This is a genomic window from Halobellus rufus (genome assembly GCF_000739575.1).
Lineage (GTDB): Archaea > Halobacteriota > Halobacteria > Halobacteriales > Haloferacaceae > Haloquadratum > Haloquadratum rufum.
The window spans coordinates 106,828-160,896 of the sequence record NZ_BBJO01000003.1; the positions used below are offsets into that span (position 1 = coordinate 106,828).

At 68.2% G+C, this 54,069-nt stretch carries 55 protein-coding genes, 4 tRNA genes and 1 pseudogene (1 of these 60 only partly in view); 34 read left to right on the forward strand and 26 right to left on the reverse strand.

What is annotated here, in order from left to right:
• Nucleotides 1–60: 60 nt before the first annotated feature.
• Nucleotides 61–801: a competence/damage-inducible protein A gene (locus ACP99_RS02350; protein ID WP_049985056.1), complete on the forward strand. Its 741-nt coding sequence runs from the start codon at nt 61–63 to the stop codon at nt 799–801.
• Between the two features lie 3 nt (nt 802–804).
• On the opposite strand, the gene ACP99_RS02355 is transcribed toward ACP99_RS02350, so the two are convergent.
• Nucleotides 805–1,980, reverse strand: a complete 1,176-nt coding sequence (locus ACP99_RS02355; protein WP_049985057.1) for a CBS domain-containing protein — start codon at nt 1,978–1,980, stop codon at nt 805–807.
• A 147-nt stretch (nt 1,981–2,127) separates the two neighbouring features.
• On the opposite strand from ACP99_RS02355, the gene ACP99_RS02360 reads away from it, so the two are divergent.
• From ACP99_RS02360 to ACP99_RS02375, 4 genes are all read left to right on the forward strand, one after another.
• Nucleotides 2,128–4,185 carry a DEAD/DEAH box helicase gene (locus tag ACP99_RS02360; RefSeq protein WP_049985058.1) on the forward strand — a complete coding sequence of 686 codons (2,058 nt, stop codon included), beginning with the start codon at nt 2,128–2,130 and terminating at the stop codon, nt 4,183–4,185.
• 21 nt (nt 4,186–4,206) lie between these two features.
• The gene (locus ACP99_RS02365) at nt 4,207–6,111 is read left to right on the forward strand and encodes an SLC13 family permease (RefSeq protein WP_081927053.1); all 1,905 of its coding nucleotides are present in this window, start codon (nt 4,207–4,209) and stop codon (nt 6,109–6,111) included.
• Nucleotides 6,112–6,162: 51 nt separating this feature from the next.
• Nucleotides 6,163–6,235: transfer RNA gene (locus ACP99_RS02370), tRNA-Pro, on the forward strand.
• A 245-nt stretch (nt 6,236–6,480) separates the two neighbouring features.
• The gene (locus tag ACP99_RS02375) at nt 6,481–7,542 is read left to right on the forward strand and encodes a zinc-dependent alcohol dehydrogenase (protein ID WP_197052335.1); all 1,062 of its coding nucleotides are present in this window, start codon (nt 6,481–6,483) and stop codon (nt 7,540–7,542) included.
• A 34-nt stretch (nt 7,543–7,576) separates the two neighbouring features.
• Here the strand turns inward: ACP99_RS02375 and ACP99_RS02380 are convergent, their stop codons facing one another.
• The 3 genes from ACP99_RS02380 to ACP99_RS02390 all read right to left on the reverse strand — a co-directional run bounded on the left by ACP99_RS02380 (nt 7,577) and on the right by ACP99_RS02390 (nt 11,658).
• Entirely contained in the window at nt 7,577–8,809 is a 1,233-nt protein-coding gene (locus ACP99_RS02380; RefSeq protein WP_049985059.1) for an MFS transporter, read from the reverse strand.
• Nucleotides 8,810–8,909: 100 nt separating this feature from the next.
• Entirely contained in the window at nt 8,910–11,252 is a 2,343-nt protein-coding gene (locus ACP99_RS02385) for a hypothetical protein (RefSeq protein ID WP_049985060.1), read from the reverse strand.
• A gap of 4 nt (nt 11,253–11,256) precedes the next feature.
• Nucleotides 11,257–11,658: a DoxX family protein gene (locus tag ACP99_RS02390; RefSeq protein ID WP_049985061.1), complete on the reverse strand. Its 402-nt coding sequence runs from the start codon at nt 11,656–11,658 to the stop codon at nt 11,257–11,259.
• A 115-nt stretch (nt 11,659–11,773) separates the two neighbouring features.
• Here ACP99_RS02390 and ACP99_RS02395 point away from each other — a divergent pair, with 115 nt between their 5' ends.
• Together ACP99_RS02395 and ACP99_RS02400 are read left to right on the forward strand one after the other, a co-directional pair.
• Nucleotides 11,774–12,259 (forward strand): FKBP-type peptidyl-prolyl cis-trans isomerase, encoded by a 486-nt coding sequence (locus tag ACP99_RS02395; RefSeq protein WP_049985062.1) that lies wholly within the window; start codon nt 11,774–11,776, stop codon nt 12,257–12,259.
• A gap of 141 nt (nt 12,260–12,400) precedes the next feature.
• Nucleotides 12,401–13,162 (forward strand): CRISPR-associated protein Cas4, encoded by a 762-nt coding sequence (locus tag ACP99_RS02400; RefSeq protein WP_049985186.1) that lies wholly within the window; start codon nt 12,401–12,403, stop codon nt 13,160–13,162.
• 56 nt (nt 13,163–13,218) lie between these two features.
• On the opposite strand, the gene ACP99_RS02405 is transcribed toward ACP99_RS02400, so the two are convergent.
• From ACP99_RS02405 to ACP99_RS02415, 3 genes are all read right to left on the reverse strand, one after another.
• Nucleotides 13,219–13,872 carry an L-threonylcarbamoyladenylate synthase gene (locus tag ACP99_RS02405; protein ID WP_049985063.1) on the reverse strand — a complete coding sequence of 218 codons (654 nt, stop codon included), beginning with the start codon at nt 13,870–13,872 and terminating at the stop codon, nt 13,219–13,221.
• Nucleotides 13,873–13,960: 88 nt separating this feature from the next.
• Nucleotides 13,961–14,473 (reverse strand): redoxin domain-containing protein, encoded by a 513-nt coding sequence (locus tag ACP99_RS02410; RefSeq protein ID WP_049985064.1) that lies wholly within the window; start codon nt 14,471–14,473, stop codon nt 13,961–13,963.
• Nucleotides 14,473–14,742 carry a glutathione S-transferase N-terminal domain-containing protein gene (locus tag ACP99_RS02415; RefSeq protein WP_049985065.1) on the reverse strand — a complete coding sequence of 90 codons (270 nt, stop codon included), beginning with the start codon at nt 14,740–14,742 and terminating at the stop codon, nt 14,473–14,475. The genes ACP99_RS02410 and ACP99_RS02415 overlap by 1 nt, the downstream gene beginning before the upstream one ends.
• 135 nt (nt 14,743–14,877) lie before the next feature.
• On the opposite strand from ACP99_RS02415, the gene ACP99_RS02420 reads away from it, so the two are divergent.
• Nucleotides 14,878–16,368, forward strand: a complete 1,491-nt coding sequence (locus ACP99_RS02420) for a hemolysin family protein (RefSeq protein WP_081927057.1) — start codon at nt 14,878–14,880, stop codon at nt 16,366–16,368.
• Nucleotides 16,369–16,420: 52 nt separating this feature from the next.
• Here ACP99_RS02420 and ACP99_RS02425 read toward each other — a convergent pair whose 3' ends face one another.
• Entirely contained in the window at nt 16,421–17,623 is a 1,203-nt protein-coding gene (locus ACP99_RS02425; protein ID WP_049985066.1) for an inorganic phosphate transporter, read from the reverse strand.
• Nucleotides 17,624–17,627: 4 nt separating this feature from the next.
• A complete protein-coding gene (locus tag ACP99_RS02430) occupies nt 17,628–17,849 on the reverse strand; it encodes a DUF7859 family protein (RefSeq protein ID WP_081927059.1) in 222 nt (73 codons plus the stop codon).
• 111 nt (nt 17,850–17,960) lie between these two features.
• Here ACP99_RS02430 and ACP99_RS02435 point away from each other — a divergent pair, with 111 nt between their 5' ends.
• A complete protein-coding gene (locus ACP99_RS02435; RefSeq protein WP_049985067.1) occupies nt 17,961–18,920 on the forward strand; it encodes a helix-turn-helix domain-containing protein in 960 nt (319 codons plus the stop codon).
• A 36-nt stretch (nt 18,921–18,956) separates the two neighbouring features.
• On the opposite strand, the gene ACP99_RS02440 is transcribed toward ACP99_RS02435, so the two are convergent.
• Nucleotides 18,957–19,475, reverse strand: a complete 519-nt coding sequence (locus ACP99_RS02440) for a metallophosphoesterase (protein WP_049985068.1) — start codon at nt 19,473–19,475, stop codon at nt 18,957–18,959.
• A 126-nt stretch (nt 19,476–19,601) separates the two neighbouring features.
• Here ACP99_RS02440 and ACP99_RS02445 point away from each other — a divergent pair, with 126 nt between their 5' ends.
• Nucleotides 19,602–20,555 carry a cation diffusion facilitator family transporter gene (locus ACP99_RS02445; RefSeq protein WP_049985069.1) on the forward strand — a complete coding sequence of 318 codons (954 nt, stop codon included), beginning with the start codon at nt 19,602–19,604 and terminating at the stop codon, nt 20,553–20,555.
• Here ACP99_RS02445 and ACP99_RS02450 read toward each other — a convergent pair whose 3' ends face one another.
• Nucleotides 20,556–21,587 (reverse strand): threonine aldolase family protein, encoded by a 1,032-nt coding sequence (locus ACP99_RS02450; RefSeq protein ID WP_049985070.1) that lies wholly within the window; start codon nt 21,585–21,587, stop codon nt 20,556–20,558.
• A 103-nt stretch (nt 21,588–21,690) separates the two neighbouring features.
• On the reverse strand, nt 21,691–22,236 hold the full coding sequence (locus ACP99_RS02455; RefSeq protein WP_049985071.1) for a DoxX family protein: 546 nt from the start codon (nt 22,234–22,236) through the stop codon (nt 21,691–21,693).
• A 183-nt stretch (nt 22,237–22,419) separates the two neighbouring features.
• On the opposite strand from ACP99_RS02455, the gene ACP99_RS02460 reads away from it, so the two are divergent.
• Both ACP99_RS02460 and ACP99_RS02465 read left to right on the forward strand, forming a co-directional pair.
• A complete protein-coding gene (locus ACP99_RS02460) occupies nt 22,420–22,839 on the forward strand; it encodes an EamA family transporter (protein WP_049985072.1) in 420 nt (139 codons plus the stop codon).
• Complete coding sequence (locus ACP99_RS02465; RefSeq protein ID WP_049985073.1) at nt 22,839–23,258, forward strand: EamA family transporter; 420 nt, start codon at nt 22,839–22,841, stop codon at nt 23,256–23,258. Before ACP99_RS02460 ends, ACP99_RS02465 begins: the two co-directional genes overlap by 1 nt.
• A gap of 190 nt (nt 23,259–23,448) precedes the next feature.
• On the opposite strand, the gene ACP99_RS02470 is transcribed toward ACP99_RS02465, so the two are convergent.
• Nucleotides 23,449–23,521 (reverse strand) — tRNA-His (locus ACP99_RS02470).
• Between the two features lie 118 nt (nt 23,522–23,639).
• On the opposite strand from ACP99_RS02470, the gene ACP99_RS02475 reads away from it, so the two are divergent.
• Nucleotides 23,640–24,095: a DUF5814 domain-containing protein gene (locus ACP99_RS02475; RefSeq protein WP_049985074.1), complete on the forward strand. Its 456-nt coding sequence runs from the start codon at nt 23,640–23,642 to the stop codon at nt 24,093–24,095.
• Between the two features lie 127 nt (nt 24,096–24,222).
• Here ACP99_RS02475 and ACP99_RS21590 read toward each other — a convergent pair.
• The 4 genes and pseudogenes from ACP99_RS21590 to ACP99_RS02490 form a co-directional block, all read right to left on the reverse strand.
• Nucleotides 24,223–24,552: pseudogene (locus ACP99_RS21590) on the reverse strand (DUF7344 domain-containing protein); the annotation flags it as partial.
• 46 nt (nt 24,553–24,598) lie between these two features.
• On the reverse strand, nt 24,599–25,009 hold the full coding sequence (locus ACP99_RS02480) for a ribbon-helix-helix protein, CopG family (protein ID WP_049985075.1): 411 nt from the start codon (nt 25,007–25,009) through the stop codon (nt 24,599–24,601).
• Between the two features lie 107 nt (nt 25,010–25,116).
• The gene (locus ACP99_RS02485) at nt 25,117–25,785 is read right to left on the reverse strand and encodes an RPA family protein (RefSeq protein WP_049985076.1); all 669 of its coding nucleotides are present in this window, start codon (nt 25,783–25,785) and stop codon (nt 25,117–25,119) included.
• Between the two features lies 1 nt (nt 25,786).
• Nucleotides 25,787–26,716, reverse strand: coding sequence for a replication factor A (locus tag ACP99_RS02490; protein WP_049985077.1), 930 nt, complete (start codon nt 26,714–26,716; stop codon nt 25,787–25,789).
• Nucleotides 26,717–26,922: 206 nt separating this feature from the next.
• Here ACP99_RS02490 and ACP99_RS02495 point away from each other — a divergent pair, with 206 nt between their 5' ends.
• Both ACP99_RS02495 and ACP99_RS02500 read left to right on the forward strand, forming a co-directional pair.
• Complete coding sequence (locus ACP99_RS02495) at nt 26,923–27,225, forward strand: DUF7091 family protein (protein ID WP_049985078.1); 303 nt, start codon at nt 26,923–26,925, stop codon at nt 27,223–27,225.
• A complete protein-coding gene (locus ACP99_RS02500) occupies nt 27,225–28,313 on the forward strand; it encodes a mannose-1-phosphate guanylyltransferase (RefSeq protein ID WP_049985079.1) in 1,089 nt (362 codons plus the stop codon). The genes ACP99_RS02495 and ACP99_RS02500 overlap by 1 nt, the downstream gene beginning before the upstream one ends.
• A gap of 24 nt (nt 28,314–28,337) precedes the next feature.
• Here ACP99_RS02500 and ACP99_RS02505 read toward each other — a convergent pair whose 3' ends face one another.
• Entirely contained in the window at nt 28,338–28,850 is a 513-nt protein-coding gene (locus ACP99_RS02505; protein WP_049985080.1) for a Tfx family DNA-binding protein, read from the reverse strand.
• A gap of 180 nt (nt 28,851–29,030) precedes the next feature.
• The gene (locus ACP99_RS02510) at nt 29,031–29,516 is read right to left on the reverse strand and encodes a TRAM domain-containing protein (protein ID WP_049985081.1); all 486 of its coding nucleotides are present in this window, start codon (nt 29,514–29,516) and stop codon (nt 29,031–29,033) included.
• A gap of 162 nt (nt 29,517–29,678) precedes the next feature.
• Here ACP99_RS02510 and ACP99_RS02515 point away from each other — a divergent pair, with 162 nt between their 5' ends.
• A complete protein-coding gene (locus ACP99_RS02515; RefSeq protein ID WP_049985082.1) occupies nt 29,679–30,365 on the forward strand; it encodes a hypothetical protein in 687 nt (228 codons plus the stop codon).
• A gap of 172 nt (nt 30,366–30,537) precedes the next feature.
• Here ACP99_RS02515 and ACP99_RS02520 read toward each other — a convergent pair whose 3' ends face one another.
• Entirely contained in the window at nt 30,538–31,533 is a 996-nt protein-coding gene (locus ACP99_RS02520; protein ID WP_049985083.1) for a radical SAM protein, read from the reverse strand.
• Nucleotides 31,534–31,672: 139 nt separating this feature from the next.
• On the opposite strand from ACP99_RS02520, the gene ACP99_RS02525 reads away from it, so the two are divergent.
• Nucleotides 31,673–32,800 carry a DUF373 family protein gene (locus tag ACP99_RS02525; protein WP_049985084.1) on the forward strand — a complete coding sequence of 376 codons (1,128 nt, stop codon included), beginning with the start codon at nt 31,673–31,675 and terminating at the stop codon, nt 32,798–32,800.
• A gap of 39 nt (nt 32,801–32,839) precedes the next feature.
• Here ACP99_RS02525 and ACP99_RS02530 read toward each other — a convergent pair whose 3' ends face one another.
• Nucleotides 32,840–33,682, reverse strand: a complete 843-nt coding sequence (locus ACP99_RS02530; RefSeq protein WP_049985085.1) for a polyprenyl synthetase family protein — start codon at nt 33,680–33,682, stop codon at nt 32,840–32,842.
• Between the two features lie 177 nt (nt 33,683–33,859).
• A complete protein-coding gene (locus tag ACP99_RS02535; protein WP_049985086.1) occupies nt 33,860–35,164 on the reverse strand; it encodes a helix-turn-helix transcriptional regulator in 1,305 nt (434 codons plus the stop codon).
• A gap of 181 nt (nt 35,165–35,345) precedes the next feature.
• On the opposite strand from ACP99_RS02535, the gene ACP99_RS02540 reads away from it, so the two are divergent.
• Both ACP99_RS02540 and ACP99_RS02545 read left to right on the forward strand, forming a co-directional pair.
• Complete coding sequence (locus tag ACP99_RS02540; RefSeq protein ID WP_049985087.1) at nt 35,346–36,674, forward strand: DUF7096 domain-containing protein; 1,329 nt, start codon at nt 35,346–35,348, stop codon at nt 36,672–36,674.
• Nucleotides 36,675–36,756: 82 nt separating this feature from the next.
• Nucleotides 36,757–37,260, forward strand: a complete 504-nt coding sequence (locus tag ACP99_RS02545) for a hypothetical protein (RefSeq protein WP_081927061.1) — start codon at nt 36,757–36,759, stop codon at nt 37,258–37,260.
• Between the two features lie 39 nt (nt 37,261–37,299).
• Here the strand turns inward: ACP99_RS02545 and ACP99_RS02550 are convergent, their stop codons facing one another.
• Nucleotides 37,300–37,923 (reverse strand): methyltransferase domain-containing protein, encoded by a 624-nt coding sequence (locus tag ACP99_RS02550; protein ID WP_049985089.1) that lies wholly within the window; start codon nt 37,921–37,923, stop codon nt 37,300–37,302.
• Between the two features lie 155 nt (nt 37,924–38,078).
• Here ACP99_RS02550 and ahaH point away from each other — a divergent pair, with 155 nt between their 5' ends.
• From ahaH to ACP99_RS02625, 15 genes are all read left to right on the forward strand, one after another.
• Nucleotides 38,079–38,411 (forward strand): ATP synthase archaeal subunit H, encoded by a 333-nt coding sequence (gene ahaH / locus ACP99_RS02555; RefSeq protein ID WP_049985090.1) that lies wholly within the window; start codon nt 38,079–38,081, stop codon nt 38,409–38,411.
• Nucleotides 38,398–40,662: a V-type ATP synthase subunit I gene (locus tag ACP99_RS02560; protein WP_049985091.1), complete on the forward strand. Its 2,265-nt coding sequence runs from the start codon at nt 38,398–38,400 to the stop codon at nt 40,660–40,662. The genes ahaH and ACP99_RS02560 overlap by 14 nt, the downstream gene beginning before the upstream one ends.
• 216 nt (nt 40,663–40,878) lie before the next feature.
• Nucleotides 40,879–41,115, forward strand: coding sequence for an ATP synthase subunit K (locus ACP99_RS02565; RefSeq protein ID WP_049985092.1), 237 nt, complete (start codon nt 40,879–40,881; stop codon nt 41,113–41,115).
• Nucleotides 41,116–41,137: 22 nt separating this feature from the next.
• Nucleotides 41,138–41,719 carry a V-type ATP synthase subunit E gene (locus ACP99_RS02570; RefSeq protein ID WP_049985093.1) on the forward strand — a complete coding sequence of 194 codons (582 nt, stop codon included), beginning with the start codon at nt 41,138–41,140 and terminating at the stop codon, nt 41,717–41,719.
• Nucleotides 41,716–42,762 carry a V-type ATP synthase subunit C gene (locus ACP99_RS02575; protein WP_049985094.1) on the forward strand — a complete coding sequence of 349 codons (1,047 nt, stop codon included), beginning with the start codon at nt 41,716–41,718 and terminating at the stop codon, nt 42,760–42,762. The genes ACP99_RS02570 and ACP99_RS02575 overlap by 4 nt, the downstream gene beginning before the upstream one ends.
• Nucleotides 42,759–43,085, forward strand: a complete 327-nt coding sequence (locus ACP99_RS02580; protein WP_049985095.1) for a V-type ATP synthase subunit F — start codon at nt 42,759–42,761, stop codon at nt 43,083–43,085. Before ACP99_RS02575 ends, ACP99_RS02580 begins: the two co-directional genes overlap by 4 nt.
• A 3-nt stretch (nt 43,086–43,088) precedes the next feature.
• Nucleotides 43,089–44,858 (forward strand): ATP synthase subunit A, encoded by a 1,770-nt coding sequence (locus ACP99_RS02585; protein WP_049985096.1) that lies wholly within the window; start codon nt 43,089–43,091, stop codon nt 44,856–44,858.
• Between the two features lie 2 nt (nt 44,859–44,860).
• Nucleotides 44,861–46,288 (forward strand): V-type ATP synthase subunit B, encoded by a 1,428-nt coding sequence (locus ACP99_RS02590; protein ID WP_049985097.1) that lies wholly within the window; start codon nt 44,861–44,863, stop codon nt 46,286–46,288.
• Nucleotides 46,289–46,439: 151 nt separating this feature from the next.
• Complete coding sequence (locus ACP99_RS02595; RefSeq protein WP_049985098.1) at nt 46,440–48,131, forward strand: PAS domain S-box protein; 1,692 nt, start codon at nt 46,440–46,442, stop codon at nt 48,129–48,131.
• An 85-nt stretch (nt 48,132–48,216) separates the two neighbouring features.
• On the forward strand, nt 48,217–48,963 hold the full coding sequence (locus ACP99_RS02600) for a bacteriorhodopsin (RefSeq protein WP_081927063.1): 747 nt from the start codon (nt 48,217–48,219) through the stop codon (nt 48,961–48,963).
• A 57-nt stretch (nt 48,964–49,020) separates the two neighbouring features.
• Nucleotides 49,021–49,899: a lycopene cyclase domain-containing protein gene (locus tag ACP99_RS02605; protein WP_081927065.1), complete on the forward strand. Its 879-nt coding sequence runs from the start codon at nt 49,021–49,023 to the stop codon at nt 49,897–49,899.
• Complete coding sequence (locus ACP99_RS02610) at nt 49,892–51,016, forward strand: Brp/Blh family beta-carotene 15,15'-dioxygenase (RefSeq protein ID WP_081927067.1); 1,125 nt, start codon at nt 49,892–49,894, stop codon at nt 51,014–51,016. Before ACP99_RS02605 ends, ACP99_RS02610 begins: the two co-directional genes overlap by 8 nt.
• Nucleotides 51,017–51,052: 36 nt before the next feature.
• Complete coding sequence (locus tag ACP99_RS02615; protein ID WP_049985099.1) at nt 51,053–51,736, forward strand: V-type ATP synthase subunit D; 684 nt, start codon at nt 51,053–51,055, stop codon at nt 51,734–51,736.
• Between the two features lie 175 nt (nt 51,737–51,911).
• A tRNA-Asp gene (locus ACP99_RS02620) sits at nt 51,912–51,984 on the forward strand.
• A 23-nt stretch (nt 51,985–52,007) separates the two neighbouring features.
• A tRNA-Asp gene (locus ACP99_RS02625) sits at nt 52,008–52,080 on the forward strand.
• Nucleotides 52,081–52,385: 305 nt separating this feature from the next.
• On the opposite strand, the gene ACP99_RS02630 is transcribed toward ACP99_RS02625, so the two are convergent.
• The 3 genes in view from ACP99_RS02630 to ACP99_RS02640 are tightly spaced (at most 21 nt apart) and all read right to left on the reverse strand, a layout consistent with a single transcriptional unit that may run on beyond the window.
• Nucleotides 52,386–52,769 (reverse strand): fluoride efflux transporter FluC, encoded by a 384-nt coding sequence (locus ACP99_RS02630; RefSeq protein WP_049985100.1) that lies wholly within the window; start codon nt 52,767–52,769, stop codon nt 52,386–52,388.
• Nucleotides 52,760–53,101, reverse strand: coding sequence for a fluoride efflux transporter FluC (locus tag ACP99_RS02635; protein WP_049985101.1), 342 nt, complete (start codon nt 53,099–53,101; stop codon nt 52,760–52,762). The genes ACP99_RS02630 and ACP99_RS02635 overlap by 10 nt, the downstream gene beginning before the upstream one ends.
• Before the next feature lie 21 nt (nt 53,102–53,122).
• On the reverse strand, nt 53,123–54,069 hold the 3' portion of the coding sequence (locus ACP99_RS02640; protein ID WP_049985102.1) for an ATP-binding protein. The gene runs 193 nt beyond the window's last position; only the last 947 of its 1,140 coding nucleotides appear in the window; its start codon lies beyond the right edge, outside the window; the stop codon is at nt 53,123–53,125.

Here is a 54,069-nt window from a genome sequence, read left to right on the forward strand (position 1 = left end):
TGGGAGGGTCACGAGCGGGACTGGCGAGAGGCTTAATTCGCCGCCGTCCGAGGGATCGATATGGACGCTGCGATCGTCACCGTCGGCAACGAACTGCTGGCGGGCGACATCGAGAACACGAACGCGACGTGGCTCTCCGAGCGGCTCACCGCCCGCGGGGTCGACGTCGCCCGCATCCTCGTCGTCCCCGACGAGACGTCAGTCGTCGCCGACACGGTGCGCGAGTGGCGCGAGCGCTTCGACGCCGTGCTCGTGACGGGCGGTCTCGGCGGGACCCCGGACGACGTGACGATGCCTGCCATCGCCGAGGGGCTGGACCGCGAACTGGTCGTCGACCCCGTCGCCAAGGCCGACGTCCAGGAGACGCTCGATCGGATCTTCGAGGAGAACCCCGATCTCGACTTCGAGTTGCGCGCGGAGTGGTACGCGTCGATGCCCGCCGGCGCGTCGCCGATCCCGAACCCCGAGGGACTCGCACCGGGCTGCGTCGCCGAGAACGTGTACGTCCTGCCCGGCATCCCCGAAGAGATGCGCGCCGTCTTCGACAACGTCGCCGGCGAGTTCGACGGGACCGTGGCCACGCGGACCCTGTACTCTCCGGAGCCGGAGGGCGCGCTCGCCGACCACCTCGGGGAGATCACCGAGCGCTTCGACGTTCGCGTCGGCAGCTATCCGAACCGCGAGGCCGAGGAGACGCGTATCAAGTTCACCGGCGACGACGAGGCTGCGTTGGAGGAGGCCGTCGGGTGGCTGCGCGAGAGCGCCGAACTCTCGCTCACCGAGGCGGACGCGGAGGAGTGAGCGTCACCGCGGGTTCGGCAGGCTCGATCGGTCAGTCGCCGAGAGCGACGACAGCGCCCCGCGTGACTGGATGATATTGAACGCGGTGACCAGATCCGAGCGAGAGATGAGCCCGACGACCTCGCCGGCGTCGTCGACGACCGGGAGCCGCCCCACGTCGTTCTGCTGCATCCGCTCGATCGCGGTCATCGCGTCCGCGTCGGGGGAAATCGTCGTCAGTTCCCGGGACATCACGTCCTCGACGCGGTAGGCGTCGCGCTCGACTTCCTTGACGGAGCGGGCGTCACCGAGCGTGACCATCCCGACGAGCCGCCCGTCGCGCATCACCGGATAACCGGTGTGGCGCTCGGTGAACATCCGTTCGAGCAGCTCCGCGACGCTCGTGTCCTCCGCCACGACGTCCAGGTGCTCACGCGGCGTCATCACGTCGCGGACGGTCACGTCCTGGAACGCGGCTTTCATCACCGTCTGCTGGGCCTCCGAGGACGCGCCGATGTAGATGAAAAAGGCGAGTGCCACCAGAAACAGGTTCGCGAAGAGCCCGAAGATCCCGAGCAGGAAGGCGAACACCTTGCCGACCTCCGCGGCGATCTGGGTCGCCCGCGCGTGCGGTCGGTTGCGCGCGAGAAGTGCACGGAGGACCCGGCCGCCGTCCATCGGGAATCCGGGGAGCATATTGAACACCGCGAGGACGACGTTCGTCAGCGCGAGGTAGCCGACGACGAACTTCACGGGGTCGAGCGCGGTGGGGAGCACGAGGAACACGAGATAGGAGATGACGCCGAGCGCGACGCTGACGATCGGACCGGCGATGGCGATCCACAGCTCCTGTTTCCAGTCTTCCGGCATCTCCGCGAAGCTGGCGACGCCGCCGAAGAGCCACAGGGTGATCGAGTCGATCTCGTAGCCGTAGCGCATCGCGACCAGCGAGTGACCGAACTCGTGGAGCAGGACGCAGACGAACAGGCCGATCGCCGCCGCCGCCCCCAGCACCCACTGCATCGATCCGGTCGTGAGCGGGGCGACGTCGATCGCGGAGCCGAACAGGTCGTTGACGACGCCGACCAGCTGTCCGACGTCGCTGCCGATGAGCCACGCGAAGAGCGGAAGGACGAGCAGGAAGGTGAGATCCAACTTGATCGGGATGCCGAACGCGCTACCGATACGGATTCCGCGCATACCCTCCCGTAGTCGCGGCTGGGACTTAAGTCCCGTCGCAGCCCGTCGGGTAGGTTCGAGGCGCGCGGGCGGGAGCCCCATACCGGGCGGCGACGGGGTTCGACGGCAGACGAACCGCTGAAATACCTCCTCGACGTACCGTCGGGCGTGTCTCAACAGGTCGGCCGCGTCGACACGCTCTTCTTACACGAGACCGGCGAGGACTTCCTCGTGGTCGTCGAGCGCGACGGCGAACGCGTCTTTCAGGCGGTGCTCGAACTGCAGGAGACGGACGCCGGCCCGCGACCCGCGAAGTTCCGCATCAAGCGCGGCTCCTCCGAGGAGCCGCGTGACCCGAGTCAGTTCGTCGAACTCGCCCGCCGAGCGTCGCGGATCCGGATCTCCCAGCAGACCTCGAAGGGGAGACGGCGGGAGCTACAGGAGATGCTCGACGGTTACCAACTGGAGGCGCTCGTCGTCCGGACGTGTCGCTACTGCGCCTCCGACGGCCGATACTCGCCGATCACCGAGGACACGGCGATCAAGACGGATCGAGAGCACATCTGTCCCGACTGCGCCCGACGTGAGCTCGAACGCGAACTCGACTTCTCCGCGTCCGGACGGTTGACCGGGGCCGCCCAGGACCGGCTCGAAGACCTCCTGCTGGAAACGCAGGACCTCGACCGCATCTCCAACCTCTTGGCTGGCGGGCTCGATCCCGACCTCACGAAGTTCGACACCGTCAGCGCGACCACCGACGACGTCGACCTCGTGGAGACGTCGACGCTGGATCTCCACCCCGAACTCCAGCGGCGCGTCGAGGACCGCTTCGACACCCTGCTGCCCGTCCAGTCGCTCTCCGTCGAGAACGGCCTCTTCGAGGGCCGCGACCAACTCGTCGTGAGCGCGACCGCGACCGGGAAGACGCTCGTCGGCGAACTCGCCGGCATCGACCGCGCGCTGAAGGGCGAGGGGAAGCTGCTCTTTCTCGTCCCGCTGGTCGCACTCGCGAACCAGAAACACGAGGACTTCGAGGACCGCTACGGCGACCTCCTCGACGTGACCATCCGCGTGGGAGCCTCCCGAATCAACGACGACGGCAACCGCTTCAACCCGAACGCGGACGTCGTCGTCGGCACCTACGAGGGCATCGATCACGCGCTGCGGACGGGGAAGGACCTCGGCGACGTCGGCACGGTCGTCATCGACGAGGTGCACACGCTGAAAGAGGAGGAGCGCGGCCACCGACTCGACGGCCTCATCAGCCGCCTGAAGTACTACAACGAGGAGCGGTCGAATCGGCGGGACAACTACGACGGCGCGCAGTACGTCTACCTCTCGGCGACCGTCGGCAACCCCGAGACGCTGGCCGAACGGCTCCGCGCGACGCTCATCGAGTTCGAGGAGCGGCCGGTCCCGATCGAGCGGCACGTGACGTTCGCGGACGGCCGGGAGAAGCCGGACATCATCAACAAACTGGTGCGCCGCGAGTTCGACTCGAAGTCATCGAAGGGGTACCGCGGCCAGACGATCGTCTTCACCAACTCGCGGCGGCGGTGTCACGAGATATCGAGGAAGCTGGAGTACGCCGCCGCGCCGTATCACGCGGGGCTAGACTACGGCCGCCGCAAGCGCGTCGAGCGGCAGTTCGGGAACCAGGACCTCGCCGCCGTCGTCACGACCGCCGCGCTCGCCGCTGGGGTCGACTTCCCCGCCTCGCAGGTGGTCTTCGACTCGCTGGCGATGGGCATCGAGTGGCTCTCCGTCCAGGAGTTCGAGCAGATGCTCGGACGGGCGGGACGCCCCGACTACCACGACGAGGGGAAGGTGTACCTCTTGGTCGAACCCGACTGCGTCTACCACAATTCGATGGAGATGACCGAGGACGAGGTCGCCTTCACGCTCCTGAAAGGAGAGATGGAGGACGTGTTGACCCGATACGACGAGACCGCCGCCGCCGAGGAGACGCTCGCGAACATCGTCGTCGCGGGCAAGCGCGCCAAGCGGTTGAACGACCAGATGATCGGCGAGGTGCCGACGAAGCACGCGCTCGGAAAGCTGCTGCAGTGGGCGTTCATCGACGGCTTCGAGCCGACTCCCTTGGGAAGGGCGGTCTGTCGGCACTTCCTCTCGCCGAAGGACGCCTTCCGGATCTTAGACTGCATCCGCTCGGGAACGGACCCCTACGACCTCGTCGCCGAGATGGAACTGCAGGACGAGTTCTGAGCGTCGCGACGACGACCCGTAATGCGGTCCACCGGATCCCACAGTATTTTGCACCGCGGCGCCGACTTCGTCGGTGTGGAACCGATATCGCCGGGGATCGCCGTCGTCTTCCTCGTCGTCCTCGCCGCGCTCGCGCTCTTCGTCACCGAGCCGATCCCGGTCGACGTCACGGCGATCGGGGTGATGGTCGCGCTGCTGCTCGTCCAACCGGCGTCGATGGCAGCCGTGTCTGCGGGGTTGCTCGCGGAACCGATCGTCCTCTTTGCGGACTACCCCGGCGACGCGCTCTCGGGATTCTCCAGTCAGGCGACGCTGACCGTCCTCGCGATGTTCATTCTCAGCGAGGGCGTCCAGCGGACGGGCATCGTCCAGCGGCTCGGCGCGTGGATCGCCGGGGTGACGGGCGAGAGCCAGAACCGACAGCTCGGGGCGACGATCGGCGTCGTCGCGCCCATCTCGGGGTTCATCAACAACACCGCGGCGGTGGCGATCCTGCTCCCGATGGTGACGGACCTCGCCGAGCGCGGCGGCACGTCGCCCTCGAAGCTCCTCCTGCCGCTCTCGTACGCCTCGATGTTCGGCGGGATGCTCACGCTCATCGGGACGTCGACGAACATCCTCGCGTCCGAACTGTCCGGGCGGCTCATCGGCCGCACCTTCACGATGTTCGAGTTCACCCAACTCGGCATCGTCGTGAGCGTCGTCGGCACGGCGTACCTGCTCACTGCGGGTAAGTGGCTGACGCCCGAGCGGATCAAGCCTCGGCAGGACCTGACCGAGGAGTTCGGGATGGCGGACTACCTGACTGAGGTCGTCGTCCGCGAGGACTCCCCGCTGATCGGCCAGCAGGTCCGGCGCGCGCTCGTCGAGACCGACTTCGACGTCGACCTGATTCAGCTCATCCGCGACGGGGAGGTCTTCCTCGAACCGCTCGGACCGAAGGAGATCCAGGCGGGCGACATATTCGCGCTCCGAACCGACCGCGACACGCTGGTGGAACTGCTGGACGTCGAGGGGCTCGATCCGGTGCCGACCGCGGTCGACGAGGCCGAGCTGGAGGCGGGCCAGTCCCGGCAGAACCTCGTCGAGGTCGTCATCAGCCCGGGGTCGTCGCTCGTCGGCGAGTCGCTCACCTCCGCGAGCTTCCGGCAGCGGTACAACGCCACGGTGCTCGCGCTGCGCCGCGGGCAGGACGTCATCCGCCGGCGGATGGACAACGTCTCGCTCCGCGTCGGCGACACGCTGCTCGTGCAGGCGACCGCCGAGAGCATCGAGCGCCTCGACGCGAACCGCGACTTCATCGTCGCCCAGGAGATCGAGCGGCACGACTACCGCGAATCGAAGACGCCGATCGCGGTCGGGATCGTCGTCGCCGTCGTCGGCCTCGCGGCGCTCGACGTGCTGCCGATCGTCGTCTCCGCGCTCGCGGGGTCGCTCGCGATGGTCGCGACGCGCTGTCTGCGCCCCGGGGAACTCTACGACTCCGTCCAGTGGGACGTCGTCTTCCTGCTGGCGGGCGTGATCCCGCTCGGGATCGCCCTGGAGTCGACGGGCGGCGCGGCGCTCTTAGCCGACCTCGTCGTCGCCACGGGCGACGTCCTCCCGCCGGTGGGCGTGCTCGCGGTGTTCTACCTCCTCACCGCCCTCTTGACCAACGTCATCTCGAACAACGCCAGCGTCGTGTTGATGATCCCCGTCGCCGTCGAGGCCGCGCAGGCGCTCGGCTCGAACGCGTTCGCGTTCATCTTGGCGGTCACCTTCGCGGCGTCGACGGCGTTCATGACGCCCGTCGGCTATCAGACGAACCTCTTCGTCTACGGTCCCGGCGGCTACCGCTTCAGCGACTACATCCGCGTCGGCGGGCCGCTGCAGTTGGTCTTCGCCGCGGTGACGACCGTCGGGATCGCCGCGATCTGGGGCGTTTGAGGACGCGTCGAACGAAATCCTTTACTCGGTGACCGTCCGAGGGTTGGGTACGGGACCGTGGGTTAGCCTGGTATACTTCGGGCCTTGGGTGCCCGTGACCCCGGTTCAAATCCGGGCGGTCCCACTCCACCTTTTTACTTCGTCGGGTCGCGCTTCGCGCGACCACTCCTCGTAAAAATTTGGACCAAAAAGCGGCCGTGACGAGCGAAGCGAGTCACGGAACAACGCGTTCGACACCCCCGCGATTCGCACACTGGAAGTCGCAACCGCGAGCGACAGCGACTTCGCCGCGGCGTCGGCCGGTTGCCTTCGAGGAGACGTCGTCTCACCCGAAGAGGTAACCGTCGTACCGCCGAATCGGGGCCAACGATGGCAGCCGACGAACGGATGACGGTCTTGGAGAAGCGGGAGGCGGGGGAAGGGATGCGTCTCGCGGAGCGGCCAGTTCCGACGCCCGGGGCCGGAGAGGTCCGCATCGCGGTGCAGTCCGTCGGGATCGACGGCGGCGTGGAGGCCCCGTTCTACCGCTGGGAAGAGTCGTACCACCGCTACGAACCGCACCTCCCGCAGGTGTTCGGCCACGAGTTCTCGGGCGTCGTCGACGCCGTCGGCGCGGGCGTCGAAGACTGGGCGGGCGGCGAGCGCGTCGCCGTCGAGCCGCGGATCTCCTGCGGGCGCTGTCGCAACTGCCGGGAGGGTCGCCAGAACCTCTGCACCACCGAGACGGGGTTCTCCCCGCACGGTCGGAAGTCCATCGGCATCGACACCGAGGTCCCGGGGGCGCTCGCGGAGTACGTCACCGTCCCGGCGCGGAACCTCTATGCGCTCCCCCCGGGCGTCACGTTCGACGAGGGCGTGTTCTTGGAACTGCTCGCCATCGGCGTCCACGGGATCGACGTCTCGGCGTTCGGGGTCGGCGACCGCGTGGCGATCACGGGGCCGGGGTCGGCGGGGCTGAGTGCGCTCGTCGCGGCCCGGGAGGCCGGAGCGAGCGAGGTCGTGGTGATCGGTGCCGACGCCGACGAGGGAACGCGGCTCCCGATCGCCCGCGAGATGGGGGCGACGGCGACGCGGAACGTCGAGGAGGGCCCGCTCGACGACCCCGTGGACGTGTTCGTCGAGGCGTCGGGCCACGAGTCCGCGCTCGGACTCGCGGCGTCGAGCATCCGACCGGGCGGCGAACTCGTTCAAATCGGCGTCTACCACGGTTCCGATCGGGTCTCGGTCGACCTCAACGGGTTCGTGAACGAGGAGGTCTCGGTCCAGACCGTCAACGCCCGCCGGGAGTCCGACTGGCGGCGGACGCTGGCGATCGCGCCGTCGGTCGATCTCTCCGCCGTCGTCGGCCCCGCCTTCGAGATGACCGAGTACGAGGACGCCTTCGCGGCCGAGGCCGACCGGGCGGGCGTGAAGATCGTGCTGCACCCCTGAATCGCCGTTGCAGCCGAGTGGACGTGTCCCCGCGTCACGCCTCGTCGGGCTCGGGCAACCGCAGCGTGAGCAGGATGACGACGAAGAGCACCGCCGCCAGCAACACGTAGCCCTCGTCGAAGTACCCCCGATCAGCGATCGCACCGAACAGCACCGGCCCCGCCGCGCCGAGCGTCGCCGACGTCGTCCGAACGACGCCGAGGCCCGTCCCCTGGATCTCGTCGGGGATCGCGTCCGAGAGGAACGACTGGGTGATCGCCCCCGAGCCGAGCATCGTGCTCACGAGCGCGGTCAGCCCGGCGAGCGGCCAGAACCCGTCGACGAACGGGAGCGCGGCGAGGCCGGCGACCGGCCCCGAGAGCACGATCAACAGCGACTTCCGAATGCCGATGCGGTCGTAGGCCGCGCCGGCCAGCGGTTTGACGAGGACGCCCACGGCGAAGAACCCGCTGAAGAGCAGCCCCGCGAGCGTCGAGGAGAGCCCCTTGATCTCGACGAGGTACGTCGGATACAGGCCCGTGAACGACTGCCAGATCAGGATGTACAGAAACAGGATGAACGCCACGAATGGGAGGTCCGCCGCGCGGAGGTCGGCGACGATCGAGCGGGCGTTCTCGAACGAGAACGACCCGCTCGCCGAGGCGTCCGAGGCCGACTCCGAGGAGATCGACGCCGGTTCCGGGAGGACGACCCAGAGCGCGCCCGCGGCGAGAAGGAGCAGCGGGACGATGAACCCGAGACCCAGTTGCCACGCGACGGCGGCCGCCAGCGCGCCCCCGATCGGCGGCAGGACGGTCTGTCCGAGGTCGCCGGTGGCCATCGTCACGCCGAGGGCGCTTCCGATCCGCCCGGGGTAGATCTTCGAGAGGATCGTGATCCGCGCGATGGGGTACAGCGACTGCCCGAGGCCGACCAGCGCCGTGGCGGCGAAGAGGACGAGCGGCGTCGGCGCGGTGGCGACGAGGACGAGCGCGCCGGCGACGACGACCGTGCCGGCGATCATCACGTTGCGCTCGCTGTATCGGTCGGCGACGACGCCGCCGGGGAGCTGGCCGAGCGCCGACCCGAGCCAGAGGACCGTCACGAGCAGTCCGCCGACGGTGAGCGAGAGGTCGAACGACGAGCGGAGGTACGGCAGGAGGACCGGGTAGACCATCCGCGTTCCGAGGAGGATCCCCCACGCGCTCGCGATCGTGACGAGCAGCGGCCCCTTCCCGTCGCCCCACAGTTCCGTCGCTTCCCGTCGGATGCCGTCGGAGATTCCCATTCGAGAACTCAGTACCGGGCCTACTCGGAGTCCGAAAATAACCGTTTATATCTGCGCGCCGCGGGGCCGTCGCCCGGTCCGGGACGCGTACCGCGGTCCGCTAGAGCTTCTCGGCCGCGCGCGCCTGTTCGGCCCGCACCGTCGCCTCGTCGACGCGGTTCCGAACGGCGTTCGAGAGCGGGTCGGGGAGGTCCTCGCTCGCCTCGTCGATCAGCCCGACGATGCGTTCGAGGGCGGTCGCGACGCTCTCCAGCCGCCGGTCCGCGTTGGCCCTGTCGCCCGCGCGGGCGTTCTCGGCAGCGCGCTCGGCCCCCGAGACGACGGCGTCGAGCGCGCGAACGAGCCCGCGGACGGCGTTCTCTCGCCCGACGAGGTCCTCGGTCGCGCCGTCACCGCCGTCGAGGAGCGCCCCGAGTTCGTCGCTCGTCTCTCCCGCGATGGCGGCGAGGAACGACGAGAGCGACGCCTTGCCGGTCTCGGGGCGGTCGATCCGGATCGGCGGGCCGGGGTCGGAGCCGTTCTCGCTCCCGCCGTCGGAACTGTCGCTGTCGGCGTCGTCTCCGTCGGAACTCGGATTCGGGTTGACGCGGAACGCGCCGATCGCGCCCTCGGCGTCGCGCACTTCGGCGGTGTAGGCGCCGCCCTCGTGGACGTAGACCGCGGCCGGACCCGAGATCGCCCCGTCGTACAGTCGGCCGGCGAAGTCGTCGTCGACCGCGAGGCTCGTGAGTTCGGCGTCGGTCCCGTCGGCGTCGACTTCCAGCTTTCGGGCGTTCTCGCGGGCGACGAGCGGTATCTCGCCGCCGTTTCCGGCGAGTGAAACGCGTTCGCCGCGCCGAGACGCGCCGGATTCGTCGGCGGCCGTCGTCTCGTCGGACGTCGCGGTCCCGTCGTCCGTCGTCGTTCCCGCAGTAGGTGACGAGTCCGTTTCCGAGGCGCTCGACGACGTTTGTGACGCGTTCGACACCGTTTCCGACGCGCTCGACGGGGAGTCCGACGTCCTCGCGTCTTCACCGACGGACAGCCGCTCGCTGTACGGGGCCTGTCCGGGCGCGTTGACCGTGAGACGGTGCTCGCCGTCGGGCACGTCGCGGACGACCGCGACGCCCTCGAACGTCGGGACGGCGACCGGATCGCTCTCCAACAGCGCGACGGCTTCGACCGTCGGATCGCGGGTCGTCAGCCCCTCCTGATCGGGGGCGTCGTCGCTCGTGACGGCCTCCGTGACGGTGGCGACGACGGTGTTGATCGCGGCCGCATCGCCGATGGCGTCGTAGCGCTCTGCGAGCGACGCCCGGTGGTTCGGATCGGTGATGTCCGCCGCCGGGTTCCCGTAGCGGGGTTGGCCCCACGGCGCGCCCGTCGTCGAGATGTGACCCGCGACGGCGTCTTCGGCGAACTCCGGGACGGAGAACTCGAAGCTGAGCTGCGGGCCAGTGAAATCGACGAGATGTTCGATCTCCGCGGTCGGGACGAGCTCGTAGGGGTACTGCGTCGCCGACGCGTCGAGGCCCGCGTCGTCGGTGCGTTCCTCGTGTCTGAACACGACGCCCGTCGAGCGCTCGGGCAGGTCCGTCGGCGGCGACGCGAGCGACTCGAACGAGCGGACCGTCAGCGACTCGTCGACGAGCGACTCCCGGTCGACGTTGGGCAGGCGCTCGTGGTCGTACACGGGCGCGCCCTCGTACTCCGGAACGACGTACGGCAGCCGCGCGCCCTCGTCGCGCGGGAGACCGTAGGCGAGCGGGAGTTCCGAGAGCGCCTCGACGCTCTCGATGGCGGAGTTGGTGATGTCGGCCAACAGGTCCGCGCCGGGCAGTCGCTGGAACTGGTCCGGCTCGTCGTTGACCGAGAGCGCGCTGGAGTGCGAACCCAGCTCCGAGAGGATCCGCGGGACCATCTCCGGGTCGGGGTCGAGGAACTCGTTGTTCGGGATGCGTCGGGAGTGCGAACTGGCGACGTACAGCTGCGGACGCTCGGTCTCGGTGTCGACGAAGACGTGAAGCACCTCCCAGTCGTGCCAGTGGAAGTTCGTCGTGAACTGATCGAACGCCGAGTACAGCCAGAACTGCACGACTGCGAGCGGGGAGTCCTCGTACTCGACGGCGTGGTAGAACACCGTCGGATCCGGCGGGTCGCCGGCGTCGGTGTAGCGCTCGTGGTACCCGTCGAGGGCGTCGAACCCGTCGACGATCGATTCGCCGTCGCGCTCGCTGGCGTACGGGCGGGGATCAGTCGGCAGCCACGGCTCCGCGGCGTCGAAGAACAGCGTCGGCGCGAACCGGGTCGCGAGCGACTCCGCGAGTTCGGGGTCGGCCTCGGTCGTCTGTCCGTCGGGCTCTCGATCGAGCATCGAACAACCCGCGAGCGACCCGACGCCCGCGCCTGCGAGCGTCGCGAGCAGCGTCCGTCGATCGACGGGGAGACTGTCTGACACAGTCACCAGACTACTTGTACGCCTCGCGGAGGAACGCGAGCGCCGCCCCGAACATCGCCAGGTTTCCGAAGAAGGCGAGGCGATCGCCCTTGCTCGCGTCCTCGTCGTTCCAGAAGTCGTGCATCGTCGGCGTCACGACCGCGAGGAAGGTGACGGCCGCGCCGGTCGCGACGCGGGGGAGCCGCCAGAGCGCGATCCCGAGTCCCGCGGCGACCATCATCCCGGAGGCCAGCGGGGCGGCGACGTCCGGCATCGGGACGCCCGCCGACTCGGCGTACTCGATCGTCCCGTCCATGTCGCGGAAGTCCTCAGAGGCCTGCAGCGCGAGGCCGAGGCCGAACAGGACGCGACCGATCCGCGAGAGGTCGGCCGATCCGCCGTCGGAATCGACGCGTTCGGTGTCCGCAGTCATACTCGGATGCACTCGCGGCCGCTCAATAAGCGTTCGGCTCCGAATCGATCGCGCCGGGAGCGAGACGACACCGAGCAGTCGACAGCCTGTTTTCGACCCCGTCCGAACGTGCCGTATGACCATCGACGCGGGTGACCGGGTGGCGATCGAGTACGTCGGCCGGTTCGAGGACGGGACGGTGTTCGGCACCTCCCGATACGCAGTCGCGTCCGAGCACGGGCTCGACGACGCGGAAGAACGCGAGGAGGGCGACTACGAGCCACTCTCGTTCACCGTCGGCGCGGGCGAGGTGATCGACGGGCTCGACGAGGCGGTTCGCGGGATGACCGTCGGCGAGACGGCCACCGCCACCGTGCCGCCGGCGGCGGCGTACGGCGAGGTCCGCGAGGAGCGAGTCCGCGAGTACGACCCCGAGACGTTCGAGTCGATGGTCGGCGAGCCGCCCGAGGTCGGCCTGCACGTCCACGCGCAGAACGGCCTCCACGGCGACGTCGTCGCCGTCACCGACGACGCCGTCGAGGTCGACTTCAACCACGAACTCGCCGGGCGGACGCTCGTCTTTGACGTGGAAGTCGTCGGCGTCGACGGGAACGGCGAGTGAGGCGGTCGGCTGAGGCGAAGCGACCGGGCGCGCCGGCGACGCGTCGAACGCGGACCTCCGCGAGCGTTCAAGTAGGATGGCGCGACCACGGCCCCCGTGGCTCCGCCAGACCAACTCCACCGAGGAACCGAGTCGGACACGATCGACGCCGCGTCGCCCGCGGACAGTTCGATCCCGATCTCACACCTCGCGCGCGCCGCGTACTGCCCGCGACAGCTCTACTACGCGCGTCGCGACGACGATCACGAACCGCCGCCGGAGGTGGCGGCCGTCCGCGACCTCGCGTTCGCCTACGAGCGACACCGGACGGCGACCGACGAGACGCTCCGGAAGCTTCCGATCGCGGTCGCGCCCGGAGACTACCGGGCGAACCTCGCCTCGCTCGCCGAGCGGGAGGACTACGAACGGCTCGCGGCTCCCTCGGAGCGAGAGGCGTTCCTCCGGGGGCGGGACTGCCACGGGATCGTCCACAAGCTACTGGAGCCGGACACCGCTCCCGACGCCGGAGGCGGACCCGCAGGCGGTGAGCCGGACGACCCGACGGGCGACGGGGAGCGAGGATCGCCGCCGACGCCGACGGTCGTCTCGCCGGGCGATCCGCCGCCGCAGGGCGTCTGGGAGCCCCAGCGCGTCCGCGCCGTTGCGGTCGCGAAGGCGCTCGCGTGGGAGCGAGAGCGGGCGGTCCCCCGCGCGCTCGTCGAGTACCCCGCCCACGGCGTCGTCCGGACCGTTCGACTGACGACGCGGAACAAGAGCGCCTACCGGCGGACCCTGTGGACGGTCCGGTCGATGGCGGGCGTCCCCGCCCGCGTCCGCGACGCCGCCAAGTGCGACGCCTGCGAGTACCGCGAGCGCTGCGGGACGAAGACGCGGTCCCTGAAGACGTTACTCGGACTCGGCTGAGCGCAGCGGTCGACCTCTGGACGGCGTCCGCGCCGACGTCCGCCCCAGACGCGCCGTCAGTCGTCTTCGACGACCGGGTCGCGTCCGGTCTCCTCGGCCAGCCACGCGACGATCGCGTCGGCCATCGCGCCGCGCCGGTGGACGACGTTGCGCTCGGGGTCGACGACCGTGCTCTCGGTCCCGGGAGTCGGACCCGCGTCGACGACGGCCCCGACCGACTCTCGGAGCGCCGGGTCCAGCGAGGCGACGTCGGTGACGCTCGGCGACCCGCTGACGTTCGCGCTCGTCGCCGTCACCGGCGTCGGCGCGACGCGCTCGAACAGCGCGAGCGCCACCTCGTGGTCCGGAATCCGCACGCCGACCCGGTCGCCGCCGGCCGTGAGCGGGTCGGGCAGCGCGGGCTCGCGCTCGACGACGACGGTGACGGGGCCGGGGAGAAAGGCGCGCATAAACCGAATCGCCCGCTCGCTCGGGCGGGTGTAGCGGCGCGCGGCCTCGATGCTCGGGACGCCCAGCGAGAGCGGCTTCGAGCGGTCGCGGCCCTTGAGCTCGAAGACGCGCTCGACGGCCGCCGCGTCCGCCGCGTCGGCGCCCAGCCCGTATACCGTCTCGGTCGGATAGACCACGGCCTCCCCGCGGTCGATCGCGGCGGCCGCCTCGTCGAGCGCAGCCGCGAGTTCGGGAGCCGCCGTCTCGTCGAAATCCGTCATCTAGTGGGACTGACGCGGGCGGCAGAAAAGAGCGTGGCGGATTCGACCGTGTCGGTTCCGACGGTCGCGGGCGGTGGCGACAGCGCGGTCAGACGCGCTCGTCGATCGCGGCTTCGATCTCGTCGTACTCGGGGAAGGCGGGCCACTCGTCGGCGACCCACGCGTACCGGACCGTCCGCGACTCGTCGAGCAGGAACGCGGCCGGTCTGTGCTCGGTGATCCCGGTCATCCCGTCGAGGGGATTCTCGACGCCGTACTCCGCCGCGACGTCGGCCGCTGGGTCCGAAAAGAGCCGTGCCTCGGCGGCGCGCTCTTTCAAGAGGGACTTGTGCTCGTACGGCGAGGAGACGGAGACGCCGACGACTTGGATGTCCTCGGCGAACCCGCGGTCGTCGATCTCGTTCCAGATGTAGGTCGTCGGGAACGCGCCGTCCATCGGGTGGAAGAGCAGGAGCGTCGGGCCCTCGTCGGTGACCGCCGAGAGCGACGCGTCCTCCCAGTATTCGTCGTTCACGAGCGGGCGGGTGAAGTCCGGCGCGGTCTCACCTTCGGTCGGGTGGTCGCTCGCGGGCAGGGAGATGACCTCGAAGTCCAGTTCCATCAGGCGGCACCCCCGTCGCCGTAGGTCTTCGTCAGGTACTCGACGATGTTGGCCGACTCCGACATCGTGACGCCGGTGGCCTCGTCGACGATCGCGGGGACGCTCCGCTTGCCGGAGATACGCTTGACGACGTCGCGGTCGGCGTGCATCGGTTCGACGAACCGCGACCGGTACGATAGGTCGAGTTCGTCGAGCACGCGGACGACGCGTTCGCAGAAGGGACACGCCTGCAACCGATACAGCGTGATCTGTGGGTCGGACTCGCTCATATCCGGTGTAGGGCCGAATCGCCCCTAAGGCTGTCGGCAGCGGCAGCGTCGCCCCTGACGGACGTCGTTCGCCCGAAACGGAACGCCCGCGAGGGTAACTCTTAATTCCGGGGCACAACAAGGTGACGTAGTTATATGGGTTTGTCTCCGCCATTCGCATCTCTCGCCGCCCGAGACCCCAGTGGAATCGAAGTCCCGCCTGTCGTCGAGGTGGCGCGCAGCGCCGGCGACGCGGCCGCGTTCGATCCGGCGGTCGACCCGCTTTCCACGGCCGGAGCGCCGCTGCAACTCGTTCCGATCACCGATTCGACGGTGACGGTCGCGGGGGCGGTCGCGATCTTGATCCTGACCGCCTTTTCGGCCTTCTTCTCGTCTTCCGAAATCGCGATGTTCTCGCTGGCGAAACACCGCGTCGACTCGCTCGTCGAGGACAACGTCCCCAGGGCGAAGACCGTCAGCGACCTCAAGTCGAACCCCCACCGACTCCTGGTCACGATCCTCGTCGGGAACAACATCGTCAACATCGCGATGTCCTCGATCGCGACGGCGCTCGTCGGGATCTACTTCGACCCCGGAACGGCCGTGCTGGCCTCGACGTTCGGGATCACGACGCTCGTCCTGCTGTTCGGCGAGAGCGCGCCGAAGTCCTACGCCGTCGAGAACACCGAATCGTGGGCGCTGCGGATCGCGCGACCGCTGAAGTACTCCGAGTACGCCCTCCTCCCGCTGGTCGTCGTCTTCGATTACCTGACGCGCGTCATCAACAAGGTGACCGGCGGTCGCTCGGCGATCGAGACCTCCTACATCACCCGCGACGAGATTCAGGACCTCATCCAGACGGGCGAGCGCGAGGGCGTCATCGAGGAGGAGGAACGGGAGATGCTCGACCGCATCTTCCGGTTCAACCAGACCATCGCCAAGGAGGTGATGACGCCGCGGCTCGACATGACGGCCGTCCCGAAGGACGCGACCCTCGACGAGGCCATCGAGACGTGCGTCCAGTCGGACCACGAGCGCGTCCCCGTCTACGACGGCAACCTCGACAACATCATCGGGATCGTCACGATCCGCGACCTCGTGCGAGAGAAGCACTACGGCTCGGGCACCGCGTCGCTGACTGACCTCGTCCAGCCGACGCTGCACGTCCCCGAGTCGAAGAACGTCGACGAACTGCTGACGGAGATTCAGGACAACCGCCTGCGGATGGTCATCGTCATCGACGAGTTCGGGACGACCGAGGGGCTCGTGACTCTCGAAGATATGGTCGAGGAGATCGTCGGCGACATCCTCGAAGACGACGAGGAGGAGTCCTTCGAGTACGTCGACGACCGCGTGACGCTCGTCCGCGGCGAGGTCAACATCGACGAGGTCAACGAGGAACTCGGCCTCGAACTGCCGGAGGGCGAGGAGTTCGAGACGCTTGCGGGGTTCATCTTCAACCGCGCCGGTCGGCTCGTCGAGGAGGGCGAGGAGATCACCTACGACGGCATCACCATCCGCATCGAGCAGGTCGACAACACCCGGATTATGAAGGCGCGGATCACGATCCCCGAGGAACCGACGACCGAGGAGGCGGAGGCAGAGGCCGAAGCAGACGAGCAGTCCGAGTCGGCGACGCAGGAGTAGCGTCGGCCTCGCGATCGGAAAAGAACGAAGGTCGACTCGAAGTACGGTCCCTTCAGACCGACAAGAGCGCGTCGACACCGAGGAATCCGAGGTAGGCGACGCCGAACGCCAGAGCGAGCGAACCGATCCACGCCAGCACCGTCTTGAGCATCTTCTCCTTGCTGACGCCCGCGCCGCCGGCGGCGTAGCCGCTGCCGATGATCGCGCTGACGATGATCTCGTTGAACGACACCGGGATCCCGAGGGCCACGGCGGCCTGTGCGATGGCGAAGGAGGGAATCATCGCCGCGATCGACCGCCGCGGACCCAGCGAGGAGTAGTCCTGCGCGATCGCTTTGATCATCCGCGGGGCACCCGTCCACGAACCGACGAGGAGCCCGAGTCCGCCGCCGACGAGGAGCGCCGGGAGCGGGACCGCCACATCGTCGAGGAGCGGCACGAGCGGGCCGATCGCGAGACCGACCTGACTGCCGCCGGCCGAGAAGGCGACCAGTCCGCCCAACACGAGGAGGAACCGGCGCTGTCCGCGCGTCGCGTCGGCGCTTATCTCCCGGCGGACCAGCCCGGCCGCAACGAGGGCGAACGCCACCGAGACGGCGACGACGCCGAGATCGACGCCCACGAGCGGGAGCACGGTCGGCGGCGTCGCGGCCGCGCCGACCTCCGCCAGCGACCGCCCGGACTCCCCGCCCAGCGCGGCGAATCGGATGTTCGCGACCAACAGCCCGATGACTCCTCCGAGGGCGGGGATCGCGACCCGCTCGGGGATCGACTCGTTGCGGAGCAGTTTCGCGGTGCCGTAGGCGATGCCGCCGCCGACGAACGGTGTGAGCACCCACAGCGAGATGATCTGCTGGTACTTCGCGACCGCCGGCCCGCCGCCGTTCGCGAGGCCGACGCCGACGACCGCGCCGGTGACGGTGAAGGCCGTCGCGATCGGATAGCCCGCGAAGACGCCGATCGCGACGAGCGCGGCCGCGACGAGCAGCGCCACCGTCGACGCCGTCGGCGTGAGGACGGAGCCCACGACGAGCTCGTTGCCGACGGCCTCGGTGACGTTCGCGCCCTGGAGGACGGCCCCGGAGAGACCGAGCACGCCGACGACGAACCCCGCGCGCATCACGGAGATAGCGTTCGCACCGACGGCGGGGGCGAACGGCGTCGACCCCGAGGAGCCCGCGCCGATCGACCACGCCATAAACATACTCGCGAGCGCGGCGACGACGAGGGTGAGAAGCGTCCCGGTTGCGACCATTTCGCTACTTCCCTCGGTATCCCTCGTCGAATCCGTCGCGGAGCCCGGTCAGCGTGCGCCGGACGAACAGATACGCGAAGAAGACGAAGCCCAAGAGAAACACGAGGAGGACGACGAGCGCCGGATTACTCGCGACGAAGTCGACGACGGCGTCGATCTGCGCGGGGGTGCCACCCGGATCCACGGCTCCCGATCGGCCGATCGCACCCGGTGGTGAGACGAACATAGCCGCCGCTTCCCCCGGCGTCAGTAAAGGCGTTTCGCCGTCGGCTCCGGCGCGTGGGTCTCGGGAGCGAGAGCAAGACTCATCACAGGTGCGTCGAAAGGTATCTGAGAGATGGCCGACATTCTGCCCTCCCGGCCAGACGTCTCCGACGGCGAGGACAAGGACCCGCGCGTCGTCGGACTCGACAGCGACGAGGTCGACGAGCTGCTCGCGGCGATCGGATCGGGGACGGCCCGAACGGTCCTCGCCGAACTCCACGAGGAGCCGGGGACGCCCTCGGAGGTCGCCGACCGCGTCGACACCTCGATCCAGAACGCCCAGTACCACCTCGACCGACTCGAGACCGCCGGACTCATCGAGTCCGCCGGGACGGCGTACTCGGAGAAGGGTCGGGAGATGACCGTCTACGCGCCCGCGGACCGAGCGCTCGTCGTCGTCGCCGGCACGGAAGACGACACGAGCGGCCTCCAGTCGGTGTTGGGGCAGTTGCTCGGCGGACTGGGGGTCGTCGCGCTCGGCAGCGTGCTCGTCGACAGGCTCGTGCGCTCCGGAGCGGCCCCGACGGTGTCCCTCGGATCGAGCGGCGCTGGCGGGGACGGGGGAACCCCCGACGCGGACGGCGGGAGCGGCGGCGGCACCGGCGGGGAGGCGGCGAATACCAGCGGGACGGAGACAGCGGCGGGGGAAGCCACCGAGACGGCGACCCCGGCCGAGGCAGAGACGGCGACGCCGACTCCGGAGCCGACGACCGAAGCGTCGGACGACGGCGGGTTTCAGATCGCCGAGGCGACCGAGACGCCGACTCCGGAGCCGACCGCGGAACCGACTGCCGCGCCCACCGCCGAGCCGACAGCCGAGCCCACGGCGACCGAGGCCCCGACGGAAACGGTCGCGGAGGCGACCCAGACAGCCGCCGAGACAGTCCAAGCCGTCGGAAGGGGAGGAGAAGGCCCGATAGAGGCGGTGAGCGCGGCGCTGTCGACGCTCCCGCCGGGCGCGTTCTTCTTCGTCGGCGGGGTCGTCGCGCTGGCGTTCCTCGCGGTCGCGTGGCAGCGCGGGTGGCTCTCATGAGCACCTACCGCTCGTCTGTCCGGCCGTCCGACGGCGCTACGGTTCGCCGTCGACGACGAACGACTCGAACACGTCGCCGTCGACGGTGACGAGTCGCCCCTCGACGCCGCCGTCGGGCAGGGCTTCGAGTTCGGCGTGCGCCGCGCGGTTGCCGCGCGGCTGGGCGTGGCTGCCCGGGTTGAGCAGGGTGACCTCGCCCGTTTCGTCGTACGTCGGTCGGTGACTGTGCCCGAAGAGGACGACGTCGGCACCGCGCTGACGGCCGAACAGCGAGAGCGCCGTCGGGCCGCCGGGCCGGGTGTGCGTCATCGCGAACGTGAGCCCGCCGTACGTGAAGTTCCGGGCGTCGGGGAGCCGCGAGCGGATCCCCGCGTCGTCGTTGTTGCCGGTGACGCCCAGCAGTCGGGTCGACTCGCGCTCGAAGTCGTCGAGGACGGACTCCCGCATAAAGTCGCCCGCGTGCGCGACGACGTCGGCCTCGCGGACGGCCTCGAGCGTCCGTCCGGCGAGGCGGTGCGAATCGGTGCTGTGGGTGTCGGAGACGACGGTGAGCATAGCCGGCGTAGGCGGTCGACCCTCAAGAACCGTCCGACTGCCGAGACGGTGCGGTTCGGCCCGAGACGCACCACCGGTTCGTCCGCAGGTGCAAACCACTTTATTCCCGTCCTCGGTGATGAGCGTATGGCCGGAAGCAAAGGCGTCGTCCTCGCCGCGCTGTTCGCGAACGGGGCGATAGCCGTGATGAAGTTCGGCGGATTCCTCCTCACCGGCAGTCCATCGATGCTGTCGGAGACGTACCACTCGATCTCCGACACCGGCAACCAGGTGTTCCTCCTCGTCGGGATCCGGTTCAGCGAGAAGGAGTCGAGCCGCGAGCACCCGTTCGGATACGGGAAAGCGCAGTTCTTCTACTCGTTTCTGGTCGCCGTGCTCCTGTTCGGGATCGCGGGCTGGGAGTCGGCGAAGCACGGCTACAACGCGATTATGCACGGGGGCCACGCCGCGAGCGGAACGCTCACGGTCGCGGGGTCGACGTTCCCCTCGTGGTACGTGAACGTCGTCGTATTACTCGGCGCGATCGGGTTCGAGAGCTACGCGCTGTGGAAGGCGAACGCGGAGATGCAGCGGCAGATCGACCACTACGGCTGGAGCGGGATCAGGGAGGCGTTCGACAAGATGAGCGACGTGACGACGCTGACCGCGTTCACCGAGGACACCATCGCGCTGCTCGGCGCGGGACTGGCGCTCATCGGGATCCTGCTGTCGAAGGCGACCGGCAACGAGGTGTTCGACGCGATCGCCGCGCTACTCATCGGATTGATGCTGATGGGGTTCGCGCTCGCGCTGGCGTGGGAGAACAAGCGGCTGATTCTGGGCGAAAGCCTCCCGGCCGACGTCGAGGCCGACCTCCGCGACGCGGTTCGCGAGTCGACGAAAGTCGTCCACATCGACACGTTTCGGACGGTCTACGTCGGTCCGCAGACGGTGCTCGTGACGATGGACGTCACCGTCGGTCCCGAAACGGAGGCCGGCGACCTCGATGGAATCATCGAGGACATCGAAGCGCGACTCCGCGGGGCCGACGACCGCGTGACGCACGTGTTCGTCGAACCGGAGGTCTCGACTCGGCTCTGATCAGGCGCTCAATTCGGTGACGACGTCGGAAATCAGATCGACGGCGTCGTCGACGTCCTCGCGGGTCACGTCGAGGTGCGTACAGAAGCGCGTGAGGTAGGGGCCGTGGTGGCCGCCGAGGACGCCGCGTGCCTCGCAGGCTTCGGCGAACGTCTCGGCGCGGACGCCGAGGTCGTCGGTGAACACCTGCACGATGTTGGTGTCCGGGTCCGCGGCGCGGACGCCGTCGAGGGCGTCGAGACCGCTCGCGAGCGCGGCGGCGTTCTCGTGGTCGACGGCGAGTCGCTCGACGTTGTCCAGCGCGAGCAGCCCGGGCGCGGCGATCATCCCGGCCTGGCGCATCCCGCCGCCGAGCAGTTTGCGGACGCGGCGGGCCTCCTCGACGAAGTCCTCGTCGCCCGCGAGGATCGAGCCGACCGGGGCACCGAGGCCCTTCGAGAGGCAGAAGAGTACCGAGTCGACGTCGCGGACCATCCGCGCGGGGTCGACGTCGAGCGCGACGCAGGCGTTGAACAGCCGCGCGCCGTCGAGGTGCACCGGGACGCCGCGGTCGTGCGCCGCCTCGGCCGCCGCGGCGATACGGTCCGGTGGAACCGCGACGCCGCCGCGGCCGTTGTGGGTGTTCTCGAGCGCGAGGAGCCCCGTTCCGGCGCGGTGCAGATCCGCCTCGACGTACGCCTCGTCGATCTGTGCGGGCGTCGGGACGGCCTCGTCCGCGTCGACGGGACGCGGCTGGATGCCGGACAACTGGGCGAGTCCGCCGAGTTCCCAGCAGTAGATGTGCGATTTCCGGTCGAGGAGGACCTCCTCGCCCCGGTCGGCGTGGACGCGGGCGGCGATCTGGTTGCCCATCGTGCCGGTCGGCACGTAGAGGGCGTCCTCGGTGCCGACGCGTTCGGCCGCGGCGGCTTCGAGTTCGTTCACCGACGGGTCCTCGCCGTAGACGTCGTCGCCGACGGGCGCGTCCGCGGCCGCCTCGCGCATCGCCTCTGAGGGCCGCGTGACCGTGTCGCTTCGGAGGTCGATCGACATAGTGGACCAGTCGGCGTCGGAGGCAAAGTATCCGCGGGTATGCGTCGCTCTCAGCGGTTGAAAGCGAGAAAAGAGAGCGACAAACTACGACGGGATGCGGGAGTTACCCGAGGAGGAACTTCGCGATCCGGTTGTCCGCGAAGTCGAGCTGTTCCAGGTAGGCGTCGAGGCCGAGGATCCGGCCCGCGCCGAGGGTCGCGACGGTGACGAAGAGCAGGAGCCCCATCAGGTCACCGTTGACCAGCCCGTGCGCCCAGTCGGCGTTCCCCAGGTAGAAGAACGTCATCAGGACGACCCCGAAGAACGAGGCCAGCCGGACGAGCGCGCCCACGACCAGTCCGAGCCCGATGAGGAACTCGCCGAGCGGGATCATCAGGTTCGTGAACTCCAGCATCCACGGGGTGCTCGCGACCCACGTGAACAGGCCCGCGATCGGACTGCCCGAGGCGTTGAGGAGGTAGCCGCTCGCGTCGAACGGCTCGCCGGCGACGAAGCTGAACTTCGTGAAGCCGGCGTGCAGGAACCAGTAGCCGGTGATCACGCGCAGCACGGCGATCCAGTAGCCGGCGAGGGTGCCCTGCAGGTCGAAGTCGAGGACGTTTCCGAAGGTCGTCTCAGCCGCGGTTCGGGTGGTGGGGGTTGTGCTCATAATCGTTCACCTTACACCTGAACAGTTGCACGCTCGGAGCATATAACGGGAATACGGTTCCCGATTTTGTAGAAATCGAGTGAACGACTACCGTACGATTGGTTCCCCGCGCCGCCGGCGGCGGCGTCTGACGGACTCGATCGGGTGCGTAAGAGCGTTATACCAAACGCGGGATCGTCTGCTATGGAGTACCTTCCGTGGGTGATCGTCGCGCTCGTGTCGTACGGGACGCTCGCGCCGCTGACCAGCAAGGTGACACAGGAGGTTCCGCCGGCCGTCTCGCTGTTTCTGGCCACGGCCGTCTTTCTCGTGCTCACGCTCGGGGTGATGGTCGCGACGGAGACGAACCCGCTGACGTACGCGCTCCTGCCCAGCGCGGGCTACATCTACGTCGGCGGCGCGTTTCTCGCGGTCGGGATCCTCTCGTACTACTTCGCCCTACAGCGCGGCCCCGTCAGCGTCGTCGTCCCGATCTACGGGATGTTCATCGTCGGGAGTTCGGTCATCGGGATCGCGTTCCTAGGCGAGGAACTGACGCTCACGCGCGTCGGCGGCATCGCCTCGGCGATCGTCGCGGTCTATCTCAGTTCGGGGGCCGAGTGATGGCGCGCTCGTACCTGCAGTTCTCGATCCTCGCGTTCGTGACCTACAGTCTCGTCGCGCCGCTTCTGAAGGTCGCGATGGAGACGATCCCGAGCACGCCGGCGGTCTTCTTCTCGAACTTCGTGCTGCTCCTCGTCGTCGGCGGCGTGCTGTACTACCGCGGCGAGTCGCCCGTCCCGTATCTGCGGCACCGATACACCCCGCACATCGTCGGTCTGGGCGTCCTGCTCACCGTCGGCCTGCTGACGTACTACCGCGCCCTCGAACTCGGTCCGGTGAGCGTCGTCGTGCCGATCTACGGCCTCTTCATCGTCGTGAGTTCGGTGATCGGCATCGTCGCCTTCGAGGAGACGCTCACTCCCCGGAAGGTCGGCGGGATCTTCTTCAGTATCGTGGCGATCGTGTTGATCTCGGTCTGAGAGCGGGCGGTCGTCGGAGCACGTGCGACAGGCACGTCGGGGTCGGACGTTCGTCTGCTCACGTCGTTCGCAGACAGAAAGGTCCGGGTGCGAGAATTGAACCTCACCCGAGAACCTGCGCTCCGCGCAGAACCTCAGTCTAGTTAGATTCTCGCCTTCCGTCCTTCTTCGTCACTACGTTCCTCAGAAGGTCCGGGTGCGAGAATTGAACCCGCGTCTCAGCCTCCACAAGGCTGAAGGATAGTCCACTACCCTAACCCGGACACGCACCTTCAGGTACCCCCGTCGCAGTCAAATACGTTACGACTCCGCACCGGAGTGCGGCGAAGTCACACGGAATCGGGAGGCTTTTCGCCCGCAGCGACCTACGAACGCGTAACCGTGGCTATCACGGACAAGGTCTACCTCAAGAACCACCGCCAGATCGTCTCCCAACTCGACGTCAACATCCCGAAGGGGGCGTTCAAGGGCGCGACGATGGACGTGCTCTACTCCGGCGAGGGCCTCTCGAAGGTCGACGACGCGACGCGGGACCGCCTGCTCGACTTCGCCGAGGACTTCCTCGACCCGGAGAACCCCGACGACCTCTACACCGGCTACCCCGAGCGGCAGTTCGTCCGCTACCTCCTCGAACTGCGCGCGCAGGGACTCGGCCCAGACGCGATCGTCGACGTGATGGGCGACGAGTACATGCTGTACGCGTATCCCGGCGACGTGCTCTCGTTTCTGGACAACGCGGTCCGAACGCTCGAAGCGGCCGAGACGCTCGCTGGCGTCGAGGGCAACGAGGAGATGGAACAGAAGCTACACCGCGCGCGAACGGCGCTGTCGGGGTAGCGTCGCTAGTTGAGCAACTCTGATACGTCGACGGCGTCGATATCCAGTGACGGCTTCTCGAGGTGCTTCGCGATCGAGAGCAGTATCTCGACTTCCCGAGCGGCGTCGGTGATTTGACCCGCTCACGCTCGCGATCGAACTCGATGCTCGCGAACGATTCGATCTCCGGCAGGTGAGTGTGATGCAACGTCAGCAATACGTCCTCGAACCGCCTGTCGGGTTCCGTAACGTCAGCCGAAGCGGCTTCCCACTCGTGGACCGCCTCTGCGAGTTCTTCGACCGTGACCGCGTGGTCTCGCTGATAGAGATAGTAGAGCGCGTACCGCCGCCGTTCCTTGCTGAGTAGCTTGAATACCTCGTCTAACGAAGTCACGGAGAAGTCAGGCGACGTACAGCTATATAGATGTCGGCATAAATACAGGCCACAAGGCCAAGTTTCCAGTTCCGCTGTCGACACGCCTCCTCAGGGTGGTTCCGAGCGATTCCACCGTGTGATCCCGCTGTCAGCCCAACCGGAACGACGGCTCTTCCGCCTCGGCGTCGAGGTCTTCTAAGTGGATGACCTCCTCGTCCTCGGCGTCGAGCTGCTCGCGGAGGTGGTTGACGTACTGCTTGTGCTCCTCGAGCTGTTCGCGGAGGTGTTCGGCCTCCAACTCTAGACGCTCGTGCTCGCGGACGAAGCTCTTCGGGACGGTCACCGTCGGCGGGAACTCCTGCTCGTCGCCGCCGGTGCGCAACTGTTCGAGTTCGTGCTCGGAGACGACCTGCACTTGTCCGTCGTGGGCAACGAGCGTGTCGACGTAGTCGCGGAAGACCGCCGAAAGCGAGATGTCCCGTTCCTCGGCGATCTCGCGCAGCGTCTCGAAGGCGTCCTCGTTGACGCGGAACGAGATCGTCTTGTTCTTGTTGCCCATATCTCGTCTCTAACTCGTCGGGCGATCCACTTAACCCTTCGTCAGACGCTCACACGACGCGTCGTGAAACCGCCGAGCGGCTCGCTTTCGAGCCTCCCTAATCCGGCCTACGGCTCGGTCTGGAGGCTCGACTGGTCGGCGTCGGACTCGGCGTCCGCGTCCTCGACGGCGCTGCCGCCGTCGAGACCGAACTCGTCGCTGTCGGACTCTTCGAGGCTTTCGAGCGCCGAGACGGCCGAGTCCTTGTAGCGGTCGATCGGGAGGTCGTACTCCTCGCGGGCCATCCGCGCGTACTCGTTGCCCTCCTCGTCGAACGCGGCGATGCGGTCGAGCGTCCGCTCGGCGGTCTCGACGACCCAGCGGTCGCGGGTCGCGGCGTCGACGACCTGGATCGACTCGGGACGGACGGAGACGTTGACGGAGCCGTCGTCGGTCTCGTAGGTCCGCGGCTTACCGACGACTGCGACGTACGCGGGCGGTTCCAGCTCTCGGAGCATACTCGCGGCCTCCGGCTGGTACTGCCCCGCGTAGACGAAGAACGTGCCCGTCGGGTCGACGATGCGACCGCGCCAGTACTCGTTGTCCTCGCCGACGTCGTCCTTCTCGGTGAGGGTGCCGACGAAGAACACGCGGTTGGCTTTCTCGCCCGTCGGCAGCAGCAGGTAGACGGGCGCGCGGTCGTCGTCGGACTCCTTGAACGTGAAGGCGGAGTCGTTGAACTCGTCTGCGAACACGCGTCGGGCGACTTCTCGGGAGGGGATTTCGTTGGAACTCATCTCAGATCGACCTCGCTTTGATCAGCACCGCTTCGGGATCCGCCGGTTCGGTGAGCCGTTCGACCTCGTCGGCGAGGACGTAGCGCCCCAGTTCGGGCCCGGAGACGCGGTAGTAGGTGCCGAGGAGGTCCTCGCGCATCTCGTCGACGACGACCGTCGTGTCGAGGGCGTCCATCGCCATCTGCTGGGCTTCGTCGAGCGTGACGCCGGTGAGGTCCTCCGTGACCTCGCGGCCGAAGATGATCTCGTGGACGCGCTCGCCGTCGTCGAGGACGCCCTTGATCCGGAGGTCGAACTCGCCGTCGACGTCACCGTGCTCCGAACAGCGGCCGTTCTGGAGGACGCGCGTGCAGCCCTCTTCCGGGCAGCGCTTGATGAGGCCGCTGCCCGACTGGATGTCGACGAGCGCGCCCTCGACGGTGGTCGAGTCGTCGCCGACCTCGATGTCCTCGTCGAGTTCTTCGATCGAGGTCGTCTTGTTCAGCTTCACCGAGAAGTTGCCCTGGTACTCGTCGGTGACGACGTTGCCGAGGCGGTAGACCGCTCCTTCTTCGAGCTTCGGGAGGTCCGAGGTCTCGAAGGCGACGAACTTGGTTCGCCCGGACTCGTCGCCGAGCAGGCCCACCTGCGCGATCGAGTCGCTCCGGGGCTCCCACAGTTCGACGACCTTGGCGGTCACGTCGATCCATTGCTCGTCCTCGTCGATGTCGGCGAGGCGGACCTCGTCGTTACCGCCGCGACCGATCTCGTCGCGGTCGAGGCCGGCCTCCTCGAGGTAGCTGTTGATCACCGATCGGCGCGCCTCCTCGACGGGGACGCGGTACTCCTCGACGAGGTTCTCCAGTCGCTCCTCGACCTCGTCTTCGCTGACGTCTAGGTGGTCCGAGAACTGTTCGGCTATCTCCGCTGCGTGTGTTCGCAGGTCTGACATAGTTTCACTCGCCTCCGCCTTGTTTTCCGATGGGAGGCACAGGGCGTTTGGTGCGCGATGAGTAATAAAGTATCGTAACCGGGGTGAAAGTGAAGTCCGTCGGACACCGCCGGGATACTAGCGGTGGAGGGGTCGAAAGAGCGGTCCGTCGGATTCGAGGAGACCCACCAACGGACCTATGTCGATCCGTGCCCCACGACGGAACGATGGACGACCGTCTCGAACACATCCTGCGTCAGAAGCTCCGCGCCGCGGGGCGACAGTACGCCCGCGCCCGGGACGCCTACCGAGACGGGAGAGAATCGGGCGGTCGAAACGACAGCGACGCGGTAGCGAGTTCGCTCCCCCGCGACGACGAGGGGCGCGTCCGGCTCGTCTGCCGCCGCCACGCCGAGCGCCGGGCCGTCGCCGTCGACGACGAGGGGACCCCGGCCTGTTACGAGGCCGGACACCCGGACTGCGAGGGCTGCGTCGACGACATCTGCGACGGCATCGTGGAGACGTGGTGATGACGGGGACCGACTCCGACGGCGACGACTCGCTCCCGGTTGTCGCCGTCGTGCTCGCCGGCGGCACCGGGTCGCGGCTCTACCCCGCGAGCCGGTCCGACCGACCGAAGCAGTTCCTCTCGCTGGCCGCGGACGGCGACGGCGAGAGCGAGGGGGGATCGCTCCTCGAACGCACCGTCGAACGCGCTCGCGACGTCGCCGACGAGGTGGTCGTCGTCACCCGCGAGTCGTACCGAGAGGGGGTCGCCGAGCGAGTGGGCGAAGCGACGGTGCTCGTCGAGCCCGCGGGCCGCGACACCGGACCGGCGCTGCTGTACGCGACGCACCGGGTTTCCACGGAGTACGACGACTGCGTGGTTCTGGCGCTCCCGAGCGACCACCTCGTCGGCGAGGGGTTCGCGCCCGCAGTTCGGCGGGGGACCGCCGTCGCCGCGCGCGAGGATCGCCTCGTGACGTTCGGGGTGGAACCGACGCGGGCCGAGACCGGATACGGCTACATCGAGCCCGCGGACGGAGCCGTCGAGGGGGGCGAGCGAGAGGCGTGGGCTCCGGTCCGGTCGTTCCACGAGAAGCCCGACCCCGCGACCGCGGCGGCGTACGTCGAGGCCGGTCACTACTGGAACGCCGGGCTGTTCGCGTGGCGACCGACGGTCTTCTTCGACGCCGTGGAGTCGTCGCCGCTGGCGTCGCTCGCCGCCGCGCTCCGCTCGGAGACGACGGCCGAAGAGGTAACCGAGGCGTTCGAATCGACTGATCCCGTCAGCGTCGACAACGCGGTCTTCGAGACCGCCGACGATGTCGCTGTCGTCCCGGTGTCCTTCCCGTGGGACGACGTCGGCTCGTGGGACGCGTTCGAGCGCGTCCTCGACGCCGACGGGGACGGCAACGTCACCGACGGCGACGTGGCGCTCCGGACGATCGACGCCGCGGACAACGTCGTCGTCGCCGAGGACGCACACGTCTCGCTGGTCGGCGTGTCGGATCTCGCGGTCGTCGCGTGGGACGACCGCGTGCTGGTCGTCCCGAAATCGCGAGCACAGGACGTCAAATCGCTCGTACGGTCGCTGGAAGAACGCGGCGAGTTCTGAGCGTCGACCCGACGCTTTCGGGGCCTACTCGGCGGTTCGGCGCACCTGAACTTTCCCGCCGGTCGTGACCCCGACGAGCAGCGGCTCGCGGACCTCCCGACCCTGGATGGCGTCGCCGGCGGCGTCGGAGACGGCCTTCATCAGCTCCGGTGCGGTCCGGTTCACCTTCACGCCGGCCTCGTCGCAGGCGTCGTACACCTGCTTCGGGACGTCGTAGAGGTCGGTTCCCTTCTCGACGGCGATCTGCACCGGCGCGGCCAGCGCCTCCGCGAACGCGACGGTCTCGCGGGCCTTCTCGACGTTTCGGCGGGCGCTCGATTCCACGCTCGAGACGTTCGCGCGCGAGGTACCGAGCATCTCGGCGATGCGCGACTGCTGGATGCCGCGCTCGCGGAGTACCAGCACCTCGGCCTGCCGACGGGTCAACACGCTCTCATCGGGGTCGAATCCGACCTCCGACAGCGCGGCGTCGACGTCGAACGTCCCCGCGTCGTCCGACTCGGCCGACTCCACGCCGTCGCCTTCGCCATCAGCCATACCGTGTGTTTGCGCGGCGGCCGCAAAAAAGCTACAGAAGATGGACCGTCCGTCGCGTCGGTGAAAATGAGCGGTAGAAGTACCATCAGCAGGCGAGCGGCGCACGTCCGCGCGGCGGAGGTCGTCGGTCGAGACGGAGAGCAGACTGTCCGTTCGGTCTCGCCCGGTCGATGCGGCCGACTACCCGCCCCAGAAGTTGTCGCGACTTCCGAGCGCGGTCGGTCGTCCGCGGCCGCCGGTGTCGTCGGTGTCGTCGGTCCCGTCGTCCGCGTCGCCGTCGCCCGACTCGGTCGGTTCCTCGTCCTCCTCGTCGTCGACCGCGTCGGGGTCGAGCGGGAGCCGCTCGACGACCTTCTTCGCCGTCGCGTGGTTCGACTTCACGCGGTCGATTCGGACGACGGCGCGGGCCTCCGGCAGGAGGCCGTCGATCAGGACGATGAAGCCGTCATCCGTGCGGCCGACGCCCGAGCCGCTCTCGTGGATGTCGTCGACCTCGACGACGACCTCCTCGCCCGGCTTTACGGGCTGGGCCTTCAGGTCGCGGATCGGCTGTTCGTAGTTGTTACACCACTCCGCGCCGCCGCGGTCGCCGTAGTACTGACACCCCATCCCGTCGATTCGCTCCGAGTACCGGGGGCAGTCGTCGGCTAACGGACAGTCTGACATAGCGGGAGATACTTGACGGGCCGTCTAAACGCTTGCGGGTCTGCGAACCGGCCGCGACGCTGGTCGTTCGAGCGGCTGTGACGCCGTCCCGACGACCGGCTGTGACCCTGCCGTCAGGACCGCGACCGCAACGCTTTCTGCCGCCTCGCTCCGACTCGGTGTATGAGCCGTCGCGTCCCCGAGTTCGCGGTCCTCATCGGCATCTTCCTCGGGCTCTCGGTCGTTGTGACAGGCATCACACTCGGCTGGGGGCTCTACGCGACGGTCGTGCTCGGCGCGCTCGTCTCCTACCCGTTCGTCGGATTCGGGATCGTCCGCGACGACGACCCGGCGGCGACGCTCCGTCCGCGCTGGCTGCTCGCCGGTGGGGTCGTCGTCGCGGCCGCCGGTTCGCTCGGAGTCGTGCTCGAAGACCCCACGGCTGCCGGGCTGCTCCGAGCGGCGCTCGTCGGCCTCGTGCTCGTCGCGCCTCCGGCTGGGTACGCCGCGCACTTCGGGGCCGGCGTCAACCCCCTCTCGCCGCGGACGTCCGTCGCCGTCGGTGCGGCAACCGGAGTCGTGCTCGCAATTTCGGGCCCGCTCGTCGGCGAACCGCTCGTCGGCGTCGCCGCCGGCGTGCTCTGCGCGCTCGGCGCGGCGCTCTACGGGGCCGCGCGCGGCGTCGACTTCGAGCGCCGGACGAAGCGGCGCGCTGCGGCCGCCGGTGGGGTGGTCGGCCTCGGTATCGCGGCCGTCGGCGTCGTCACCGCCGGCCCGCTCGGCGAGTGGCTCCTCGTCGGGGTGGCCGTCGCGTTCGTCCCGAGCCTGTACGCGGCGCTGACGATGGATCGACGCGCGCGAGCTAAATAGCGGAGCGGCGAGACGAATCGCACTCGCGACGTCCCTACGCCAGCGGCGTCCGCTCGACCACCGTCCCAGTCCCACCTTTTGCGCTGCGCTCGCTGCGCTCGCTCGGCAAAAGCTGGACCAAAAGCCTCGCCTATCGGCTCGGCCGCTCGCGCGTACCGCGCTCGCGACGTCCCTACGCCAGCGGCGTCCGCTCGACCACAGTCCCGTCCGCGGTGGGGTACTGCTCGACGATCTCGCCCTCGGGAACGTCGCCCTCCTCGATCATCTCCTCTAAGAGCCACCACGCGACCTCGACGTGCTCGGACTTGACGGTGTAGAACTCCTCGGGGACGCCGAGGGCGTCTAACTCCTCGCTCCCGATCCACGTCTTGCCGTAGACGAGCGTCCCGTCGTCGGTCACCTCGTCGAACGGCCGGCGGATCGTCCGCGCCATCCGCTTGAGCCGGTTGCGGTGCTGGGCGGCGTCCTTGAACACGGAGGTGCAGAAGTACACGCGTTCGTGGTCGCCCATCGTTTCGAGGATCTCATCCTTGGAGCCGTCGACGGCGGACATGTGGCCCTCCTGCAGTTCGTAGCCCTCCTCCTGCATCCGTCGGTAGTTCCCGTCGCTCATCTCGAACTCGTTGACGTTGCAGAAGTCGGCCGCGCCCTCGTCGAGGAACTCCAGGAACTCCTCTTCGGCGCGGATGCCGGGGATCTCGAAGGCGGGCGTCAGGCCCTCCTCGCGGGCGACGTAGAGTATCTCCTCCCACTCGGTTCCGTGGAGGTCGCCCCACAGTTCGTACGGCGGGTGGAATCGGATCTCGTCGAGCCCCGCCTCCGAGAGGCGGCGCATATTCTCCCGACCGCCGGTGATCCCGGTGTAGAGGTGGGTGTGGTGGTCCTCGCCGAACTCGTCTTTCAAGAGCGAGAGGTAGTGACACGTCCGGTCGAGCGCCTCCTGCGGCTCGCCCCCGGTGATCGAGGTGCCGAGGGCGTCCATCCGGTGGGCCTCCTCGAGGACGTCGTCGTCGGACTCGACGAGGCGCTCGTTGGCGTAGACGTCGGTGACGTTCTTGCGGTTCTCGCCGAGCGGGCAGTAGAAGCAGTCGCGCTGGTCGCAGTACCCGTACACGAACAGGACCATCTTGCCGCCCTTCGCGCACTGCTCACAGCCCTTCGAGATCATTCTGTCGTACGGATTACCGGCCGGAGGCCCAAAAGTCGTGCTATCTAGACCGGCCGGAGATGCGACCTTCGCGAGTCACGCCGAGTCGATCGCGACGCTCCCGAAAACAGATATACCACGATGGCGTATCCCACGGCAGATGCTGTTGGTCCTCTGCGTCGACCTCGACGACGATCTCGGCCGCAAAACCGGGCTGGAGACGCCGGTCGTCGGCCGCGACGCCGTCGAATCCGCAGCCGTGGCGCTAGCGACGGCCGACCCCGAGGACTCCGACGTCAACGTGCTGTTTCAGGGGATCCACGAGCACGACGCCCTCGCCAGCGACCCCGGCGTCGACGAGGAAGTGACCGTCGCGGCGGTCACCGGCACGCAGGGGGGCGACGTGAAGGCCAACCGCGCGATCGGCGAGGAGATCGACCGCGTGCTGGCGGGGCTCTCGACCGGCGAGAACGTCAGCGCGATCGTCATCACCGACGGCGCGCAGGACGAATCGGTCCTGCCGATCATCCGATCGCGCGTCCCGATCGACAGCGTGCGCCGCGTCGTCGTCCGGCAGGCGCAGGACCTCGAATCGATCTACTACACGATGAAGCAGGTCCTCGCCGACCCGGAGACGCGCGGGACGATCCTCGTGCCGCTGGGGATCCTCCTCCTGATTTACCCGTTCGTCACGATCGCTAGCCTCTTCGACGTCCCCGGCGCGGTCGTGCTCGGATTCATCTCGGCGTTCCTCGGCCTGTACACCCTCTTTCGCGGCCTCGGGCTGGAGGACGCCGTCGACGACACCGCAGAGCGCGTCCGCGACGTGCTCTACGAGGGCCGCGTCACGCTCATCACGTACGTCGCCGCCGCGGCGCTCCTCGTCGTCGGCGGGTTCCGCGGATACGCCCTCGTCGAGACCCTCCGGGCCAGCGTCCCAAACGCGACGCCGCCGCTCGTCCTCGCGGCGCTCGTCCACGGCGCAGTCCAGTGGTTCGCCGCGGCCGGGGTCACCTCGAGCCTCGGGCAGGTGACCGACGAGTACCTCGCCGACCGGTTCAAGTGGCGCTACCTCAACGCGCCGTTCTACGTCGTCGCGATCGCGGTCGTGCTCTACGTCGTCTCGGGGTTCTTCCTCCCCCGTGGGATCGCCGGCGTCGAGTCGTTCTCGATGACGCAGCTGGCGATCGGCCTCACGGCCGGGACGCTGCTCGGCGTGTTCAGCACGCTCGCGTTCGCGATCGCGGAGTCGCGGTTTCCGACGGCCGCGGAGGCGACACAGGGCTGAAACGGGCGCGGGGTCGCCGACGCCGCGTCGTCGACGCCGTCAGCGCTCGCGGACGACGACGAACTCCGCGAGGTCTTCGAGGTATCCGAGCGGTTCGCTGTCGTCGACGCTCGAGGCCGCGAGCGCGTCGAGCGCCTGCTCGGACTGGTCGTGCGCGCGCTGGTTGGCCTCCTCGGCCGAGAGGCCGGTGACCTGCACCAGCGAGGGCCGGTCCATCTCCGCGTCCTGGCCGGTCGGCTTGCCGAGATCGTCCGGGTCCGCCGTCGCGTCGAGGACGTCGTCGCGGATCTGGAACGCGACGCCGACCCGCTCCGCGTACTCGCCGAACGCCTCGACGGTGAACGGGTCGGCGTCCGCCGCGACCGCGCCGAGTTCGGCTGCAGCGCGGAAGAGCGCGCCCGTCTTCCGGCGCGCGAGATCCATATACTCGCCCTCGTCGGTCGGCCGCGCGACGAGTTCGGTCGCCTCTCCCTCGCCGAGTTCGACCATCGACTCGGCGACGATCTGCGTCGCGTGGTCGTTCCGCGAGAGCAGCGCGAACGCCTCGCCCAAGAGGCCGTCGGAGGCGATGATCGCGGGCCCGTAGCCGTATTCGGCCCACGCGCTGGCCGTGCCGCGGCGGACGTCGGAGCGGTCGATGATGTCGTCGATGACGAGCGACGCGTTGTGGACCAGTTCGATCGCGACGGCGAAGTCGACCGCGTCGGCGGGTTCGCCGCCGCAGGCCTCGCAGGCGAGAACCGTGACTGCGGGGCGGACGCGCTTTCCGCCCGCCAGTGCGACGTGTGCGACCTCGTCGGATAGCTCCGGGGGGTCGACCGCCTCGATGACCTCCTCGAGGCGCGCCTCGACCAGCGACACCCGACGCTCCAGATACTCCATTACCCCTCGCTGAGGATGGGGCGGCAAAAGAGGTTCCGGAAAACGGTTCCCGAGAGGGGTCGGCTGGGTAGTCGATCGGTCGACGAGCGGTCGGCCCCGACGCCGACGAGGGGCCGTATCCGACGGGGTAGCGGCGTCCGACCGCCGTTCTCCGTCAGTCACGCACGGCGTCCTCGGTCACTCGTCGTCGGTCGACTCCTCGGCGTTCTCGGGGAGGGAGATGAGGTTCTCGCGTCCGAGCCGGAGCTTGTCAACTCTCCCGTTGTCGGCCATCGCCGACAGCAGCTGTGAGACCTTCGCGTCCGACCAGTCCGTCTCGTCGACGATGGTCGCCTGTTTCATCCGCCCGCCGTTCTGTTCGAGGAGATGTTCGACGCGCTCCTCGTCGGAGAGCAGCGACAGGTCCGGTTCGTCGCCGCCGTCCGACGCTCCGCCCGCTTCCGCGTGTTGGCCGGCCCCCTCGGTCGACTGCGTCGGCGCAGTGGGAGCGCCCGCGACTGTCTGCTCGTCGTCGGAGTGACCCGCCGGCGCGTCGGTGCCGCCGTTCAGTTCCGGGTTCTCGGTCGTCGAGGCCGGAGCCCGGTTCGCGGCTTCGGCCGTCGCGTCATCGGGCGGCGGCGACTCCCACGGGAGGGTGCGCGTCTCGCTGCGCTGGATGGCCCAGAAGCCGACCAGAAGCGTCACGACCACGAGGAACCCGCCGCCCGCGAGGAGTTCGATCGGGAGCTGTCCCGCGGGGCCGACGGCGGTGTACGTGACCTCGAGCGCCGCGTCCTCGCCCTCGAAGTCCGAGGGCTCTGCGAGGATGATCGCGCTCTCTCGCTGTTGGACGGCGATGCTCGTGCTTGTCACCGTGTAGCCGTCCGGCGGTCGGATGAGGATCTCCTGGTCGTCGTCGAAGATCGAGAGCCACGTCCGCTGCTCGTCGGCCTCGGCGGTCGGGAGCGTGAACACGTCGTCGAGGACGAGCGTCTCGTTCTGACCCTGTCGGAGGAAGTTCGTCCACCGGAACGTGAGCGCGAGCGTCCCGCGGTCGGCCTCCCCGTCGACCGAACTGTGGTACGTGACGTTCTCGATCGCCATCGGTCGCCCCGTGGACTCTCGCGCGCGCTGTTGCAGCGACTCGAACAGCCGCGCGTTCGGCCCGACGTCCGACTCGCCAGCCTCGTACTCCTCGGCGAGAGTCCGGAAGGCGCGCGTCTCGTTCTCGGAGTCGAGCGCGTAGTGCGTCTCGATGCGCCACTCGGCGCTGCGATCGGACTGGAGATCGATCTCGACCGTCGTCCGCGCAGGTTCGTCGTCGGTCACCTGTGAGACGCCGTCCGGGGAGCCGATCGCGTCGACGCGGTCCGAGAGTCGATCGGGCGCTGTCGTCCGCGACAGCGAGTCCGACGGACCGGAATCGTCGACCGCGAGGGCGGTGGCTGGAGCGACGGCGGCGAGGACGAGGAGGAGGGCAACCAACGGCGCGGACGTCCGCATTTGCTGGGAGTGCACGTGGAACGCTCAAAACGCTTTCCATCGTGGGAGTCTCCCTCACCCGTCGGCCGGTAGGACGACGTTAGAAATCACTCGACGCGAGTCCCCGGCCAATCGAACGACGAGCGGGAGTCCACCCGAGAAATGGCGCGTTTTAATAACGACCCGAGAATACGCTTCCCGTATGCGCGCTGCCGCCCTCTCACTCGCCCTCCTCCTGGTGCTCTCCGCCGTCGCCGGCGCGGTTCCGGCGCTTCCGGACGACGGCGCGGGACCGCCCGCCAGCGACGCGTCCGACCTCCGAACGTCTGCCCCGCTGCAGGTCTCGTCACCGAACGGAACCGACGGCGAACCGGCGCTGAACGTTCTCGGGGTCCCGCCGGGAGTGGCGGCCCGGAGCACGCTGGAAACCGAGTACGTCGAACTCGGAAGCGGCCTGGCGTTCGGGTCGAAGACCGCTGACTTCCGCCTGGAAACGGCGTCGATCGTCGAGCGGATCGAATCCGCCGAGACGACCGACAGGCGACAGCAGTACCTGCTGCAGGAGGTCAGCGCGATCGAAGAGCGATCGGTCACCTTGCGGTCCCAGCAGCGACAGGTGATCGCGTCGTACGGCGACGGGGAGATCACGCCCAGACGGCTGCTGTACGAGCTCGCGCTGATCGACGCCGAGGCGCGGGAGCTCCAGCAGCGCCGCGACCGACTCCAGTCGCTCGTCGATTCGACGCCGGGGTTCAGTATCTCCTCCTCGCGCTTCGGGAACATCGAACTGGAACTGAACACGCTCACCGGCCCCGTCCGCAGTCACGCGGGGGCGGTGCTGAGCGGTGAGGCGGCGTCGACGCGCTTCTTCGTCCAGTCCGGACCCGACAGCGTCGAACTGGCCGTCGTCCGCAACGACACGTACGTCCGCGAGACGTACCGCGGGGCGCTCCGCGTCGGGAACGGCAACTCGTTCTCGCTGGGCGACGCGGTCAACGCGACCGAGCAGGCGTACCCGACGATCACCGACCTCCGAGTCCGCGACGACGTCGTCGGTAACCCCGAGAGCGACAGTACGCGCGTGAGCATCGAACACGAGCGCGGACGGCTGGTCGCGTTCGTCGACAGCGGGAGCGAGCGCGTGTTCAAGGAGTACCAGTACCGTCCGATCGATCAGGTGACGACGACGTCGTCGGTCTCGGCGGTCAAAGACGGACTAGAGTTGACCGCTCACCGGACGTATCCGGGCGGTCCGGTCCGGTTGCAGCTCAACAGCACATCGAGCGACGACCCGGTCGACGCGCAACTCACGGTCGGGCCCCCCGCCGGGCAGAGCTCCGTCGTGGGACGAACCGGGGGCGACGGGTCGCTGTGGACGCTCGCGCCGTCCGGGACCTATCAGGTGACGGCGATCGACGGGAGCTCCGTCGTCGTGCTCTCGGTCGAGCCGACGCGGACGCCGCTCGTCTACGGCGCGGTCAACGACAGCGCGATGGAAGGCGAGACCGAGACGATAACGCCGACCGACTGAACCGTCGCCGCGGTTCGACCGGGCAGCGCCCGGCGGCGGCGCAGGCCGAACGTTCTTATCCCATCGGGCGGCCAGCGCCCCCGTGTCTTCCCGCGCATCGGCCTCGGTGATCGGTATCGTGCTGCTCCTCCTCGTCGGCGTCGTGCTCGGCAGCGTCGTCGCCGCGGGTGCGGAGGCGGTCGCGTCGGCGACGGGCGAACCGGGGATCGCGGGCGGCGCGGCCTCGGCCTCGGACGCGGCGGTGGAGACGGTCGCCCTGTCGCTCCGACTCGACGGCGACGCGGTCGCCGTGACCCACGAGCGCGGGACGGCGCTTCCGCTCGACGACGTTCGGCTCGTCGTCGCGATCGACGGGGAGCGACTCCGGTACCAACCGCCCGTCCCGTTCTTCGCCGCGACGGGGTTTCGCGGCGGCCCGACGGGCCCGTTCAACCTCGCGAGCGACGGGGTGTGGGCAGAGGGAGAGACGGGGTCGTTCCGCGTCGCCGGGACCAACGATCCGCAAGTGCGGCCGGGGAGGACGGTCTCGGTGACGCTCTACGTCGAATCCGCGAGAGTTGGTGTGGTGCGGGGGACCGTCGATTGAGCGGTGTCCTGCGCCTGAGTCGGTCGGGGCTGTGAGGGGTTATTCCTCGGGCGCACGCGCGATGGTCGTGATCGCTCGGGGGCTCCCGGGGTAGGCCTGCTGGATGTGGTGTTCGATGTCGACGAAGCCCGCCTCCTCGAACATCCGCTGGGCCTCCGCCTCGTCGTAGAAGAGCATGATCGCGTCCGCGAGGTGCTGGAAGAGGCGGTTGTTCGGGTAGTCGGGGCCGACGACGAGGACCGTGTGACCCGGCTTCACGACGCGCCGGAACTCCTCGAGCGCGGCGACCGGGTTCGGCCAGTACTCGATGGAACCGGAGGACCAGACGGCGTCGAAGGAGTCGTCGGCGAAGGGGAGCCGTTCGGCGTCGCCGCGATAAAAGCGCACGCGGTCGCGCGAACCGAACTTCTCGAACGCCTTCTCCATCTGGTGGCGGCTCTGATCGAGGCCGTGTACGTCGTCGGTGTAGCGGAGCAGACCCTCGGTCGCGAAGCCGGTCCCGCAACCGACGTCGAGCACGCGGTCGCCCCGCTGGAGGTCGAACCACTCCAGCGCCTCGTCGCGCATCGCCTCGTTCCAGATGAACGGGTTGATGCGGTCGTAGACCTTCGAGAGGTACTTGTAGAACAGGCGCGCGTTGGCCTTGTCTTCGAGGACACCCATCGGTCGGCGGTTAGCACGGGAGAATCATAACGGTGCGGATCCGTCGCCGACGACACGCCGGAAACAGGACAGTCACGTCGGAGAACCGAACGGTTGGCGAGAGTGTTCCGCAAACACCTTATACGCCGCTTGCGCAACGTTTCGGTGATACGAGTATGCCGAGACCAGAGGTTCTCGAACGGATCAAAACGGCGGAATCCGAGGCCGAAGACATCGTGAAACAGGCCGAGGAGGATCGCGACGAGCGAATCGAGGAGGCTCGACGCGAAGCCGAGGAGATCCGCGCCGACGCAGAGACCGAGGCGGACGAGTACGAGTCCGAGCGACTCGCCGAGGCCCGCGAGGAGATCGAGGCCGAGCGGGAGGAACTCATCGAGGAGGGCAAAGAAGCGCGCGAGAAGCTGGTCGCGTCCGCCGAGGAGAACGCCGACGAGGCGGTCGAATACGCGATCAGTCAGTTCGAGGAGGCGGTACATGCTCAGACCTGAGCAGATGAGCAAGGTCTCGGTGACGGGATCGAAGGCCGTGATGGACGAGGTCATCGAGACCGCCCACGGCCTGAACCTCCTGCACGTCACCGAGTACGACGGATCCTGGGACGGCTTCGACCCCGGCGACCCCGTCGAGGGAGCCGAGGAGTCCTCCGACCGACTCGTCACGGTTCGTTCCTTAGAGAGCATTCTCGACGTCGACGCCGACGACGCCGGCCCGACCCGGATCGTCACAGACGAGGCGCTCGACGAGGAACTCGAGGAGATCCGCACGCGGGTCAACGAACTCGACGACCGCCGACAGGGGCTCCGCCAGGAGATCAGAACGCTCGAAGAGCGCCTCGACGGCATCGAGCCGTTCGTCGACCTCGGCATCGACCTCGACCTGCTGTCGGGGTACGATTCGCTGCAGGTCGCCGTCGGCTCCGGCGACCGCGACGCCATCGAGCGCGCGGTCATCGACGCCGACGATCTCCGTTCCCACGAGGTCTTCGACGGAGACGGCGTCCTCGGCATCTTCGCGCGACCGACCGACGACGCCGACGACTCGGCGCTCGTCGACGCGCTGGTGAGCGCCGATTTCAGCGCCTACGAGATCCCGGACGGCGAGGGCAGCCCCAGCGACTACAAGGCTGAGCTCGAACACGAGAAACAGCAGCTCGAGTCGAAGCTCGCGACCGTCGAGAACGAACTCGAGTCCGAGAAGATGGACGCCGCGGGCTTCCTCTTGGCCGCCGAGGAGAAGCTCTCGATCGACGTCCAGAAGACCGAAGCGCCGCTGTCGTTCGCGACGACGGAGAACGCGTTCGTCGCCGAGGGGTGGATCCCCTCCGAGCGCTACACCGAGTTCAAGAGCGCGATCAAAGACGCCGTCGGCGAGCGCGTCGAGATCGAAGAGCTCGAACGAGCGAAGTTCTCGAAGGACGGGACCGACCACGTCCGCGAGGAGGTCGCCGCTGGCGGTGCCGGCGGCGCGGCCGCGGCCGCAGACGGGGGCTCGGAGGCGCGCGCCGACGGCGGCAGCGCAGTCGTGATGGAGAACGACGAGCCGCCGACGGTGCAGGACAACCCCGGCGCGGTCAAGCCGTTCGAGATCCTCGTGCAGGCGGTCAACCGCCCGAGCTACTACGAGTTCGACCCGACGATCATCCTCTTTCTGACGTTCCCGGCGTTCTTCGGGTTCATGATCGGGGACCTCGGGTACGGGATCATCTACACCGCGATCGGCTACTACCTCTACACCAACTTCGCCGACCGCCCGGCGTTCCGGAGCATGGGCGGCGTGACGATCGCAGCGGGGATCTTCACGGTGATCTTCGGGATCCTCTACGGCGAACTGTTCGGCCTCCACGTCATCTCGACGTACTTCTGGGAGGGCGCGCTCGGAATGGCGCACCCGCCCATCGAGAAGGGCCTCTCGCCCGCGGGCGTCGACTGGGCCCGCGGCTGGCTCGTCGTGAGCGTCCTCATCGGCATCTTCCACCTCAACGTCGCGTGGATCTTCGGCTTCGTCGAGGACTACCAGCTGCACGACCTCGAGCACGCGGTCTACGAGAACGGCTCGTGGTTGCTGATGATGAACGGCCTGTGGGTGTGGGTCTTCAGCGACGCGCTCAGTAGCGTCGCCCCCGGCTTCCTCTACACGACGTTCTCCAGCGAGGGCGTCATCCCGCTCGGCTTCAGCGGCTTCCCGGCGATGGAGGTTTTCACCATCCCCGGCGTCGGGCCGATCACGGTCCCGCTCCTCGTGTTCATCGCCGGCCTCGTCCTGCTCGCGGTCGGTGAACCGATCGAGGTCGTCGAGTTCCTGAACGTCCTCGTGAACGTCCTCTCGTACACGCGTATCGCCGCGGTGCTGCTCGCGAAGGCGGGGATGGCCTTCACGGTCAACCTCCTGTTCTTCGGCGTGTACGTCGACGACCACGGCGGCTGGCACTTCGGGCTCACCGGGATGCCGGACGCGGAGGCCGTCGCGGCGCTCGGACAGGGTGAGACCCTGAGCTACCACGGCTACGAGGTAACCGAGATCATGTTCGGCGGGCTCGTCCACGGCGACGCCGCGACGATCCTGGTCGGACTGCTCGTGCTCGTGCTCGGCCACCTGCTCGTGCTCGCGCTGGGCGTCACGAGCGCCGGCCTGCAGGCGGTGCGTCTCGAGTACGTCGAGTTCTTCAACAAGTTCTTCGACGGCGGCGGCCGCGAGTACGAACCGTTCGGCTACGAGCGACGCTTTACCACCGAAGACTGACGAGAGTGGCGCCGGGCGGCCACCGCGGCCGCCGGGTCCGTTCGAGAACCTCCGCGCCGGTGCGGACAGCCGTGCAACTCATTCTCAAATCGCACGAATATCGGCGATTCTGGGCGCTTCGCACCGGATCCGGCGAGTTAGTTTGGGAAGCTTTATGAGATACGTGGGTTCAATTACGCACGTTCGGAGACGACTATCCGGTCAACACTACCAACAATGTTCGAAGCACTCCTACAGCAGGCAGAAGCTGCCCCGGCTCTTGAACCAACCGCCGCCGCCGCACTCGCGGTCGGTCTCGCGGCATTCGGCGCAGGGTATGCAGAGCGCGGTATCGGCGCGGCCGCGATGGGAGCCATCGCGGAAGACGACAGTCTCTTCGTCAACGGTCTGATCCTGACCGTCCTGCCGGAGACGCTCGTCATCCTCGCGCTCGTCGTCGTATTCCTGGTCTGAACGCCCCCCGCTCTTTCCATCAATGAGTTTGGACAACGTCGTCGAAGACATCCGAGACGAAGCCCGCGCGCGTGCGGAGGAGATTCGCGAGCAGGGCGAGCGTCGCGCCGAGGACATCGTCGAGACGGCAGAGACTGACGCCGAGGAACTCCTCGAAGCGCGAAAGGAGTCCGTCGAGCGCCAGATCGAGCAGGAGCGCGAACAGGCGCTGTCGAGCGCGAAGCTCGAAGCGAAGCAAGAACGGCTCGAAGCCCGACGCGACGTCCTCGAAGACGTCCGCAGCCGAGTCGAAGACGAACTGGCCTCGCTCCCCGAGGAGAAGCGCGAGGAGCTGACTCGCGCGCTGCTCGAGGACGCGACCGCCGAGTTCGACGAGGGCGAGTCCGTGTCGGTCTACGGACGAGCCGACGACGCTGACCTGCTCGAAACCCTCTGCGAGGAGTACGACGGATTCGAGTACGCCGGGGAGTACGACTGCCTCGGCGGCGTCGTCGTCGAAGGCGCGGACTCCCGCGTTCGGGTGAACAACACCTTCGACTCCGTGCTCGGAAGCGTCTGGGAGAACAACCTCAAGAACGTCAGCGAGAGACTGTTCGACCAATGAGCACCGCCGGCGGTTCCAACCCCGAGTACGTGACGGCCCGCGTCAGAGCGCGCCGAAGCGCGCTCTACGGGGACGAAGAGTACCGCAAACTGATTCGGATGGGGCCGGCCGAGATCGCTCGGTTCATGGAGGAGTCCGACTACGAGGACGAGATCAACGCCCTCGGCTCGCGGCACTCCGGCGTCGACCTCATCGAGTACGCCCTCAACCGCAACCTCGCGAAGCAGTTCGACGACCTGCTGCGCTGGGCCGACGGTCGACTGTACGACCTGATCGCGCGGTACCTGCGGAAGTTCGACGCGTGGAACGTCAAGACGGTCATCCGGGGCATCTACTCCGAGGCCGACCGCGACGCCATCGCGGACGACCTGATCCGGGCCGGCGAGTTCGACGAGGACCTGCTCGATCAGCTGCTCGACGCGCCGACCATCGAGGACGTCGTCGACCGCCTGTCGGGGACGATCTTCGGGAACGACCTCGAAGACGCCTACGAGGATTACGAGGACACCGGCGTCCTCGTTCCCCTCGAAAACGCGATCGACAGGACGTACTACGAACACCTGCTGGAGGGGCTCGTCGTCGACGAGGCCACCCAGCAGTACCGCGAGTTCCTCGAGGCCGAGATCGACTTCCGGAACGCGCGGAACGCGCTGCGGCTCGCACAGAGCGGCGCGGACATCGACCCCGCCGACTACTACATCGACGGGGGCTCGCTGTTCACCGCGAGCGAGCTCGCGACGCTGTCGCAGAACCGCGACGAACTCGTCACGAAGATCCGCGAGTCCAAGTACGGTGACGACCTCTCGGCCGCGCTCGACGAACTCGAGTCCGCGGAGAGCCTCATCAACTTCGAGCGGGCCCTCGACATCGCCCTGCTCGAGTACACGGACGCGCTCGGGCACGTCTTCCCCCTGTCGATCACGCCGATCGCGTCGTACATCCTCGCGAAGGAGCGCGAAGTCGACAACATCCGCGCGATCGCGCGCGGACGCGAGGCGGGCCTCCCCGAGGAGCAGATCGAACAGGAGCTGGTGATCCTATGAGCCAGGAGATCGCCGTCGTCGGCAGTCCGGACTTCACCACCGGGTTCCGCCTCGCGGGCGTCCGGAAGTTCGAGACCGTCGCCGACGACGAGAAGGACGAACAGCTCGACGAGGCCGTCAGCGGAGTGCTCGAAGACGACGACGTCGGCATCGTGGTGATGCACGACGACGATCTCGAGTACCTCTCGCGGAACGTCCGCAACGACGTCGAGACCAGCATCGAACCGACGCTGGTCACCCTCGGCGGCGGCGCGGGCGCGGGCGGCCTCCGAGACCAGATCAAGCGAGCCATCGGAATCGATCTGATGGAGGAGGACAACTAATTTATGAGTCAGACAGAGCAAGCCGTCCGCGAAGACGGCATCATCGCGAGCGTGAGTGGTCCCGTCGTGACCGCCCGCGATCTCGACGCCCGAATGAACGACGTCGTCTACGTGGGCGACGAGGGTCTGATGGGCGAAGTCATCGAGATCGAAGGCGACATCACGACGATCCAAGTGTACGAAGAGACCTCCGGGATCGGCCCCGGCGAGCCCGTCGAGAACACCGGCGAGCCGCTGAGCGTCGATCTCGGCCCCGGGCTTCTCGACACCATCTACGACGGCGTCCAGCGTCCGCTGGACGTCCTCGAGGACAAGATGGGGAGCCCCTACCTCGACCGCGGCGTCGACGCGCCGGGGATCGAACTCGACAAGCAGTGGGAGTTCGAGCCCACCGTCGAGGAGGGCGACGAGGTCGGCCGCGGCGACATCGTCGGCGTCGTCGAGGAGACGATCACCATCGACCACAAGGTGATGGTCCCGCCGGACGCCCTCGAGGAGGACGAGATGGCGGAAGTCGTCGCCGTCGAGTCGGGGTCGTTCACCGTCGAGGAGACGGTCGTCGAACTCGACAACGGCGAGGACGTCACGATGCTGCAGGAGTGGCCGGTCCGCGAGGCCCGACCCACCGTCGAGAAGAAGACCCCGCGGACGCCGCTCGTCTCCGGGCAGCGGATCCTCGACGGCCTGTTCCCGATCGCGAAGGGCGGGACGGCCGCGATTCCGGGGCCGTTCGGCTCCGGGAAGACGGTCACCCAGCACCAGCTCGCGAAGTACGCCGACGCCGACATCATCATCTACGTCGGCTGCGGCGAGCGCGGCAACGAGATGACCGAGGTCATCGACGACTTCCCGGAGCTCGAGGACCCCTCGACCGGGAACCCGCTGATGGCCCGGACGTCGCTCATCGCGAACACGTCGAACATGCCCGTCGCCGCGCGCGAGTCGTGCGTCTACACGGGAATCACCATCGCGGAGTTCTACCGCGACATGGGATACGACGTCGCGCTGATGGCCGACTCCACCTCGCGGTGGGCCGAGGCGATGCGCGAGATCTCCTCCCGACTCGAGGAGATGCCCGGCGAGGAGGGGTACCCCGCGTACCTCGCCGCCCGGCTCTCGCAGTTCTACGAGCGCGCCGGCTACTTCGAGAACGTCAACGGGACCGAGGGGTCGGTCTCGGCGATCGGCGCGGTGTCGCCACCGGGCGGCGACTTCTCCGAGCCGGTCACGCAGAACACGCTGCGCATCGTGAAGACGTTCTGGGCGCTCGACGCCGACCTCGCAGAGCGCCGGCACTTCCCCTCGATCAACTGGAACGAGTCCTACTCGCTGTACAAGGACCAGCTCGACCCCTGGTTCCAGGAGGAAGTCTCCGACGACTGGCCCGAGAAGCGCCAGTGGGCGGTCGACGTCCTCGACGAGGAGGCCGAACTGCAGGAGATCGTTCAGCTCGTCGGCAAGGACGCGCTGCCGGAGGACCAGCAGCTGACGCTGGAAATCGCGCGCTACCTGCGTGAGGCGTACCTCCAGCAGAACGCGTTCCACCCGGTCGACACCTACTGTCCGCCGGAGAAGACGTACCTGATGTTGACCACGATCGAGACGTTCCACGACGAGGCGTTCGACGCCCTCGAAGCGGGCGTTCCGGTCGAGGAGATCATCGACATCGACTCCGCGCCGCAGATCAACCGGATCGGCGTCCAGGAGGACTACGAGGAGTACGTCGAGGAACTCAAATCGGACATCACGGACGAACTCCGGAGTCTCTACTAACAATGAAAGAGTACCAAACTATCACCGAGATCAGCGGCCCGCTGGTGTTCGCCGAGGTCGACGAGGCGATCGGGTACGACGAGATCGTCGAGATCGAGACGGCCCAAGGCGAGACGCTGCGCGGTCAGGTGCTCGAATCCTCGGAGGGCGTCGTCGCCATCCAGGTGTTCGAGGGCACCAGCGGTATCGACCAGCACGCATCGGTTCGCTTCCTTGGCGAGACGATGAAGATGCCCGTCACCGAGGACCTCCTCGGTCGGGTCCTCGACGGTTCCGGCCGACCGATCGACGGCGGCCCGGACATCGTCCCCGAGGAGCGACAAGACATCGTCGGCGCGGCGATCAACCCCTACTCCCGGGAGTACCCCGAGGAGTTCATCGAGACCGGGGTCTCGGCCATCGACGGGATGAACACGCTCGTCCGCGGCCAGAAGCTCCCGATCTTCTCGAGTTCGGGCCAGCCGCACAGCGAACTGGCGATGCAGATCGCCCGGCAGGCCAGCGTGCCCGAGGAGGAAGAGGGTGAAGGCGAAGGTTCGGAGTTCGCCGTCATCTTCGGCGCGATGGGGATCACGGCCGAGGAGGCCAACGAGTTCATGCAGGACTTCGAGCGCACCGGCGCACTGGAGCGCTCCGTGGTCTTCATGAACCTCGCGGACGACCCCGCCGTCGAGCGGACGGTCACCCCGCGGATGGTCCTGACGACGGCGGAGTACCTCGCCTTCGAGAAGGACTACCACGTGCTCGTCATCCTGACGGACATGACCAACTACTGCGAGGCGCTCCGCGAGATCGGTGCGGCTCGCGAGGAGGTCCCGGGCCGACGTGGCTACCCCGGGTACATGTACACCGACCTGGCGCAACTGTACGAGCGCGCCGGCCGGATCGAAGGGCGCGAAGGGTCGGTCACGCAGATTCCGATTCTCACGATGCCCGGCGACGACGACACCCACCCGATCCCGGACCTGACGGGGTACATCACGGAGGGGCAGATCTACGTCGACCCCGACCTCAACAGTCAGGGACTGCAGCCCCCGGTGAACGTCCTTCCGAGCCTGTCGCGACTGATGGACGACGGCATCGGCGAGGGGCTCACCCGTGCGGATCACGCCGACGTCTCCGACCAGATGTACGCGGCGTACGCGGAGGGCGAGGACCTGCGCGACCTCGTGAACATCGTCGGCCGCGAGGCGCTGTCGGAGCGTGACAACAAGTACCTCGACTTCGCCGAGCGCTTCGAGGAGGAGTTCATCGACCAGGGCTTCGACACGAACCGCGAACTCGAAGAGACGCTCGAGATCGGCTGGGAACTCCTCTCGATGCTGCCGAAGGAGGAACTCAACCGCGTCGACGAGGACTTCATCGAGGAGTACTACCACGAGGACGCGACCGACGCCGACAACACCGAAACCGAAGCGACGGCCGACTGATCGGTCGACCGCTCGTCGGCGGATCGATCGAGCCGGATTCGTTTTTTGCGTCGTTCGTGTGCTCTCCCGTCTCGACAGCGTCCGCCAAAAGCCGTACGCTTGGGTCGGAAACGGCCACACGCGTTTTATTCCTGTGATCCCGTGTCATCGTATGGCGCGAGGGGCGGAACCGAGCGAGCGGACGCCTACGACGGGGTCTCAGCCCGTCGACGAAGCGGACACGAAACTCCAGTCTGCGAGCACCGACGCCGTCGACGAGGCGCTGAAGACGCGCGCGATGGACGAAGCGCCGGTCGGAATCACCATCGCGGACGCGACGAAGCCCGATCAGCCGCTCGTGTACGCCAACGCCGCCTTCGAGCGGATCACCGGCTACCCGCCGACGTACGCGGTGGGTCGAAACTGTCGGTTTCTGCAGGGGGAAGCCACTCGCGAGAAGCCGGTCAGGCGGATGCGCGCAGCGATCGAAGAGGAGCGCGCGACGACCGTCGTCCTCAGAAACTACCGGCGGAACGGCGAGCAGTTCTGGAACGAGGTGACGATCGCGCCGCTCCGCGATGAGTCGGGGGCAGTCGCCTACTACGTGGGATTCCAACAGGACGTCACGCGCCGCAAGCGGGCCGAGCAGGCGGCGGCGAACAGGGCCGAGCGGATCGAGCGCGAGCGGACCGCCCAGGAACGGCTCCTCGATCGGCTCGACGGGGTCGTCGCGGACGTCACCGAGTCCGTGACGCGGGCGACCTCAAGAGCCGAGTTGGAACGCGGGGTCACTCAGAGCATCGCGGACACGTACGCGGGGGCGTGGCTCGGGACGTACGACCCGGCGAGCGAGACGGTCGTCCCGGAAGTCTGTGCCGGCGTGGTCGATCCCGACGTCGTGGGGCGTCAGTTCTCCGTGGCCGAGTCGACCGCCACCCCGGCGGCGGAAATCGAAGCCGTCGAAACCGCCGTCGCCGGCGCGCTCGACGCGCAGTACGTCCACATCGAACCGATCGAAAGGGCGGGTGTCGAGGCGTCTGCGGTCGCCGGCGTGCCGTTACACTTCGGGACGGCGACCTACGGCGCTGTCGCGGTGTACGTGGCGACCGAGGACTTCCACACCCACGAGCGGGCCGTCTTGACCGCACTCGGTCGGACGGTCGCAACCGGCATCAACGCGATCGAGAGCCGTCGAACGCGCCACGGCGAGGAGGTTATCGAAGTCCAACTCGGAGTCGAGGCCCATCCCGTGGTAGCGCTCGCGTCCGCGTTGGACTGCCGACTGCGGTACGTCGGGACCGTCGGCGATCGCGAGGTCACGTCGCTGCTGTTCGAGGTCGGCGACGGGGACGGCCTCGACGCGGAGGCGGTGCGCGCTGCGGCCGCTCGCCGAGGGGTGACGATCCACGCCGTACTCGCCACGGAGACGGACGTGCCGGTGGTCGAACTGTCGGTCGACGACGGCTCGTTCCGCGCGCTGCTGGCCGATCACAGCGGGGAGGTAACCGAGTGGACTGCGGAGGCGGGCCTCGCGCGGGTGACCGTCGAGGTCGGCAGAGAGCCCCTCGCCCAGTCGTTCGCCGACACCGCGCTGGAACAGTTCGAGGCCGCGGAACTGATCGGGTACCGCCGCCGAGAGCGCCGGGCGGAGACCCAACGCGAGTTCGTCGCCGACCTCCGGTCGCGACTGACCGACCGCCAGCACGCCGCGTTAGTCCGCGCCTACACGACGGGCTACTTCGAGTGGCCCCACGAGACCAGCGGGGACGAGATCGCCGAGTCGATGGGCGTCTGTCGGTCGACGTTCCACCAGCACCTCCGCGCGGCACAGCGAAAACTCGCGGCTGCGGTGCTGGAAGGATAGCACGCCGACCGCCGCGGATCCGCGCCGTCCCCAACTGGTTGTGTACGTCGCTTACCACGTCTCCCCTCCTACGCTAAGGCGTACTATGCCACAACCCGGAAGCGAAGGAATCTGGCTCTGGATCGGCACGCTCGGAATGTTCCTGGGGATGCTGTACTTCATCGCCAGGGGCTGGGGCGAAACTGACAGGCGGCGACAGGAGTTCTACATCGTCACGATATTCATCACCGCCATCGCGTTCGTGAACTACCTCGCGATGGCGCTCGGCTTCGGGCTGACGACGGTGACGGTCGCCGGCGAGGAGTTACCGATCTACTGGGCGCGATACACGGACTGGTTCTTCACCACGCCGCTGCTGCTGATCGACCTCGGCCTGCTCGCCGGGGCGAACCGGAACCAACTCGCCTCGCTGGTCGGACTGGATATGCTGATGATCGGGACCGGGGCCGTCGCGACGCTGTCTGCCGGCCCCGGGATGTTCTCCGAGGGCGCGCGCCGGCTGATCTGGTGGGGCGTCTCGACGGGGTTCCTGCTGGTGCTCCTGTATATGCTGTACGGATCCTTAGACGAGAAGGCCAGCCAGCTCTCCGGAGCCGCCGCGAGCACGTTCAGTCGGCTCCGGACGCTGATCGTCGTGGTCTGGCTGATCTATCCCGTCTGGTGGATCGTCGGCACCGAGGGACTCCGTCTCCTCCCGCTGACGATCGAGACGGCCGGATTTATGGTGTTAGACCTCGTCGCCAAGGTCGGATTCGGCATCATCCTGTTGTCGAGCCGCGAGGTGCTGGACGCCGCGGGTGCGACCGCGACCAGCGCCGAACCGGCGGACTGACGCCGTCGAGTCGTCCCGCCCGCTCGCTCCCCGTTCGGCGTTCGGAGACCCAACCCGATGAGCACGCTCACGTACCTACAGTTTCACTTCGCGTTCGTCGTCCCCGCAGTGTTGCTGTTGGCCGCGACTGGGTTCGTGAGTCGGTCGCACATCCCCGAGCGGCTTCGGGCGCGGCTCACCGGATGGCGTGAGTACTGGGGCGGCGTCGCCATCGTCACCGTCGTCGCGCTGGCGTACACGACGCCGTGGGACAACTTCCTGATCGGCCGCGGCGTCTGGTGGTACGGCGAAGCGGCGACGGTCGCGACGATCTGGCGCGCCCCCGTCGAGGAGTACCTGTTCATCCTGGTCCAACCGCTGTTTACCGCGCTGTGGCTTGCGCACCTCTCGGTGCGCCCGTCGTGGCCGGCGGCCTCGCACCCGCGTCGGGACCGGGCGCTGGCCGTCGCGGCCGCCGTCGCGGTCGGGGCCGTCGGGTGGCGGTTGCTTGCGACCGACGCGACCTTTTATCTCGGCGCGATCCTCGCGTGGGCCGCGCCGGTGCTGGCCCTGCAGTGGGCCGTCGGAGCCCCGCAGCTGTGGGCTCGTCGGCGAACGGTCGCGCTGGGGACGCTCGTTCCGGCGACGTACCTGTGTCTGGCCGACCGGATCGCCATCGAGTACGGCATCTGGATCATCGCCGAGCAGTACACGACGGGCCTGACGGTTCTCGGACTCCCCGTCGAGGAGGCGACGTTCTTCCTCGTGACGAACCTCTTCGTCGTGCAGGGGCTGCTCCTGTACCGGCTGGTGATCGCGCGGTGGGACGGGGAGTCCGCATCAGACCGAGATGTCACCGATTCGACGGCGGGTCGCACAGTCGAGCGAAGCCACCGGGCGGACGTCGACACCGCCCCCGCGGATCGCCTGGCGGGGGAAGCGAACGGCGATGAGTGAATCGGCAGCGGAGAGCCGATCAACTAGGGGTAGCGACGACCGGGTCCACGGCCGTCCCCCGCTGCTCCGACCGATCGTGCTCGCCGTCGGCGGCTATCCCGCCTGGGTCGGCATCGCCTCCGTACTGGCCGTCGTCGCAATCGTCGAGGTCGGTGGCACCGGAATCGGAGCGACGCTGCCGACGTGGGCTCGCTACCTCCCGCTCGCGGCCAGCCTCGTGCTGTTCGGGCTTCCGCACGGCGCGGTCGACCACCTCGCTCCCGCGCGGGCCGCCGGTCAGCGTCCGAGCGTCCGATGGCTGCTGAGTGTTGGGGTTGTCTACCTCGTTCTCGGCGTCGCCTACGCCGCGGTGTGGTTTCTCTCTCCGGTCGCCGCGGCCGCGGCGTTCATCGCGATGACGTGGTTCCACTGGGGGCAGGGCGACCTCTACGCGCTCGACGGCCTCGGCGCCGATCACCTCGACGACCGGCGCCTCCGATTCGGCTCGCTCGTGGTTCGCGGCGGGCTCCCGATGTTGGTTCCGCTGGTCGGTCACCCCGAAGCGTACCGGGCCGTCGTCGACTCGTGGGTGGCCCTGTTCGGCTCCTCGCTCGACGCGGCGTGGCTCGTGTCGCCGACGGTCCGCACGGGGCTCGGCGTCGGGTTCGCGCTCGTGACGGTCGGGACGCTGCTCGCGGGTCGGCGGCGCGCCGGTAGCGGGGACACGGCGTGGCGACTCGACGCCGCGGAGACGGCGCTGCTGTGGGCGTTCTTCCTCGTCGTGCCGCCGATCTTCGCGGTCGGCGTGTACTTCTGTGTGTGGCACTCGCTGCGACACATCGCTCGGCTGGTCGCCGTCGATCCGGCGTCGCGGCGGGCGTTCGACGAGCGGGGAACCGCGGCGGCGCTGGGGCGGACCGGACTGGACGCGCTGCCGCTGACGGTCGTCGCGCTCGCCACGTTGCTCGCGGTCGGCGTGATCAGCGGAGTCGAACCGAACACGCAGGCGGGGCAGGAGGCGGCCGCCGCGCTGTATCTGGTGTTCATCTCGGTGCTGACGCTGCCGCACGTCGCGATCGTCACCTGGATGGACTGGGTTGAGAACGCCGGTGTGGCCCGAATCCGGGGCGAACAGTAAAAGGTTAACAGCCTCGGTCCACTAGCCTCCTACAAGATGGCCGAAGACGTCAAACCGACTCGGAAAAATCTGATGGCGATCGAGGATCGGATCCAACTGTCCGAACGGGGCCACGACACGCTCGAACAGAAGCGTGACGGCCTCATTATGGAGTTTATGGACATTCTGGATCAGGCCCAGGACGTCCGTTCGGAGCTCGACGAGAACTACCAGACCGCCCAGGAGAAGATCAACATGGCGCGGGCGATGGAGGGCGACGTCGCCGTCCGCGGTGCCGCGGCGGCGCTGAAAGAGCACCCCGAGATCACCACCCAGTCGAAGAACATCATGGGCGTCGTCGTCCCGCAGATCGAGTCCTCGCGGGTGAAGAAGAGCCTCGATCAGCGCGGCTACGGCCTGCTCGGCTCCTCGGCGCGGATCGACGAGGCCGCCGACGCCTACGAGGAACTCTTGGAGACGATCATCCTCGCCGCGGAGGTCGAGACCGCGATGAAGAAGATGCTCACGGAGATCGAGACGACCAAGCGACGCGTCAACGCCTTGGAGTTCAAGCTCCTGCCGGAACTGTACGAGAACAAGGAGTACATCGAGCAGAAGCTCGAAGAGCAGGAGCGCGAGGAGATCTTCCGACTGAAGAAGATCAAGAACAAGAAGGAAGAAGAAGAGAAGGCGGAGAAGGAAGCCGAGGAAGCGGCCGCCGCGGCCCCCGCGGACGACTGACGCCGCGAGTTCCAGCCCGCGTGCTGTACCGTCCGAGTCGAACGCCTTCGGCCACGCTTTTCGCGACGTTCACGGGAACCAAGAGCCACCGCCGTACGCCGCGGGGGTCGCTCCCACGCCGTCACCAGATGATAAGTCTTAATTAGACTACCGGGCTACCAGGAGATGGAGCAAGGCCCGGGTGGTGTAGTGGCCCATCATACGACCCTGTCACGGTCGTGACGCGGGTTCAAATCCCGCCTCGGGCGCTTCGTGTTTTGCTCCGATGGATGCCCGGATGGTGTAGTGGCCCATCATACGACCCTGTCACGGTCGTGACGCGGGTTCAAATCCCGCTCCGGGCGCTTTGATTTTACAACGTCCAGCGAGGCGTCTCGTCGCCGAACGACGCCGTTGAAAATCGAACGGACGAGACGCGGGATTTGAACACCGGCAGTCGCACGCCCGCGCAGCGAACGCAGTGAGCGAGCAAGGACATCTGTGCAGGGTTCAAATCCCGCCGATCCAGTCCGAGAGGCGGATTTTTTCTGGCGCAGAGTAGGCCGAGGACACTCCGGAAGCGCGCCCCCTTCCATTCCCCCCAGTGATATGCTATCAGCTATCGCCTATCCAACTTCGGCCCATCCGAGTCGTCTCTCAAACAGAGCACCTACCCAAGCGCGGCAAGCCAAGAGCCGATCCCGACGCCGACGAGCGCAGACGCGAGCGTACCGAGCGCGTCGACGGCGGCGAGTCGGTAGTCTCCGGTATCGAACGCGCGAGTGACGTTGACCGCGAACGACGAGAACGTCGTGAACGCGCCGCAAAAGCCCGTCCCGGCGAGCGCGAGCGTCGCGTCCGCGGGCGCGACGGCGACGAGCGCGCCGAGAGCGAGGCTCCCGAGGACGTTGACCGCGAACGTGCTCCGTCGACCGCCGTCGAGCGCCACGTCGACCGCGTAGCGAGCGAGTGCGCCGAGTGAGCCGCCGAGTCCGACGAGCAGGGCTGTCGGGAGCGCGTCGAGAACCCCCACGACGTCGGCGATCACGCCCATCGCCTCCCGGCAAACAGCCCGAGCGACGCGGCGGCGAATCCGAGCGCGTAGGTGGCGGCGACGTTGGCGAGGCCGAGTGGCAGTCCGAGGGAGGCCGTCTCCATCGCGAAGGTGCTGTAGGTGGTGAACGACGAGAGCAGCCCGGTCATCAGGAAGGTCCGAGCGCGCGTCGACCGCACGTTTCCGACGGCGGCGGCCAGCGCGAAACTCCCGGCGACGTTGACGAGGAGCGTGCCGCTTGGACCGACTGCGAGCGTTCCCACGAGATACCGCGCGGTCGCTCCGAGGAAGCCGCCGAGCGCGACGAGCGCCGGGAGGAGCCGATCGGCCATCGACTGCGGTTTTCCGCGGGGCTACTCGTCAGTTTCGGTGGCGGCCGCTCCGGAGTGAGCGGACCGCACCGCCGTCGACGCGCGGGGGCTGGAACCGTCGTGCGGGGTGTCTCGCGAGCGGATCGCGACCGTGCGAGTCGCCTCCGCGGTGTCGTCGACGACGAGCGCCTCTCCCGGTTCAGTCGGCATCGACGCCGCGAGGTCGCCGTCGACGTAGGCGGGGTCGGCCGCCGCGAGCGCCCGGACGTCAGAGCCGGCCGTCAGCCGGTGGACGATCCGGAGATCCGACTGCGAGACGGCGACCGCTGGAAGCGCGCTCGGCCGCTGGGTGGCGGCGACGAGCGAGACGCCGGGCGCGCGACCGCGCGTGAGGAGCGTCCGGAGCGGCCCGCCGGCGACGCCCTCGAAGAAGACGTGCGCCTCGTCGACGAAGAGCCACGGCAGGCGGTCTATCGACGCGGCGGAATCGGCCGCTCCCGACGACGACCGGCCGAGGCGAGCGTCGTACAGGGCGGCCGCGACGCCCGCGGCGACGGCGTTCGACGGCGCGTCGTCGAGCCCGGAGCAGTCCAGGACCGTCGCCGACCCGTCCGCGAGCGACCCCGCGTCCAGTCCGTCGGGGTCGAAAACGCCCCACGCGGCGGCGCGACGGAGCCGATTGGCGGCCGCGCGGCGGACCTCGGATCCCGCGTCGGAATCGGCGACGGCCTCGCGCATCCCGTCGAGCGTCGCCGTCGCGTCCGCCGCGTGCCAGATCAGCGCGCCGACGGGGTGGTCCGGCCCGGTGCCGACGAGGGTGGGCCAGTCCGCTGGCGGTATCGCGTCCGCGCGGATTCGCGGCGCGTCGACGGCTCGCGCCGGGACGGCCTCGCCAACGGCGTCGTCCGCGAGACCGCGAAAGATGCCCATCGGATCGATCACGACGGGTGCGACCCCGGGCGTTCGCGCCGCCTCTTCGGCGAGGACGC

Excerpts from the sequence above, each read along its gene's own strand:
- ACP99_RS02350 (WP_049985056.1), top strand. The coding sequence starts at position 61 with ATGGACGCTGCGATCGTCACCGTCGGCAACGAACTGCTGGCGGGCGAC.
- ACP99_RS02355 (WP_049985057.1), bottom strand. The coding sequence starts at position 1,980 with ATGCGCGGAATCCGTATCGGTAGCGCGTTCGGCATCCCGATCAAGTTG.
- ACP99_RS02365 (WP_081927053.1), top strand. The coding sequence starts at position 4,207 with ATGCGGTCCACCGGATCCCACAGTATTTTGCACCGCGGCGCCGACTTC.
- ACP99_RS02375 (WP_197052335.1), top strand. The coding sequence starts at position 6,481 with ATGGCAGCCGACGAACGGATGACGGTCTTGGAGAAGCGGGAGGCGGGG.
- ACP99_RS02380 (WP_049985059.1), bottom strand. The coding sequence starts at position 8,809 with ATGGGAATCTCCGACGGCATCCGACGGGAAGCGACGGAACTGTGGGGC.
- ACP99_RS02390 (WP_049985061.1), bottom strand. The coding sequence starts at position 11,658 with ATGACTGCGGACACCGAACGCGTCGATTCCGACGGCGGATCGGCCGAC.
- ACP99_RS02395 (WP_049985062.1), top strand. The coding sequence starts at position 11,774 with ATGACCATCGACGCGGGTGACCGGGTGGCGATCGAGTACGTCGGCCGG.
- ACP99_RS02405 (WP_049985063.1), bottom strand. The coding sequence starts at position 13,872 with ATGACGGATTTCGACGAGACGGCGGCTCCCGAACTCGCGGCTGCGCTC.
- ACP99_RS02410 (WP_049985064.1), bottom strand. The coding sequence starts at position 14,473 with ATGGAACTGGACTTCGAGGTCATCTCCCTGCCCGCGAGCGACCACCCG.
- ACP99_RS02415 (WP_049985065.1), bottom strand. The coding sequence starts at position 14,742 with ATGAGCGAGTCCGACCCACAGATCACGCTGTATCGGTTGCAGGCGTGT.
- ACP99_RS02420 (WP_081927057.1), top strand. The coding sequence starts at position 14,878 with ATGGGTTTGTCTCCGCCATTCGCATCTCTCGCCGCCCGAGACCCCAGT.
- ACP99_RS02425 (WP_049985066.1), bottom strand. The coding sequence starts at position 17,623 with ATGGTCGCAACCGGGACGCTTCTCACCCTCGTCGTCGCCGCGCTCGCG.
- ACP99_RS02430 (WP_081927059.1), bottom strand. The coding sequence starts at position 17,849 with ATGTTCGTCTCACCACCGGGTGCGATCGGCCGATCGGGAGCCGTGGAT.
- ACP99_RS02435 (WP_049985067.1), top strand. The coding sequence starts at position 17,961 with ATGGCCGACATTCTGCCCTCCCGGCCAGACGTCTCCGACGGCGAGGAC.
- ACP99_RS02440 (WP_049985068.1), bottom strand. The coding sequence starts at position 19,475 with ATGCTCACCGTCGTCTCCGACACCCACAGCACCGATTCGCACCGCCTC.
- ACP99_RS02445 (WP_049985069.1), top strand. The coding sequence starts at position 19,602 with ATGGCCGGAAGCAAAGGCGTCGTCCTCGCCGCGCTGTTCGCGAACGGG.
- ACP99_RS02450 (WP_049985070.1), bottom strand. The coding sequence starts at position 21,587 with ATGTCGATCGACCTCCGAAGCGACACGGTCACGCGGCCCTCAGAGGCG.
- ACP99_RS02455 (WP_049985071.1), bottom strand. The coding sequence starts at position 22,236 with ATGAGCACAACCCCCACCACCCGAACCGCGGCTGAGACGACCTTCGGA.
- ACP99_RS02460 (WP_049985072.1), top strand. The coding sequence starts at position 22,420 with ATGGAGTACCTTCCGTGGGTGATCGTCGCGCTCGTGTCGTACGGGACG.
- ACP99_RS02465 (WP_049985073.1), top strand. The coding sequence starts at position 22,839 with ATGGCGCGCTCGTACCTGCAGTTCTCGATCCTCGCGTTCGTGACCTAC.
- ACP99_RS02480 (WP_049985075.1), bottom strand. The coding sequence starts at position 25,009 with ATGGGCAACAAGAACAAGACGATCTCGTTCCGCGTCAACGAGGACGCC.
- ACP99_RS02485 (WP_049985076.1), bottom strand. The coding sequence starts at position 25,785 with ATGAGTTCCAACGAAATCCCCTCCCGAGAAGTCGCCCGACGCGTGTTC.
- ACP99_RS02490 (WP_049985077.1), bottom strand. The coding sequence starts at position 26,716 with ATGTCAGACCTGCGAACACACGCAGCGGAGATAGCCGAACAGTTCTCG.
- ACP99_RS02495 (WP_049985078.1), top strand. The coding sequence starts at position 26,923 with ATGGACGACCGTCTCGAACACATCCTGCGTCAGAAGCTCCGCGCCGCG.
- ACP99_RS02500 (WP_049985079.1), top strand. The coding sequence starts at position 27,225 with ATGACGGGGACCGACTCCGACGGCGACGACTCGCTCCCGGTTGTCGCC.
- ACP99_RS02505 (WP_049985080.1), bottom strand. The coding sequence starts at position 28,850 with ATGGCTGATGGCGAAGGCGACGGCGTGGAGTCGGCCGAGTCGGACGAC.
- ACP99_RS02510 (WP_049985081.1), bottom strand. The coding sequence starts at position 29,516 with ATGTCAGACTGTCCGTTAGCCGACGACTGCCCCCGGTACTCGGAGCGA.
- ACP99_RS02515 (WP_049985082.1), top strand. The coding sequence starts at position 29,679 with ATGAGCCGTCGCGTCCCCGAGTTCGCGGTCCTCATCGGCATCTTCCTC.
- ACP99_RS02520 (WP_049985083.1), bottom strand. The coding sequence starts at position 31,533 with ATGATCTCGAAGGGCTGTGAGCAGTGCGCGAAGGGCGGCAAGATGGTC.
- ACP99_RS02525 (WP_049985084.1), top strand. The coding sequence starts at position 31,673 with ATGCTGTTGGTCCTCTGCGTCGACCTCGACGACGATCTCGGCCGCAAA.
- ACP99_RS02530 (WP_049985085.1), bottom strand. The coding sequence starts at position 33,682 with ATGGAGTATCTGGAGCGTCGGGTGTCGCTGGTCGAGGCGCGCCTCGAG.
- ACP99_RS02535 (WP_049985086.1), bottom strand. The coding sequence starts at position 35,164 with ATGCGGACGTCCGCGCCGTTGGTTGCCCTCCTCCTCGTCCTCGCCGCC.
- ACP99_RS02540 (WP_049985087.1), top strand. The coding sequence starts at position 35,346 with ATGCGCGCTGCCGCCCTCTCACTCGCCCTCCTCCTGGTGCTCTCCGCC.
- ACP99_RS02550 (WP_049985089.1), bottom strand. The coding sequence starts at position 37,923 with ATGGGTGTCCTCGAAGACAAGGCCAACGCGCGCCTGTTCTACAAGTAC.
- ahaH (WP_049985090.1), top strand. The coding sequence starts at position 38,079 with ATGCCGAGACCAGAGGTTCTCGAACGGATCAAAACGGCGGAATCCGAG.
- ACP99_RS02560 (WP_049985091.1), top strand. The coding sequence starts at position 38,398 with ATGCTCAGACCTGAGCAGATGAGCAAGGTCTCGGTGACGGGATCGAAG.
- ACP99_RS02565 (WP_049985092.1), top strand. The coding sequence starts at position 40,879 with ATGTTCGAAGCACTCCTACAGCAGGCAGAAGCTGCCCCGGCTCTTGAA.
- ACP99_RS02570 (WP_049985093.1), top strand. The coding sequence starts at position 41,138 with ATGAGTTTGGACAACGTCGTCGAAGACATCCGAGACGAAGCCCGCGCG.
- ACP99_RS02575 (WP_049985094.1), top strand. The coding sequence starts at position 41,716 with ATGAGCACCGCCGGCGGTTCCAACCCCGAGTACGTGACGGCCCGCGTC.
- ACP99_RS02580 (WP_049985095.1), top strand. The coding sequence starts at position 42,759 with ATGAGCCAGGAGATCGCCGTCGTCGGCAGTCCGGACTTCACCACCGGG.
- ACP99_RS02585 (WP_049985096.1), top strand. The coding sequence starts at position 43,089 with ATGAGTCAGACAGAGCAAGCCGTCCGCGAAGACGGCATCATCGCGAGC.
- ACP99_RS02590 (WP_049985097.1), top strand. The coding sequence starts at position 44,861 with ATGAAAGAGTACCAAACTATCACCGAGATCAGCGGCCCGCTGGTGTTC.
- ACP99_RS02595 (WP_049985098.1), top strand. The coding sequence starts at position 46,440 with ATGGCGCGAGGGGCGGAACCGAGCGAGCGGACGCCTACGACGGGGTCT.
- ACP99_RS02600 (WP_081927063.1), top strand. The coding sequence starts at position 48,217 with ATGCCACAACCCGGAAGCGAAGGAATCTGGCTCTGGATCGGCACGCTC.
- ACP99_RS02605 (WP_081927065.1), top strand. The coding sequence starts at position 49,021 with ATGAGCACGCTCACGTACCTACAGTTTCACTTCGCGTTCGTCGTCCCC.
- ACP99_RS02610 (WP_081927067.1), top strand. The coding sequence starts at position 49,892 with ATGAGTGAATCGGCAGCGGAGAGCCGATCAACTAGGGGTAGCGACGAC.
- ACP99_RS02615 (WP_049985099.1), top strand. The coding sequence starts at position 51,053 with ATGGCCGAAGACGTCAAACCGACTCGGAAAAATCTGATGGCGATCGAG.
- ACP99_RS02630 (WP_049985100.1), bottom strand. The coding sequence starts at position 52,769 with ATGGGCGTGATCGCCGACGTCGTGGGGGTTCTCGACGCGCTCCCGACA.
- ACP99_RS02635 (WP_049985101.1), bottom strand. The coding sequence starts at position 53,101 with ATGGCCGATCGGCTCCTCCCGGCGCTCGTCGCGCTCGGCGGCTTCCTC.